The sequence below is a fragment of the Neobacillus sp. genome (genome assembly GCF_031988165.1).
In the GTDB taxonomy this organism is placed as follows: Bacteria; Bacillota; Bacilli; order Bacillales; family Cytobacillaceae; genus Neobacillus; species Neobacillus rhizosphaerae.
Genome location: NZ_DALZYO010000011.1, coordinates 8,875 through 66,545, shown reverse-complemented (window position 1 = coordinate 66,545; position 57,671 = coordinate 8,875). Strand labels below are relative to the sequence as shown.

Annotated in this window: 55 protein-coding genes, 1 tRNA gene and 2 other annotated features; of the genes, 51 read left to right on the top strand and 5 right to left on the bottom strand. The window is 39.6% G+C overall.

Annotated elements, in window-relative coordinates:
- Window positions 1-5 precede the first annotated feature (5 nt).
- The 14 genes from RTR43_RS08360 (at window position 6) to yihA (ending at window position 14,681) form a co-directional block, all read left to right on the top strand.
- Entirely contained in the window at window positions 6-455 is a 450-nt protein-coding gene (locus RTR43_RS08360; RefSeq protein WP_312471050.1) for a MarR family winged helix-turn-helix transcriptional regulator, read from the top strand.
- A 114-nt stretch (window positions 456-569) separates the two neighbouring features.
- Entirely contained in the window at window positions 570-1,364 is a 795-nt protein-coding gene (racE, locus tag RTR43_RS08355) for a glutamate racemase (protein WP_248736556.1), read from the top strand.
- A gap of 276 nt (window positions 1,365-1,640) precedes the next feature.
- Entirely contained in the window at window positions 1,641-2,693 is a 1,053-nt protein-coding gene (locus RTR43_RS08350; protein WP_312471047.1) for a GerMN domain-containing protein, read from the top strand.
- 134 nt (window positions 2,694-2,827) lie between these two features.
- Window positions 2,828-3,583: a ribonuclease PH gene (gene rph, locus RTR43_RS08345; RefSeq protein ID WP_312471045.1), complete on the top strand. Its 756-nt coding sequence runs from the start codon at window positions 2,828-2,830 to the stop codon at window positions 3,581-3,583.
- Between the two features lie 12 nt (window positions 3,584-3,595).
- Window positions 3,596-4,207: an XTP/dITP diphosphatase gene (locus RTR43_RS08340; RefSeq protein WP_312471043.1), complete on the top strand. Its 612-nt coding sequence runs from the start codon at window positions 3,596-3,598 to the stop codon at window positions 4,205-4,207.
- Window positions 4,204-4,722 (top strand): metallophosphoesterase family protein, encoded by a 519-nt coding sequence (locus tag RTR43_RS08335; protein ID WP_312471041.1) that lies wholly within the window; start codon window positions 4,204-4,206, stop codon window positions 4,720-4,722. The genes RTR43_RS08340 and RTR43_RS08335 overlap by 4 nt, the downstream gene beginning before the upstream one ends.
- Window positions 4,723-4,827: 105 nt before the next feature.
- Window positions 4,828-4,904, top strand: a tRNA-Arg gene (locus tag RTR43_RS08330).
- A 139-nt stretch (window positions 4,905-5,043) separates the two neighbouring features.
- Window positions 5,044-5,229, top strand: coding sequence for a hypothetical protein (locus RTR43_RS08325; RefSeq protein WP_312471040.1), 186 nt, complete (start codon window positions 5,044-5,046; stop codon window positions 5,227-5,229).
- Window positions 5,195-6,220 (top strand): tetratricopeptide repeat protein, encoded by a 1,026-nt coding sequence (locus RTR43_RS08320; protein ID WP_312471039.1) that lies wholly within the window; start codon window positions 5,195-5,197, stop codon window positions 6,218-6,220. Before RTR43_RS08325 ends, RTR43_RS08320 begins: the two co-directional genes overlap by 35 nt.
- A gap of 170 nt (window positions 6,221-6,390) precedes the next feature.
- Window positions 6,391-7,668 (top strand): trigger factor, encoded by a 1,278-nt coding sequence (tig, locus tag RTR43_RS08315; protein ID WP_312471037.1) that lies wholly within the window; start codon window positions 6,391-6,393, stop codon window positions 7,666-7,668.
- Window positions 7,669-8,107: 439 nt separating this feature from the next.
- Entirely contained in the window at window positions 8,108-9,367 is a 1,260-nt protein-coding gene (gene clpX / locus RTR43_RS08310) for an ATP-dependent protease ATP-binding subunit ClpX (RefSeq protein WP_312471035.1), read from the top strand.
- A 498-nt stretch (window positions 9,368-9,865) separates the two neighbouring features.
- On the top strand, window positions 9,866-11,533 hold the full coding sequence (gene lonB, locus RTR43_RS08305) for an ATP-dependent protease LonB (RefSeq protein ID WP_312471033.1): 1,668 nt from the start codon (window positions 9,866-9,868) through the stop codon (window positions 11,531-11,533).
- A 242-nt stretch (window positions 11,534-11,775) separates the two neighbouring features.
- Complete coding sequence (lon, locus tag RTR43_RS08300; RefSeq protein ID WP_312471032.1) at window positions 11,776-14,103, top strand: endopeptidase La; 2,328 nt, start codon at window positions 11,776-11,778, stop codon at window positions 14,101-14,103.
- On the top strand, window positions 14,100-14,681 hold the full coding sequence (gene yihA / locus RTR43_RS08295) for a ribosome biogenesis GTP-binding protein YihA/YsxC (protein WP_312471031.1): 582 nt from the start codon (window positions 14,100-14,102) through the stop codon (window positions 14,679-14,681). The genes lon and yihA overlap by 4 nt, the downstream gene beginning before the upstream one ends.
- A 74-nt stretch (window positions 14,682-14,755) precedes the next feature.
- On the opposite strand, the gene RTR43_RS08290 is transcribed toward yihA, so the two are convergent.
- Window positions 14,756-15,244, bottom strand: coding sequence for a LiaI-LiaF-like domain-containing protein (locus RTR43_RS08290; RefSeq protein WP_312471029.1), 489 nt, complete (start codon window positions 15,242-15,244; stop codon window positions 14,756-14,758).
- 217 nt (window positions 15,245-15,461) lie between these two features.
- On the opposite strand from RTR43_RS08290, the gene hemA reads away from it, so the two are divergent.
- From hemA to ysxE, 9 genes are all read left to right on the top strand, one after another.
- Entirely contained in the window at window positions 15,462-16,805 is a 1,344-nt protein-coding gene (hemA, locus tag RTR43_RS08285; protein ID WP_312471027.1) for a glutamyl-tRNA reductase, read from the top strand.
- Between the two features lie 13 nt (window positions 16,806-16,818).
- Window positions 16,819-17,652 (top strand): cytochrome c biogenesis protein CcsA, encoded by an 834-nt coding sequence (gene ccsA, locus RTR43_RS08280; protein ID WP_312471025.1) that lies wholly within the window; start codon window positions 16,819-16,821, stop codon window positions 17,650-17,652.
- A gap of 202 nt (window positions 17,653-17,854) precedes the next feature.
- Entirely contained in the window at window positions 17,855-18,793 is a 939-nt protein-coding gene (hemC, locus tag RTR43_RS08275) for a hydroxymethylbilane synthase (RefSeq protein WP_312471024.1), read from the top strand.
- Complete coding sequence (locus RTR43_RS08270; RefSeq protein WP_312471023.1) at window positions 18,787-19,566, top strand: uroporphyrinogen-III synthase; 780 nt, start codon at window positions 18,787-18,789, stop codon at window positions 19,564-19,566. The genes hemC and RTR43_RS08270 overlap by 7 nt, the downstream gene beginning before the upstream one ends.
- Before the next feature lie 83 nt (window positions 19,567-19,649).
- Window positions 19,650-20,630, top strand: a complete 981-nt coding sequence (gene hemB / locus RTR43_RS08265; RefSeq protein ID WP_312471021.1) for a porphobilinogen synthase — start codon at window positions 19,650-19,652, stop codon at window positions 20,628-20,630.
- A 25-nt stretch (window positions 20,631-20,655) separates the two neighbouring features.
- The gene (gene hemL / locus RTR43_RS08260) at window positions 20,656-21,942 is read left to right on the top strand and encodes a glutamate-1-semialdehyde 2,1-aminomutase (RefSeq protein WP_312471019.1); all 1,287 of its coding nucleotides are present in this window, start codon (window positions 20,656-20,658) and stop codon (window positions 21,940-21,942) included.
- Window positions 21,943-22,095: 153 nt separating this feature from the next.
- Window positions 22,096-23,313: a serine hydrolase domain-containing protein gene (locus RTR43_RS08255; protein ID WP_312471018.1), complete on the top strand. Its 1,218-nt coding sequence runs from the start codon at window positions 22,096-22,098 to the stop codon at window positions 23,311-23,313.
- 259 nt (window positions 23,314-23,572) lie between these two features.
- On the top strand, window positions 23,573-24,652 hold the full coding sequence (spoVID, locus tag RTR43_RS08250) for a stage VI sporulation protein D (protein WP_483870153.1): 1,080 nt from the start codon (window positions 23,573-23,575) through the stop codon (window positions 24,650-24,652).
- A gap of 89 nt (window positions 24,653-24,741) precedes the next feature.
- On the top strand, window positions 24,742-25,785 hold the full coding sequence (ysxE, locus tag RTR43_RS08245) for a spore coat protein YsxE (protein WP_312471013.1): 1,044 nt from the start codon (window positions 24,742-24,744) through the stop codon (window positions 25,783-25,785).
- 16 nt (window positions 25,786-25,801) lie between these two features.
- On the opposite strand, the gene RTR43_RS08240 is transcribed toward ysxE, so the two are convergent.
- On the bottom strand, window positions 25,802-25,993 hold the full coding sequence (locus tag RTR43_RS08240; protein WP_312471011.1) for a hypothetical protein: 192 nt from the start codon (window positions 25,991-25,993) through the stop codon (window positions 25,802-25,804).
- Window positions 25,994-26,152: 159 nt separating this feature from the next.
- Window positions 26,153-26,390 (top strand) — a binding site (T-box leader).
- Between the two features lie 216 nt (window positions 26,391-26,606).
- Here RTR43_RS08240 and RTR43_RS08235 point away from each other — a divergent pair.
- The 3 genes from RTR43_RS08235 to RTR43_RS08225 all read left to right on the top strand — a co-directional run bounded on the left by RTR43_RS08235 (window position 26,607) and on the right by RTR43_RS08225 (window position 32,767).
- A complete protein-coding gene (locus RTR43_RS08235; protein WP_312471009.1) occupies window positions 26,607-29,249 on the top strand; it encodes a valine--tRNA ligase in 2,643 nt (880 codons plus the stop codon).
- A gap of 267 nt (window positions 29,250-29,516) precedes the next feature.
- Window positions 29,517-30,854, top strand: coding sequence for a bifunctional folylpolyglutamate synthase/dihydrofolate synthase (locus tag RTR43_RS08230; RefSeq protein WP_312471007.1), 1,338 nt, complete (start codon window positions 29,517-29,519; stop codon window positions 30,852-30,854).
- Between the two features lie 200 nt (window positions 30,855-31,054).
- A complete protein-coding gene (locus RTR43_RS08225) occupies window positions 31,055-32,767 on the top strand; it encodes a sensor domain-containing diguanylate cyclase (protein WP_312471005.1) in 1,713 nt (570 codons plus the stop codon).
- Window positions 32,768-33,013: 246 nt separating this feature from the next.
- Here RTR43_RS08225 and RTR43_RS08220 read toward each other — a convergent pair whose 3' ends face one another.
- Genes RTR43_RS08220 through RTR43_RS08210 form a run of 3 tightly spaced genes read right to left on the bottom strand, consistent with a single transcriptional unit; the run spans window position 33,014 to window position 35,157 of the window.
- Window positions 33,014-34,219, bottom strand: coding sequence for a hypothetical protein (locus RTR43_RS08220; protein ID WP_312471003.1), 1,206 nt, complete (start codon window positions 34,217-34,219; stop codon window positions 33,014-33,016).
- Entirely contained in the window at window positions 34,216-34,680 is a 465-nt protein-coding gene (locus RTR43_RS08215; RefSeq protein WP_312471001.1) for a pilus assembly FimT family protein, read from the bottom strand. The genes RTR43_RS08220 and RTR43_RS08215 overlap by 4 nt, the downstream gene beginning before the upstream one ends.
- A gap of 12 nt (window positions 34,681-34,692) precedes the next feature.
- Window positions 34,693-35,157: a type IV pilus modification PilV family protein gene (locus tag RTR43_RS08210; RefSeq protein WP_312470999.1), complete on the bottom strand. Its 465-nt coding sequence runs from the start codon at window positions 35,155-35,157 to the stop codon at window positions 34,693-34,695.
- Window positions 35,158-35,421: 264 nt separating this feature from the next.
- On the opposite strand from RTR43_RS08210, the gene RTR43_RS08205 reads away from it, so the two are divergent.
- From RTR43_RS08205 to RTR43_RS08085, 25 genes are all read left to right on the top strand, one after another.
- On the top strand, window positions 35,422-36,108 hold the full coding sequence (locus RTR43_RS08205) for a hypothetical protein (protein ID WP_312470997.1): 687 nt from the start codon (window positions 35,422-35,424) through the stop codon (window positions 36,106-36,108).
- Window positions 36,109-36,147: 39 nt separating this feature from the next.
- Window positions 36,148-37,470, top strand: a complete 1,323-nt coding sequence (locus RTR43_RS08200; RefSeq protein ID WP_312470995.1) for a G5 domain-containing protein — start codon at window positions 36,148-36,150, stop codon at window positions 37,468-37,470.
- 15 nt (window positions 37,471-37,485) lie between these two features.
- Window positions 37,486-39,147: a GspE/PulE family protein gene (locus tag RTR43_RS08195; protein ID WP_312470994.1), complete on the top strand. Its 1,662-nt coding sequence runs from the start codon at window positions 37,486-37,488 to the stop codon at window positions 39,145-39,147.
- Between the two features lie 15 nt (window positions 39,148-39,162).
- Window positions 39,163-40,212 (top strand): type IV pilus twitching motility protein PilT, encoded by a 1,050-nt coding sequence (locus tag RTR43_RS08190; RefSeq protein ID WP_312470992.1) that lies wholly within the window; start codon window positions 39,163-39,165, stop codon window positions 40,210-40,212.
- Window positions 40,205-41,410 carry a type II secretion system F family protein gene (locus RTR43_RS08185; protein WP_312470991.1) on the top strand — a complete coding sequence of 402 codons (1,206 nt, stop codon included), beginning with the start codon at window positions 40,205-40,207 and terminating at the stop codon, window positions 41,408-41,410. Before RTR43_RS08190 ends, RTR43_RS08185 begins: the two co-directional genes overlap by 8 nt.
- Window positions 41,411-41,531: 121 nt before the next feature.
- Window positions 41,532-41,984 carry a prepilin-type N-terminal cleavage/methylation domain-containing protein gene (locus RTR43_RS08180; protein WP_312470990.1) on the top strand — a complete coding sequence of 151 codons (453 nt, stop codon included), beginning with the start codon at window positions 41,532-41,534 and terminating at the stop codon, window positions 41,982-41,984.
- Window positions 41,985-41,986: 2 nt separating this feature from the next.
- Window positions 41,987-42,742 carry a prepilin peptidase gene (locus RTR43_RS08175; RefSeq protein ID WP_312470989.1) on the top strand — a complete coding sequence of 252 codons (756 nt, stop codon included), beginning with the start codon at window positions 41,987-41,989 and terminating at the stop codon, window positions 42,740-42,742.
- Window positions 42,743-42,760: 18 nt separating this feature from the next.
- Window positions 42,761-43,756, top strand: coding sequence for a type IV pilus biogenesis protein PilM (gene pilM, locus RTR43_RS08170; RefSeq protein WP_312470988.1), 996 nt, complete (start codon window positions 42,761-42,763; stop codon window positions 43,754-43,756).
- A complete protein-coding gene (locus RTR43_RS08165) occupies window positions 43,756-44,589 on the top strand; it encodes a PilN domain-containing protein (protein WP_312470987.1) in 834 nt (277 codons plus the stop codon). Before pilM ends, RTR43_RS08165 begins: the two co-directional genes overlap by 1 nt.
- The gene (locus RTR43_RS08160; RefSeq protein ID WP_312470986.1) at window positions 44,586-45,359 is read left to right on the top strand and encodes a pilus assembly protein PilO; all 774 of its coding nucleotides are present in this window, start codon (window positions 44,586-44,588) and stop codon (window positions 45,357-45,359) included. Before RTR43_RS08165 ends, RTR43_RS08160 begins: the two co-directional genes overlap by 4 nt.
- A 134-nt stretch (window positions 45,360-45,493) precedes the next feature.
- Window positions 45,494-46,564 (top strand): SPOR domain-containing protein, encoded by a 1,071-nt coding sequence (locus RTR43_RS08155; protein ID WP_312470984.1) that lies wholly within the window; start codon window positions 45,494-45,496, stop codon window positions 46,562-46,564.
- Window positions 46,565-46,965: 401 nt separating this feature from the next.
- The gene (locus tag RTR43_RS08150; RefSeq protein ID WP_312470982.1) at window positions 46,966-47,538 is read left to right on the top strand and encodes a Maf family protein; all 573 of its coding nucleotides are present in this window, start codon (window positions 46,966-46,968) and stop codon (window positions 47,536-47,538) included.
- Window positions 47,539-47,584: 46 nt separating this feature from the next.
- Window positions 47,585-48,274, top strand: coding sequence for a RadC family protein (radC, locus tag RTR43_RS08145; RefSeq protein ID WP_312470980.1), 690 nt, complete (start codon window positions 47,585-47,587; stop codon window positions 48,272-48,274).
- Between the two features lie 167 nt (window positions 48,275-48,441).
- Entirely contained in the window at window positions 48,442-49,464 is a 1,023-nt protein-coding gene (locus RTR43_RS08140) for a rod shape-determining protein (protein ID WP_312470978.1), read from the top strand.
- 114 nt (window positions 49,465-49,578) lie between these two features.
- A complete protein-coding gene (mreC, locus tag RTR43_RS08135) occupies window positions 49,579-50,460 on the top strand; it encodes a rod shape-determining protein MreC (RefSeq protein ID WP_312470976.1) in 882 nt (293 codons plus the stop codon).
- Window positions 50,457-50,975, top strand: a complete 519-nt coding sequence (gene mreD / locus RTR43_RS08130; RefSeq protein WP_312470974.1) for a rod shape-determining protein MreD — start codon at window positions 50,457-50,459, stop codon at window positions 50,973-50,975. The genes mreC and mreD overlap by 4 nt, the downstream gene beginning before the upstream one ends.
- 213 nt (window positions 50,976-51,188) lie before the next feature.
- Window positions 51,189-51,869: a septum site-determining protein MinC gene (gene minC / locus RTR43_RS08125; RefSeq protein ID WP_312470972.1), complete on the top strand. Its 681-nt coding sequence runs from the start codon at window positions 51,189-51,191 to the stop codon at window positions 51,867-51,869.
- Between the two features lies 1 nt (window position 51,870).
- On the top strand, window positions 51,871-52,674 hold the full coding sequence (minD, locus tag RTR43_RS08120) for a septum site-determining protein MinD (protein WP_312470970.1): 804 nt from the start codon (window positions 51,871-51,873) through the stop codon (window positions 52,672-52,674).
- A 233-nt stretch (window positions 52,675-52,907) separates the two neighbouring features.
- Window positions 52,908-53,693 (top strand): peptidoglycan DD-metalloendopeptidase family protein, encoded by a 786-nt coding sequence (locus RTR43_RS08115; protein WP_312470969.1) that lies wholly within the window; start codon window positions 52,908-52,910, stop codon window positions 53,691-53,693.
- Window positions 53,686-54,552 (top strand): M50 family metallopeptidase, encoded by an 867-nt coding sequence (locus RTR43_RS08110; RefSeq protein ID WP_312470968.1) that lies wholly within the window; start codon window positions 53,686-53,688, stop codon window positions 54,550-54,552. Before RTR43_RS08115 ends, RTR43_RS08110 begins: the two co-directional genes overlap by 8 nt.
- A gap of 45 nt (window positions 54,553-54,597) precedes the next feature.
- Window positions 54,598-56,064: an Rne/Rng family ribonuclease gene (locus RTR43_RS08105; RefSeq protein ID WP_312470967.1), complete on the top strand. Its 1,467-nt coding sequence runs from the start codon at window positions 54,598-54,600 to the stop codon at window positions 56,062-56,064.
- A gap of 34 nt (window positions 56,065-56,098) precedes the next feature.
- Window positions 56,099-56,181: a sequence feature (ribosomal protein L21 leader region), on the top strand.
- 13 nt (window positions 56,182-56,194) lie between these two features.
- Window positions 56,195-56,503, top strand: coding sequence for a 50S ribosomal protein L21 (gene rplU, locus RTR43_RS08100; protein ID WP_248736511.1), 309 nt, complete (start codon window positions 56,195-56,197; stop codon window positions 56,501-56,503).
- 15 nt (window positions 56,504-56,518) lie between these two features.
- Entirely contained in the window at window positions 56,519-56,863 is a 345-nt protein-coding gene (locus RTR43_RS08095) for a ribosomal-processing cysteine protease Prp (protein ID WP_312470966.1), read from the top strand.
- Window positions 56,864-57,157 carry a 50S ribosomal protein L27 gene (rpmA, locus tag RTR43_RS08090; RefSeq protein ID WP_026572313.1) on the top strand — a complete coding sequence of 98 codons (294 nt, stop codon included), beginning with the start codon at window positions 56,864-56,866 and terminating at the stop codon, window positions 57,155-57,157.
- A 376-nt stretch (window positions 57,158-57,533) separates the two neighbouring features.
- Window positions 57,534-57,671, top strand: a 138-nt coding sequence (locus tag RTR43_RS08085; RefSeq protein ID WP_312471145.1) for a Spo0B domain-containing protein, incomplete at its 3' end; no start/stop codon positions are given.

Sequence of the window (57,671 nt, the reverse complement as noted above, 5' to 3'; positions counted from 1 at the left end):
GAAGGATGAAACTCGAAAATTCACAGAGAGTGAATGGAGACATAGTAGCTAATATCGAAAAGGATTTACGTTACATTTCCGGAATTATCAAACAAAAAGGAAGAGAGATGTTGAGTAATTATACGATTACTCCGCCACAGTTTGTTGCCTTACAATGGCTGTTTGAAGATGGAGACATGACGATTGGTGAACTATCCAACAAAATGTATTTGGCCTGCAGCACAACTACTGATCTAGTTGACCGAATGGAGAAAAATCAGCTCGTTGTGCGGGTTAAGGATTCTAGCGATCGTCGTGTGGTGAGAATTCACTTGCTTGAAGAAGGCAAACGAATCATTGATGAGGTTATTCAGAAGCGACAACAATATTTAGAGGAAGTGTTAGTCAATTTCTCAACAGAAGAAATTGAACTTCTTCAAAGCAGCATGATGAAGCTCCATCAAGAAATGCGTTAACTGAAAACGCGCCGGTTGGCTAGATAGTTAGGACAGTTCATAAGGCGTAGTTGAATTAAGAAGTTCAGAATTTATTGATAGAAATTCTGATTAGCTAAAAATGAGGCGAGATGTTTGAAGCAACCAATTGGTGTAATAGATTCTGGGGTAGGTGGGTTAACCGTTGCCAAAGAGGTCATGAGGCAGCTGCCAAATGAGAAAATTATTTATTTGGGAGATACCGCACGATGTCCCTACGGACCACGGACTTCGAAGGAAGTAAAAAGATTCACCTGGGAACTAACTACTTTTTTACTAGAAAAAAATATTAAGATGCTGGTTATTGCCTGTAACACGGCGACGGCAGCTGCACTGGATGATATTCGCAAGGAGTTATCCATCCCTGTCATAGGTGTAATTAATCCAGGAGCTCGGGCGGCAATCAAACGAACAAAGAACTATCGAGTAGGTATTATTGGTACTGAAGGAACAGTTAAAAGCGGTGCTTATGAAAAAGCTTTGAAGTCGCTAAATAGCCGGCTTTATATAACAAGCCATGCCTGTCCAAAGTTTGTTCCTCTTGTAGAGAGTAGCGAGTATGACGGACCGATTGCCGAAAGAATTGTCGATGAAGCCTTAAAACCACTGCTGAATCAAAATTTGGATACGCTTATTTTGGGCTGTACCCATTATCCATTACTAGAACCCCTGATTAAGGATGTAATGGGTGATTCCGTTAATGTGATTAGTTCAGGGGATGAAACTGCACGGGAGATAAGTGCCATTCTACAATATAACGGCCTGCTTGAAACAAGTGAAATTGAGCCGGAGCATGAATTTTACACAACGGGTTCGCGGCGGATATTTGCCAAAATAGCCTCTCAGTGGCTCGGGATCCCAATCAACAATGTAAAAATGATTAAACTATAACGACCAGGAGCCCCCTTTAAAATCAGGGGCTCTTTTTGTGCCTATCAAAACGAGAGTGTCCACCATACGCGTACATTTGTCCACGAGTGGTGCCTGACACCCAAAGTGACAACCATAGATGTCCCCTAAAGTGAAACCCATAGAAGAGCCCTGTAAAATGCCCTTCATTAAAATGAAAAAATTTATATTATCTTTTATTTTTCTTTCTTAACACGGTCTATTTTTCTACAAGGCTCGTATACATGATAGTACAAACTGTCTTAGGGGGGAATTTATGTGTCTAAAAATAAAGCAAAAATCCTTGGGGTGACTGTGCTTTCTTCAACAGTACTGCTATCTGGCTGCGGCTTGTTTGGGACGGAAACAAAAAAGAAAATTGATCCGCCAAAAACGGTAACTGTTGGAGATAAAAATGCAAGTAAGGAATCAGCTGCAAAAGATAAAGGTAAAGTTGAAAACACGGTAAAAACAGAACTTTATCTCCTTGATAAAAATGGCTATGTGGTCCCACAAACACTAAATCTGCCGAAAACAAATTCAGTTGCCACACAAGCACTTAAATATTTAGTAGCTAATGGCCCAGTCACAAACATGCTTCCTAATGATTTTAGAGCAGTCTTACCTGAGGACACAGAGCTAAGTGTTGATATAAATAAAGAGGGGGTTGCAACTGTTAATTTCTCAAAGGAATTTAAAAATTATGAGCCTAAGGATGAGATGAAAATTCTCCAATCGGTTACTTGGACCCTGACACAATTTAATAATGTTAATTCGGTAAAGCTTAAAATGAATGGCCATGAACTGACTGAAATGCCAGTCAATGGAACCCCTATTAGTGAAAATCAATCAAGGGCTTCCGGTATTAATTTTGATACAACAGATGTTGTTGATCTTACGAATACAAAACCTGTAACCGTATACTACATTGGCGGCACTGAGGGCTCCTATTACTATGTCCCTGTTACTCGCAGGGTTAGTAACAATGAAAAGAATAATATTATTGCGGCTGTCAATGAATTGGTGAAGGGTCCTAGTGGAAAATCCAACCTGGTTTCTGAGTTTATGTCTGATGTAAAGCTGCTTGAGGCACCTAAATATGAGGATGGAAAGGTTACCTTGAACTTTAATAAAAATATTTTTGGAAGCTTTGAGGATAAAGAAATTTCGCAGTCCTTATTGGATGCACTTGTACTGTCATTAACTGAGCAAAAAGGTGTTGAAAAAGTCGCTGTTCAAGTTAACGGTAAAGCAGATATTAAGAATGATAAGGGTAAAAAACTATCGGAACCGGTAACTCGTCCTGAAAAAGTCAATACAGGTAGTTTTTAAAAAATAATTTTTGTTATACTATATAGAGACAATGAATGAGGTTGGCTTGAAGGCCACCTCTTCTTTATTTGGTAGTAGGATTCAGAATCTTAATGCCAATTGAAAAATAAACAGTAATTGAAGGAGGAAGTTTTGTGCGTGTTGATGGAAGAGAGCCCTTACAGCTAAGGCCCATACATATTGAAACGAATTATTTAATGCATCCAGAAGGTTCTGTCCTTATTTCTGTAGGTAATACAAAGGTGATTTGTACTGCCAGCATAGAAGAAAGAGTTCCTCCTTTTATGAGAGGGGAAGGCAAGGGCTGGATTACTGCCGAGTACTCGATGTTGCCAAGAGCAACAGAAACAAGAAATATTCGCGAATCCTCGAAAGGAAAAGTTACCGGCCGTACAATGGAAATCCAGCGTTTAATTGGCCGTGCACTTAGGGCAATTGTCGACCTTGGTGCGATTGGCGAAAGAACAGTTTGGATTGATTGTGATGTTATCCAAGCTGATGGCGGAACACGGACTGCCTCCATTACTGGTGCGTTTGTCGCAATGGCGCTAGCGTTAAATTCATTAGCCGAGAAAAAGTCATTTTCGAAGTTCCCAATAATCGATTATTTAGCGGCAACTAGTGTTGGGATTTTGCAAAATAACCAAACTGTTTTAGACTTAAACTATGCTGAAGATTCGAAGGCTCAAGTTGATATGAATGTAGTCATGACGGGTAATGGCGAGTTTGTTGAACTGCAGGGAACAGGTGAGGAATCTACTTTTTCCTATGATCAGCTTCAAGGTCTGTTACATGCGGCCCAGGAAGGGCTTATGGAATTATTTGAACAGCAAAAAGCAGCACTTGGTGCGGAAATAACCAAAAAAATCGAAAGTAGACGAAAGAAATAAGAGGCGATTAGTATGAAAGAAGTTATTATTGCTACAAAGAATCCAGGAAAAGCTAGAGAATTTGAGGAAATCTTTGCGAGTAGGGGAATTGAGGTTCGAACCTTGCTTGATTTTCCAGAAATTCCAGATGTAGAAGAATCAGGTTCCACCTTTGAGGAAAATGCCGTTCTGAAAGCAGAGGCTATCTCCCAAGCACTTAACAAAATGGTCATTGGTGATGATTCCGGCCTATTAGTTGATGCCCTTGAAGGTAGGCCAGGCATTTATTCAGCACGCTATGCAGGCGAGCCGAAAAATGATCAAAATAATACGGATAAAGTCCTTTCCGAATTGAAAGACGTTCCTGAGGTGGAGAGAACAGCGCGGTTCTACTGTGCACTGGCAGTAGCTGTCCCGGGGCAAGAAACGATGACGGTGTCAGGCACCTGTGAGGGTCGTATTCTTGAAGAGCGAAGAGGTTCAAATGGGTTTGGCTATGATCCAGTCTTTTATGTGCCGGAACAAGGTGTCGCCATGGCTGAACTATCTTCGGATGAGAAACACAAAATTAGCCATCGTGCGAATGCGCTTAAGAAGCTTGACGTGGTTCTTGATTCAATTTTAAAGAGATCTTGGCAGTCATGAGCAAGGTATTAATCGTCAGTGATAGTCATGGATTGACGAAGGAACTCGAGGTTATAAGGGAAAGGCATATAAACGAAGTGGACATGATGATTCATTGCGGTGATTCCCAGCTTACTCCGGATGATAAAGCCATTTCAGGTTATTTGACTGTAATGGGAAATTGTGATTTCAGCGGCGGGTATCCTTTAGAGACGATTTCTGAGGTTTCTGGACGGAAGTTCTTCATTACCCATGGACATCGTTATTCTGTGAAAACTTCGTTGATCAATCTAAAATATAAGGCGCAGGAAGTGAATGCGGATATCGTCTGCTTCGGTCATTCTCACATCTTGAGTGCGGAAGTAATTGATGGTACCTTATTTTTAAATCCCGGCAGCATCCGCCTGCCACGAGAGCCCATGGAAAAAACATATGTGATTCTTGATTTGCTTGAGGAAAAAATAAAACTGTCTGTGTTTGAAATGAACGGGCGGGAAATGGCAGAGTTGGCCCGTGAATTTACTTTGCCAAAGTGATGGGGGAAATATCCCCCCCTTTCTTCTTGAAAAAAATGAACAAAAACCTGTTGACTTTTAGATGTTAGGATAATATAATAAATCTTGTCTTTGATAACTGAATATGTCCCAGTAGCTCAGCCGGATAGAGCATACGCCTTCTAAGCGTACGGTCGGGAGTTCGAATCTCTCCTGGGACGCCATACTACATACTAAACCATTAACCTCACTTTTAAAGTGAGGTTTTTTTGTTTTTTTGATCTCGCCTTTCAGGGTGAGTTTTTTTTGACCGATAGGAAAGTATAACTTTCTATCAGGCATAAGTGCACTAAGGAAAGCTTCGTGAGCATAACCATTGCAGTTGAAAAGCTGTGCTTTTCTACGAACTACGCCTCTGTCTTCGCCCTTAGGGGCTCGCCAATCGGCGAGTTTTCTTTATCCTTTATTTATGCTAAACTATTTTTCAACGACAAGCCGAAGGACGGTTTTTTTTATGAAGAAACGGGAGCAAGCGAAGAGAAAAGATAATGTCATCTTTTTTCCCGGAATTGAAAAGAGATTAACAGCAAAAGGCTTAGAAAGCCTCGATAATAAAAAATTCAACGAAGCCATAAATCTGTTGGAAGAAGCAAAAGAACTAGACCCAGATAATGACGATATATTAATCGGGCTTGTATTTGCTTATTTTGAAGTAGCTTCTTTTAAAAAAGCAAAAATACTTGCAAATGAAATGCTTTTAAAAGGAATTGGCGACTATTTTCAAATGGTGGATTTATATTTAACGGTGCTGATTCAGCTGCATGAGTATCAAGAAATCGTCTCGACCATTGAAGTTTTATTAGATGAGAAAGAAATTCCTCCAGAAAAACATGATCATTTCATTACCATTCTACAATTCAGCCGGAGGATGGCCGAGAATCGCCAACAAGACATAACTGAAACAGTGCCGGAAGAAAGCACTGTTAAACAGTTAAATCTTTTTGAAATCGATAATCTAAATGATCAAATGCTGCTTGTTGCTAGTTTGGCTGAAAAAAATATCCGCCCCTATGTCGAAGAAATTGCCGAATATTTGAAAGCAGATGGAGGGCATCCATTTCTCAAAACGATGCTACTAACACTTTTACAAGAGCAAGAAATTGAGCGGGAATTAGTAGTCAGGAAATTTTCGATGGAAGAAAAGGTGATTCCAACGCAGTTGCCAGAGGTTAAATTGCAGCCAAGAATGATAAAGGTAAAAGAATTATTAGCAGACGGTTTGGAAAGTGACAATCCAGTCCTGTTTGAAAATACAGTCGGAATGATAGAACGGATTTTTTTTATCAGCTATCCTTTCGAGCTTGAGCCGGAAAGTTCTGCTGCCTGGGCTGGTGCCTTCCACTTACTTGCACAAGAATACATGGGATTAGATCCGAAAATCGGTAAAATCGCAAGTGAATATGCTGTTCACCCGAAAGAAATTGGTCAGGCGATTGTAAAAATCGAGGAAATAGAGAAAATTTCTTATCCTAATATATAGGCTTCGCTGTTGAAAGAAAACAAACCTATGATATAATGTAGGGGTTGCATTGTGTAAAAAACTATATTTTACATTTAAAAAATGGAAATAGTGCTTGGTGGACAAGTCATTTTCCGACTCTAAATTCGTTACGAATGAAATGAGAATAGATTTGTTGGAGGGAAAAAGGTATGACAGCAAAATGGGAAAAGTTAGAAGGAAACCGCGGTGTCCTTACAGTTGAAGTAAGTGCTGACCAAGTTAGCAAAGGTTTAGAAGCGGCATTCCAAAAAGTTGTAAAGCAAGTAAGCGTTCCAGGCTTCCGTAAAGGAAAAATGCCTCGGGGAATGTTTGAAAAGCGCTTCGGTGTAGAATCACTTTATCAAGATGCATTAGATATTCTTCTTCCAGAAGCATACGGAAGTGCAATTGATGAAACAGGTATCGAGCCAATTGACCGCCCAGATATCGACATTGAGCAAATGGAAAAAGGTAAAGACCTTATCTTCAAAGCAACTGTTCAGGTTAAGCCAGAAGTGAAATTAGGCGAATACAAAGGCTTAGAAGTGGAAGACCTCGATACAACTGTTACGGACGAAGACGTTGCAAACGAATTAAAGACACTTCAAGAGCGTCAAGCTGAGCTTGTAGTTAAAGAAGAAGGCACTGCCGTAAACGGTGATACTGTTGTTTTAGACTTTGAAGGCTTTGTTGATGGTGAAGCGTTCGAAGGTGGAAAAGCTGAAAACCACACCCTTGAACTTGGTTCAGGATCATTCATCCCAGGCTTTGAAGAGCAATTAGTAGGTGTAGCTGCTGGCGAATCTAAAGATGTGGAAGTAACATTCCCTGAAGAATACCATGCTGCTGAGCTTGCTGGTAAACCAGCAGTTTTCAAAGTAACGGTTCATGAAATTAAAGGAAAAGAACTTCCTGAATTAGATGACGAGTTTGCAAAAGATGTTGACGATGAAGTCGAAACATTAGACGCTCTTAAAGAGAAAATCAAAACTCGTTTAGAAGACAGCAAAAAGCATGAAGCTGAGCACCACCTACGTGATACAGTAGTAGAAACAGCTGCTGCAAACGCTGAAGTGGAAGTTCCAGAAGTGATGGTTGATACTGAAGTTAACCGTATGCTTCAAGAATTCGAACAACGCCTGCAAATGCAAGGTATGAACCTTGAACTTTACTTCCAATTCTCTGGTCAAGATGAAAATGCACTTCGCGGACAAATGAAGGAAGAAGCTCAAAATCGCGTAAAAATGAACTTAACATTAGAAGCGATTGCAAAAGCTGAAAACCTTGAAGTAACGGACGAAGAAGTTAACGTTGAGCTTGAAAAAATGGCTGGTATGTACAACATGACTGTTGACAGCATTAAACAAGCGCTTGGCGGTTTAGAAGGCATTAAAGCAGATCTTCTTCTTAAAAAAGCAGTAGACTTTCTTGTTGAAAACAAGAAATAATTTTTAAATAATGCAAGGCACGATTTTTGATCGTGCCTTGTTTTATACATTTTTTCTATTACATATTATAATAAGTAAAGGGAAACCTTTTTAATGTCTAGCTCTAACGTCTGGGCAAGGCGCTTAAGGTTTTTCTTAACAATGGACAGGAAAACAAGCTACCAACAGCGAATAAATAATTTCCATACAGGTTTTAGATTTATTTTTAAAAATTATGGTTAAGATTAATGAGTACATAAGTTTTTTTAAAATGACTTACACAAACCAAAAATGAGTAATGTAAAACATAATGTGTAAAGCTTTTTATTTCCAGTCCATTGGCTTAATGTGTTACAATGCAAAATACATACTATTGAATTGTTAGAAAAAGACTTGGATTTTGTTTGTGTGAATCGTAGCTTTAATTAGGAGTTTTAACACGTTTTAAGGGGTGAAAGGTTTGTTTAAATTTAATGATGAAAAAGGACAATTAAAATGTTCCTTCTGTGGCAAAACACAGGATCAAGTTCGTAAATTAGTTGCCGGGCCGGGTGTTTATATATGTGATGAATGTATCGAGCTTTGCACAGAAATCGTTGAGGAAGAGCTTGGAACGGAAGAAGAAGTAGAATTTAAAGACGTTCCAAAGCCAAAGGAAATCTGTGAAATTCTTAATGAATATGTCATCGGCCAAGACCAGGCAAAAAAATCACTGTCTGTAGCGGTTTATAATCACTACAAGCGCATCAATTCCAACAGTAAAATTGATGATGTTGAGCTTTCAAAAAGTAATATTTGTATGATTGGACCAACTGGTAGTGGTAAGACTTTATTGGCGCAAACATTGGCTCGTATCTTGAATGTACCATTCGCGATTGCTGATGCTACCTCCCTTACTGAAGCAGGCTATGTTGGGGAAGATGTTGAAAACATTTTATTAAAATTAATTCAAGCTGCTGACTATGATGTGGAAAAAGCAGAAAAAGGGATTATTTATATTGATGAAATTGATAAAATTGCCCGTAAATCAGAAAATCCTTCGATTACAAGAGATGTTTCTGGTGAAGGTGTGCAGCAGGCATTATTAAAAATTCTTGAAGGTACGGTGGCTAGTGTTCCTCCTCAAGGCGGACGGAAACATCCCCATCAAGAGTTTATTCAAATCGATACAACCAATATTTTATTTATCTGTGGTGGAGCATTTGACGGTATTGAGCCGATTATCAAGCGCCGCTTAGGCCAAAAAGTAATTGGCTTTGGCTCTGATTTAAAACAGCCAGAAATTGGACAAAAAGAGCTTCTTTCAAAAGTATTGCCTGAGGACTTACTTCGTTTTGGATTAATTCCAGAATTTATCGGCCGTCTTCCGGTTATCGCTAGCCTTGAACAGTTAGATGAAGTGGCATTGATTGAGATTTTAACAAAGCCGAAAAATGCGCTTGTTAAACAATATCAAAAAATGCTTGAAATCGACGATGTTGAGCTGGAATTTGAAGATGGTGCACTTGTGGAGATTGCTAAAAAGGCGATTGAAAGGAAAACGGGCGCCCGTGGTTTACGTTCGATTATTGAGGGAATCATGTTGGATGTCATGTTTGATCTTCCTTCTCGCGCGGACATCACCAAGTGTATCATTACAAAAGATACAGTTATCGAAAATAGTGTTCCGAAGCTTGTTTTAGAAGATGGAACAGTTATTGCTGAAGAAAAATCCGCTTAAAATGTATGAAACCTAGCTTATAGCTAGGTTTTTTGTTTTTTTATAATATAAGAATTTATAACATTGGACTTCGAGAAATGTCCAGCTCCAGGCGCCATCGGCTAGTGTACTTCGCTCTTCTCCCTACGATAAGTCAACATCGGTTCGCTCCGCTCACCGTGTTTCCTTTATCTCAGTCGAAGCGCTCCATAAGGAATGCTTCGGCAGCATTGGCATCGCACGAAGGAAAAGCGTTAGCTTTTCCGAGGAGGCCATACGCCGATAGGCGGGCGCCTTGCGCTTTTCTTAGTAAATATTTAATTAGCCAATACTACTTAAAAAATAGAAGAATATTTTAAAAAATGGCCAAAACCGATTGTAAAATAGCCCAAATGATAATTAAGGATCCGAACCTTCCTTCCTTGAGAATTAGTTTTTATAGTTATGTGGTTTATTCCGCCAACCTGCAGGAAATACTTATTAATATATATTGATTCTTTAGTTGCAGGAGGGAAATGTATGAGTTGGACGGGGATTGCCTTATTTATACAGCTGTTTTTCGGAATTATCATTGGGCTGTATTTTTGGAATTTGCTGAGGAATCAGCGTACACAAAAAGTGTCCATTGATCGGGAATCCCGGAAGGAAATGGAGCAGCTTCGTAAAATGAGAGCCATTTCATTAACAGAACCATTAGCCGAAAAAGTTCGCCCTACAAGCTTTCTGGATATTGTTGGTCAAGAAGATGGAATAAAATCATTAAAAGCAGCTTTGTGCGGACCAAATCCACAACATGTGATCATTTATGGACCACCTGGGATTGGTAAAACAGCAGCTGCACGACTTGTTTTGGAGGAAGCAAAAAAGAATCAGAAATCACCATTTAAACCGGCAGCTGTTTTTATCGAATTAGATGCCACAACCGCAAGATTTGATGAAAGAGGGATTGCCGACCCATTAATTGGATCTGTCCATGACCCGATTTATCAGGGGGCAGGGGCGATGGGCCAGGCGGGTATCCCGCAGCCAAAACAGGGAGCAGTCACAAATGCTCATGGCGGTGTCCTTTTTATCGATGAAATTGGTGAATTGCATCCGATTCAAATGAACAAGCTGTTAAAAGTATTAGAGGATCGAAAGGTATTCCTCGAAAGTGCCTATTATCATGAGGAAAATAACCAAATCCCGACGCATATTCATGATATATTTAAAAATGGCCTTCCCGCTGATTTCCGCTTAATTGGGGCAACGACGAGAACACCGAGTGAAATTCCTCCAGCCATTCGTTCCCGCTGTATGGAGGTTTTCTTTCGGGATTTAACCCAGGATGAAATTGTGAAAGTGGCAAAAAAAGCGGCTGAAAAAGTAAAACTGCAAATAAATGATACAGGCGTTAATACCTTATCTACATATGCACGAAATGGCCGTGAAACGGTCAATATGATTCAAATCGCTGCTGGCCTTGCGATTACCGAAGACCGCGCATATATCAAAGATGAAGATATCGAGTGGGTGATCCATTCTAGTCAGATGACCCCTCGGATGGAACGAAAAATCAATGATATATCTCATATAGGTCTTGTAAATGGCCTAGCCGTTTATGGACCGAATTCCGGAGCCCTTCTTGAAATTGAAGTGACAGTAATTCCGGCAAAGGAAAAAGGTTCGATTAATATTACTGGAATTGTGGAGGAAGAAAGCATTGGCGGTCAAGGTAAATCGATTCGGCGAAAAAGTATGGCGCGCGGTTCGATTGAAAATGTGATTACCGTTTTACGATCGATGGGCGTACCAGCGAACGACTATGACATCCATGTTAATTTTCCAGGTGGGGTTCCAATTGATGGTCCTTCAGCGGGAATCGCCATGGCGACAGGGATTTACTCCGCTATATACAAAATTCCGGTTGATAACACGGTTGCGATGACGGGCGAAATTAGTATTCATGGAAATGTGAAACCAATCGGCGGCGTCTATCCAAAAGTAAAGGCTGCTCGGAAGGCAGGAGTGCAAACAGTCATTATTCCAGAAGAAAATATGCAAACCATTTTAAATGAAATCGATGGAATTCATATTGTTCCAGTAACCCATCTTCATGAGGTATTTGAAATTGCGCTTGTCAATGCCTTTGGCAAAACGGAAGCTATTCCAGCTTCGATAGTGCTTTCCAAAAAAGAAACGATTTAATAGTGAACTTCGGTTTTTGGTTCAGCTGCCAAACCGAAGTCTTTTTTTTGCGTAATTTTTAAAAAGAAATATTTGCAAAGATTTGCTGGGAGAAAATTTAGTTCAAATGGAGAAAATAAAGTTATATTGATAAAGGGATATTCTAAAAATAGACACTGAAAAATAAATAAGATAGAATTGTACAAAGACTATTCTGCATTCGCAGTAGAAAAAATTGGATTTGCATGTGGAGGTGCAGTATTTTGGCGAAAAAGAACGAATTGATCGTACCCCTCCTGCCGCTTCGGGGATTGCTTGTCTATCCGACGATGGTGCTTCATTTAGATGTTGGTCGGGAACGATCCGTACAGGCACTCGAAAAAGCAATGGTAGAAGACCATTTAATATTCTTAACCACTCAAAAGGACGTCTCCGTTGATGAGCCTTCTGAAGAGGACTTATACAAGCTTGGAACGTTAACAAAGGTAAAGCAAATGCTGAAACTGCCAAACGGAACGATTCGCGTATTGGTAGAAGGATTAAATAGAGCGGAAATTGTTTCTTTTTTTGATGAAGAAGATTATTATTCCGTAAACATTGTCACCTTTGATGACCCAGATACTAAAGATGTCGAAGACCAGGCCTTGATGAGAACGATGCTCGATTATTTCGAACAATACATAAAATTATCAAAAAAAATCTCAGCAGAAACGTATGCCGCTGTTTCTGATATAGAGGAACCTGGTAGAATGGCGGATATTATTGCTTCCCATTTACCCATCAAGCTGAAGGAAAAACAAGATATACTTGAAACAATTGATATTAAACAAAGGGTAAACCGTGTTATTGACACGATCCATAACGAAAAAGAAGTTCTAAATCTAGAAAAAAAGATTGGCCAGCGTGTTAAGCGCTCCATGGAAAGAACACAAAAAGAGTATTACCTTCGCGAGCAAATGAAGGCAATTCAGAAGGAATTAGGCGATAAAGAAGGTAAAACAGGCGAAATCGCCGAACTAACAAAAAAAGTAGAGCAGGCCGGAATGCCTGAACATGCACTTAAAGCAGCACTGAAGGAGCTGGACCGCTATGAAAAGGTTCCAACTAGTTCCGCTGAAAGTGCCGTCATTCGTAACTATATTGATTGGTTGATTTCCATCCCTTGGTCAAAAAAGACGGAGGATGATATTGATATTAATCGTGCAGAAAAAATCCTAAATCAGGATCATTACGGACTCGAAAAAGTAAAGGAACGGGTACTCGAATATTTAGCTGTTCAGAAGTTGACCAATTCCTTAAAAGGTCCGATTCTTTGTCTTGCCGGACCTCCAGGTGTTGGAAAAACAAGTCTTGCTCGTTCAATTGCCACTTCGCTTAATCGTAATTTTGTCCGGGTATCCCTTGGTGGTGTTCGTGATGAATCGGAAATTCGCGGGCATCGAAGAACCTATGTTGGGGCCATGCCAGGCCGAATCATTCAAGGGATGAAAAAAGCTGGGACGATTAACCCGGTATTTTTATTAGATGAAATCGATAAAATGTCGAGTGATTTCCGCGGCGATCCATCCAGCGCAATGCTTGAAGTATTGGACCCGGAACAAAACCATAATTTTAGTGATCATTATATAGAAGAAACCTATGATTTATCAAAAGTCATGTTCATTGCAACCGCCAATAATCTATCAACGATCCCGGCACCGCTGCTTGATAGAATGGAAATCATCACAATCGCCGGTTATACAGAACTAGAAAAAGTTCATATTTGCCGCGATCATTTACTGCCAAAGCAGATTAAAGAAAATGGTCTTTCAAAAGGAATTCTTCAAGTGCGTGATGAGGCGATTTTAAAAGTCGTCCGCTATTACACACGTGAAGCCGGTGTACGAAGCCTGGAACGTCAGATGGCAACTATTTGCCGGAAAACAGCGAAAATCATTGTATCTGGCGAGAAAAAACGCGTTATCGTTACTGAAAAGAGCGTTGAGGAATTTTTAGGAAAAACAAGATTCCACTATGGAATGGCGGAGACTGAAGATCAGGTTGGGGTTGCAACAGGTTTAGCCTATACAACTGTGGGCGGCGACACCCTGCAAATCGAGGTATCCCTATCACCTGGTAAAGGTAAGCTCGTCCTTACCGGTAAGCTTGGGGACGTAATGAAAGAGTCAGCACAGGCCGCGTTTAGCTATATTCGTTCCAAAACAAAGGAACTGGGCATCGAAGAAGACTTCCATGAAAAATATGACATCCATATCCATGTTCCCGAGGGTGCTGTTCCAAAGGATGGACCATCAGCAGGTATCACCATGGCAACAGCGCTTGTATCGGCCTTGACGGGCAGACCAATCCGTCGCGAGGTAGGAATGACAGGAGAGATTACATTACGTGGTAGAGTGCTTCCAATTGGCGGTTTAAAAGAGAAAACACTTAGTGCTCATCGTGCAGGTCTGACTAAAGTTATTCTTCCAAAGGATAATGAAAAGGATATTGATGACATTCCAGAAAGTGTCCGCAATGAATTGGAATTTGTACCGGTATCCCATTTGGATGAAGTTTTAAAGCATGCGCTTTTAGAAGGTGGAGTAGAATGAAGGTAGTAAGTTCAGATATTGTCATTAGTGCCGTTAAACCAGAACAGTACCCGGAAACGACCCTGCCGGAATTTGCGCTGGCAGGCCGTTCAAATGTCGGTAAGTCATCTTTTATCAATAAGATGCTTAACCGTAAGGGTTTGGCAAGGATTTCATCAAAGCCAGGAAAAACGCAAACATTAAACTTCTTTCTCATTAATGAGATTCTTCACTTTGTTGATGTCCCGGGGTATGGGTATGCCAAGGTTTCAAAGTCGGAGCGGGCTGCATGGGGGAAAATGATTGAAACCTATTTTACAACTAGGGAGCAATTACGGGCAGCAGTCTTGATTGTGGACTTGCGTCACCCTCCAACCTCAGACGATGTGATGATGTATGACTTTTTAAAGCATTACGACATTCCCTGCATTATCATCGCAACAAAGGCAGATAAAATCCCTAGAGGGAAATGGCAAAAGCATTTAAAGGTAACGCGTGAAACGTTAGATCTCGATAAAAATGACCATATTGTTTTATTCTCTTCGGAAACAGGCGAAGGAAAAGATCATGCTTGGGCTATTTTAGAGAGCTATATGTAAAAAAAGCCCGGCGCTGAAGCGCCAGGCTTTTTTCCGTATTAAGAGGTTGTAAAAAACTGATGGAAGTTTCACTATTATTTTTTCTTTTTTAGTAGAAAATAAATACCAACAACTATGAGAAGAGCGGGCCAGAATTTCCAGACAAAACTCATTCCATTTTGCAGCAAGCCAAAATATCCAGCAATTTTATCATAAAAGAGCAGTAAAACGGCTAGAATGAGAAAGAGGAACGATTGAAACATGCCTGTACTGGTCTTTTGAAAGCGAAGAAAAAATCCAATTGAAATAATCAAGATTAACATGCCAATATGGTTAGTCGGCCAGAACGACACGTGGCCAGCAAGATAGAGATGAAGACCAAATCCAGCCATGATGACCCCAGGAAGAATGGCCTCGTAATCCTTCGCCATATATCCTTGCCCTAAAAAGGCTGCGCCAACAATGATAATTAAGGTCGGCCAGGTCGAAATTTGTTGAAAAAAAGAAACTCCTGTTTGCTGTAATAAAAAGTATGCTCCGAAACCGATAAGAATGATACCAGGGAAAATACGTTGATTTTTCAATACAATACACCGCTTCCAGTAAGGTTCACTTGAATCTAGTCTGCTTTTTTGATACTGTACATAGGGAAGATTATAAAAAAAAACTGTCCTATTCAATTTCTAATATTAACACAATAGTTTCGTTTTCTGTTCACATTTTTCGAGGAAAAGTCGAAATTACTCATGATATAATTTTACTAGTTGAAACCGTATTAATTATTGGGGGTGTCCTTAACAAATGCATATATTAGTGATCGGTCTTAACTATAAAACTGCCCCTGTAGAAATCCGTGAGCGTTTGACATTTAATGAAACCGATCTTGCGGATGCCATTAAAAAGTTAAACACCAAAAAAAGCATCCTAGAAAATATCATCTTATCCACTTGTAATCGAACGGAAATTTATGCGGTTGTCGATCAATTACATACAGGCCGCTATTATATGAAAGAATTTCTGTCCGAATGGTTCGGAATGGAGCAGCTGGAGTTTTCTCCATATTTATTTGTTTATGAAGACGATGGTGCGGTAGAACATTTATTTAATGTAACTTGTGGACTTAACTCCATGGTTTTAGGGGAAACGCAAATACTTGGACAGGTTCGGACGAGCTTTATGTCCGCTCAAGCTGAGGAAACGACTGGTTCCGTGTTTAACCACTTGTTTAAACAGGCGATTACCCTGGCAAAACGCGCGCACTCAGAAACAGAGATTGGTGCAAATGCTGTTTCTGTTAGCTATGCAGCGGTGGAATTGGCAAAGAAAATTTTCGGTTCCCTTGCTAACAAACATGTGTTAATTTTTGGCGCAGGAAAAATGGGTGAGTTAGCAGCACAAAACCTGCATGGTAACGGTGTGAAAAAGGTAACTGTCATTAACCGGACGTATGATAAAGCGAAGGTGCTTGCAAACCGTTTTAATGGTGAGGCCAGAACACTACAGGAGTTAGAGAAATCACTTGTGGAAGCAGATATTCTCATTAGCTCGACTGGTGCCAAGGACTTTGTCATTTCAAAAGAAACGATGGCTAGTGTAGAAAAAAAGCGGAAGGGTAAGCCATTATTTATGGTTGATATTGCCGTACCGCGTGATTTAGATCCGAGAATTGCTGAACTTGAAAACATCTTTTTATATGATATCGACGATTTAGAAGGTATTGTGCAAGCTAACCTAAAAGAGCGCAAGAAAGCGGCTGAAAAAATCATGTTAATGATTGAAAAAGAAATCGTTGACTTCAAACAGTGGCTTGGGATGCTTGGCGTGGTTCCTGTTATTTCCGCGCTTAGGGAAAAAGCTTTAGCCATCCAAGCGGAAACAATGGATAGCTTGGAGAGAAAGCTACCGAATTTATCTAATCGCGATATAAAAGTGCTTAATAAACATACAAAGAGCATCATCAACCAGCTTTTAAAAGATCCGATTTTACAGGCGAAAGAATTGGCTGCAAGACCTGACGCCGATCAGGCGATGGATTTATTTATGAAAATTTTTAATATTGAAGAGCTTGCACGGGAACAACATTCGAAAGCAGCCGAATCCAATAATATGCCGGTTCATGAACCGTTGGCTTCCTTTCAGTCATAAGGGGTAAACTTTTATGTACAACATCTTTATGACAAGGCTTCATGAATTCACAGTTGTTCTATATGCCTTCAGTGTACTGCTCTATTTTTTTGATTTTATTCACCATAACCGGAAGGCAAACCGCATTGCCTTCTGGTTACTTGCGTTTGTATGGATTTTGCAGACGGTTTTCCTTTTTTTCTATATGATAAAAACAGGTAGGTTCCCTGTACTGACTATCTTTGAGGGGCTCTATTTTTATGCTTGGGTATTAGTCACATTGTCACTTGTTATAAATCGGTTACTAAGAGTGGATTTTATCGTATTTTTCACGAATATACTTGGCTTTATTGTTATGGCGATTCATACATTTGCCCCGATGCAATACCATTCCCATATCATGGCCAAACAACTTGTTTCAGAACTGTTGTTGATTCATATTACGATGGCGATTCTCTCTTACGGGGCATTTTCCTTGTCATTTGTTTTTTCAACGCTGTACCTGCTTCAGTACGATTTATTAAAAAGAAAAAAATGGGGAACAAGACTTATCCGGCTCGCAGATTTAGATAAACTGGAAAAATCATCCTACATATTAGCGGTTATCGGCGTTCCAATGCTGCTACTGAGCCTCATATTGGGCTTGCAGTGGGCATTTATAAAGGTTCCAGGAATGCCTTGGTACGATATGAAAATTATTGGCTCATTTCTGTTACTTACAGCATACAGCCTTTTATTATATCTACGGATTGTGAAGAATGTATCTGGAAGAAAATTAGCCATCTGGAATTCAGCTTCTTTTTTAATCGTAATCATTAACTTTTTCTTATTTGGTCAATTATCATCTTTTCATTTATGGTATGCATAGGAAAAGCGTAAGCGCCCGGTCAGCGACGTATGGACGGGGCCCACTCCGACTGAGATAAAGGAAACACGGAGAGCGAAGCGATTCGATGTTGACTTATCGTAGGGAGGAGTGGGATGTCCACTAGTCGCTGGGCGCTGAAGCTGGACAATTCTCAAAGTCGAATGATATAGATTTTTGTATTATAAAAAAGTAGGAGGCAGTCATGAGAAAAATTATCGTAGGCTCTAGACGAAGTAAGTTAGCGTTAACACAAACAAATTGGGTGATTGAACAGCTTAAGAAGCTTGATCCATCTTTCGAGTTTGAAGTAAAAGAAATCGTTACTAAAGGGGATAAAATCCTCGACGTTACTCTTTCAAAGGTTGGCGGTAAAGGTTTATTTGTAAAGGAAATTGAGCAGGCCATGCTTGATAAAGAGATTGATATGGCTGTTCATAGTATGAAGGATATGCCGGCTGTATTGCCTGAAGGTCTCACTATCGGCTGTATTCCTTTTCGTGAAGACCACCGTGATGCCCTTATTTCCAGAGGTCATGTAAAGTTAAAGGATTTAAAGCCAGGTGCAATTATTGGCACAAGCAGCCTGCGCCGCAGTTCACAGCTGTTGGTTGAACGCCCAGATTTAGAGATTAAATGGATCCGTGGCAATGTCGATACTAGATTAGCAAAATTAGAAACTGAAGAATACGATGCCATCATTTTAGCTGCCGCCGGCCTTTCCCGCCTTGGCTGGGCAACGGACGTAGTGACAGAATTTATTGATGCAGATATTTGTGTTCCTGCAGTGGGTCAAGGGGCATTATCGATTGAATGCCGCGAAGACGATAAGGAACTTCTTGAACTGTTTGAAAAATTCACCTGCAAGAAGACGGAAAGAGCTGTCCGTGCTGAACGCGCTTTCCTGCAAAAAATGGAGGGCGGATGCCAGGTGCCGATTGCTGGATTCGCTTATATAGCTGAAAATGATGAGATTGTTTTAAATGTATTAGTGGCTTCACCTGAAGGTCATGAGGTCTTTAAAGAAGAACTAAGAGGACAAAATCCAGAAGAACTTGGTATTCATGCTGCTGATTTATTAATTAAAAAGGGAGCTAAGGACCTGATTGAAAAGGTAAAACGGGAGCTCGAGGGTCAATGCTAAAATCCTCACCCCTGCTTGATAAAAAAGTTCTTGTTCCAAGAGGTAAAGATCAAGCGAAAACATTCTCTCAACTAGTCGAAAGGTACGGAGGGATTCCGGTTGAAATCCCTCTGATTGCCTTTCGTCCGATTGAAAGAAATGAACGCCTTCATGATTCGCTGAAGGTCCTTAATACATATGACTGGATTATTTTTACAAGCAATGTCACAGTTGAAACCTTCTTTTCTTTTTTTGAAAGAGTTGGTCTGGATTTTCCTAAAATTGCTGTGATTGGCAAAAAGACTGATGAGGTCTTGCGAGAAAAAGGTCTTCGTGCAGAGTTTGTACCATCGGCATATGTAGCCGAAGCGTTTGTCGAGGAGTTTTTACCCTATATCAATAAAGGATCGCGGGTATTGCTCCCGAAAGGAAATCTAGCCCGGGAATATATCGCCACCGCGTTGACGGAAGTGGGGGCTGAGGTTGATGAGGTCGTCATTTACGAAACGTACATGCCGGAAGAGAGCCGTGTGAAGCTTGCGGGCATGTTGGCAGATAACCAGCTTGATATTCTAACGTTTACAAGCCCTTCAACGGTTGATCATTTCATGGATGTTGTGAAGGAATGTGGTCTGGAAGAGCAGTTGAAAGGCTGTGTCATTGGCTGTATCGGGCCGGTGACTGAGAAAAAATTAATTGCTTACGGATTAACAGTCCATGCTTCTCCAGTGGAGTACACCGTGAAGGAAATGATTAAATGCACGATTGCTTATCTTGATAACAATCATGTTTAATTTGATTTCCGCCAGTAAAGCGGAGCTATCCGCCAGTATAAACCAAGCTAACTAATAAAGTTTAAATTTTTGGAGGTAAAAATATGGAACTACAATTCTCACGTCATCGCCGCTTACGTTCAAGTGCTAATATGCGTGCACTTGTGAGAGAAAATCATTTAAAAGCAGAAGACTTCATTTATCCGCTATTTATCTATGAAGGGGAAAACATTCGCAATGAAGTATCGTCCATGCCTGGTGTATTCCAAGTATCGATGGACCATCTTCAAGCTGAAATGGATGATATTGTTGCACACGGCATTAAATCCGTCCTACTGTTCGGCATCCCGAAAACGAAAGATGCATGTGGAGAGCAGGCCTATCATGACCATGGTATCGTCCAAGTAGCCACCCGTTATATTAAAGAAAACTACCCGGACATCATTGTTGTGGCTGATACTTGCTTATGCGAATATACAGACCACGGACACTGTGGAGTTGTAGAAGGCGAAAAAATTTTAAATGACCAATCATTAGAATTGCTCGTAAAAACAGCTGTGGCCCAGGCTAAAGCTGGAGCGGACATTATTGCTCCCTCTAACATGATGGACGGCTTTGTGGCTGCCATTCGTTCTGGTTTGGATGAAGCTGGTTTTACCGAAGTTCCAATCATGTCTTATGCCGTTAAATACGCTTCTGCATTCTATGGACCTTTCCGTGAGGCAGCGGAGGGGGCGCCGCAATTTGGTGATCGTAAGACGTATCAAATGGACCCGGCTAACCGGATGGAAGCATTTAGGGAAGCGGAATCAGATGTTGCAGAAGGTGCAGACTTTTTAATCATCAAACCAGGGATGCCATACCTTGATATTGTTCGTGATGTAAAAAACAATTTTAACTTGCCTGTTGTCGTTTACAATGTAAGTGGTGAATATGCAATGGTGAAAGCGGCAGCTGCTAATGGCTGGATTGACGAGAAAAACACCGTCCTTGAAATGTTAATCGGTATGAAACGAGCAGGTGCAGATCTCATCATTACTTATGCCGCAAAAGATGCGATTCGCTGGTTAAAGGAAGACCAATAAACATTTTTTGAAAAGAGGGAATAGAATGCGTTCGTATACAAAATCGATTGAAGCATTTAAAGAAGCCCAAAATCTAATGCCAGGCGGTGTTAACAGCCCGGTTCGTGCCTTTAAATCTGTTGCTATGAGCCCAATTTTTATGGAAAGAGGCAAGGGGTCAAAAATCTATGATATCGATGGCAATGAATATATTGATTACGTCCTTTCATGGGGACCGCTAATTCTTGGTCACTCCAACGACCGTGTGGTGGAGGCGCTGAAAAAAACAGCAGAGCAAGGAACAAGCTTTGGGGCGCCAACATTATTAGAAAACAAAGTAGCACAGCTTGTGATTGAACGCGTACCGTCAATTGAAGTAATAAGAATGGTCAATTCAGGAACTGAAGCAACCATGAGTGCACTTCGTTTAGCCCGCGGCTATACTGGCCGTAATAAGATTTTGAAATTCGAAGGCTGCTACCATGGTCATGGTGATTCGTTATTAATTAAGGCCGGCTCAGGTGTTGCTACACTTGGTTTGCCTGACAGCCCTGGAGTGCCAGAAGGGGTTGCATCTAATACAATTACAGTACCTTACAATGACCTTGAGAGTGTAAAATATGCTTTTGAACAATTCGGCCAAGATATTGCTTGTATCATCGTAGAGCCAGTTGCTGGTAACATGGGTCTTGTCCCACCGCTACCAGGATTCTTAGAAGGTCTTCGCGAGGTTACTTCGGCAAATGGTTCATTGCTGATTTTTGATGAAGTCATGACCGGCTTCCGCGTAGGTTACAATTGTGCGCAAGGCTATTTCAATGTAACACCTGATATTACATGTCTTGGAAAAGTAATTGGGGGCGGTCTTCCTGTTGGTGCATACGGTGGTAAAGCGGAAATCATGCAGCAAATCGCTCCAAGTGGCCCCATCTATCAAGCAGGAACATTGTCTGGAAACCCACTTGCAATGACTGCAGGTTTAGAAACACTAAGTCAATTAACTCCAGAGCATTACGAGGAGTTTATTCGTAAAGGAGACATGCTTCAAAAAGGTTTTGAAGCAGCTGCTGAAAAATACGATATTCCCATTACCTTTAACCGTGCTGGTTCAATGATTGGCTTCTTCTTTACCAATGAAAATGTCATTAACTATGAAAAAGCTAAAACATCGAACTTGGAATTCTTTGCAGCCTATTATCGGGAGATGGCTAACCAAGGGGTATTCCTACCGCCTTCACAGTTTGAAGGGCTATTCCTATCAACGGAGCATTCTGATGAGGATATTGAAAAAACCATTCAAGCAGCAGAGGTTGCTTTTTCAAAATTAAAATAAATAAAAAAGCGCACTCATGTACTACCATTGAGTGTGTTTTTTTTGTTTATTTTTAGAGTACATATTGTCAAAAAGTATTTCTTGTTAAAAATTACATTTTGCTATAAAATACCGGGGATATGAAATTTTTCTTGAATGAGAAGAGAAAGTTGAGTGAACGGCTATATGAAAGGGAAACACCTCGTTGTATTCTTATTAGCTGCTATTCTTATTTTTTATATGGGTGGATGTGAAAATCCTTTCTCCCAAAATATAGAAAGTGCAAACAAACATAGTAATAAAAAAAGAGAAAAAAAAACGACTGAAAAAAATGAACTTAATGCAAAGGAAGAATTGCAGAAAAATGAACATGAGAGGGTGGCACTTGCTCAAAAGAATGAGGAAATGTTACAGCAGAAAATTAGAGACTATTTAAATACTAATAGCTTAAGCGGTACGATAGCTGTTGTAAGAGGTAAACATATACTTTTTAACGAGGGTGTAGGCTATACAAATATAGAGAAAAAGGTATTAAATACTCCTTCAACCACCTATCCAATAGGATCAATTACTAAGATTTTCGTTTCAACAAGTATAATGATGCTTCAAGAACGGAAGAAATTAACTATTCAAGATCCAGTGTCAAAGTATATTTCTAATTTTCCAAATGGAGATAAAATAAAATTGTATCATTTATTAACACATACTTCGGGTATCCGGTCACCACATTGGCAGAAAAATGATAAAACGCCGTTAGATTTAATTCAGGAAATTGCAAAAGGATCTGTAAAATTCCAGCCTGGTGAAAAATGGGACTATCTCGACGCAAACTATATGGTTCTTGGCTATATTGTGGAAAAAGTTACTGGAACATCACTTCATGAATTTATTCAGGAGAACATTTTTGATAAGGTTCCCCTAAAGGAAACAGGATTTTTTACACATGAAAATCCTGAACCATATACATCTAAAAGCTATGTGAAGAAAGATGATAAAATAGAAAAAACAAATTCCTTGAACCCCTACCTCCTATTTGGGTGTGGGGATATTTATACAACCGCTTATGATTTAGCCCAATTTGATCAAGCCTTGCTAAGTGGTAAACTTGTTTCAAAAAATAGTCTTGAACAAATGACTACTCCATCAGCCGCACAACCCAAGTATGCACTTGGTATCTATAATGATTATGATAGAAATTATTATTTCAGTATCGGGGTTTTAGGTGGATGGTATTCGATGCATGGATATTATAAAGATAACAATCATACACAAATTGTAATCCTAATGAATTCAAGAACAAAAACTACCGAAATAGGAAGTATTATGAAAAATATTTATCGAATTATCATGGATTCACCGTTATCTTCACAAACCGACCTTGCACATTCATAATGGTATCGATTTCATTGTGGCACCTGAAACCCGCAGAATAAAGCCCAACTTCCTAGGGTTTCAGGCCCTAATCCGCAATCCCCTCGCCAAATCCACAACTCCCATCTCAATTCGCCATCTTACTTCGACCCCAGAATAAAGGTAGCAATCTAATTCTTTTCACGCCTCAAGCGCTTTTTTATCATAAATGAAAAAATCCCCTCATAAAGTGTAAGTGACATAGTGATTTTGCGTGAAGGAAACGAAAGGAGGAGTCGCTTTGTCCCAGGAGAATCAATCGTGTCTGCGATTTTCCTTGGAGGAGTCCTTGTGGTTTAGAAAAGGACAGGAAGTCGAAGAGCTTGTTTCGATTTCCCTAGACCCGGACATTACCATCCAGGAAAACGATCAGTACGTAACCATACGTGGTTCGCTAGAGCTCACCGGCGAATATAAAAGTTACGAAGCTGCCGATGAAGGCAAGGATGAAGGCTTTACCTCGCAAAAATTTGTAGAAAGAGTGGCGGCACTTGATGAAGGAAACTGTGAATTTTCACATCGTTTCCCCGTCGATATCACCATCCCGAATAATCGGATTCAAAGCATTTACGATATTGATGTCCTCGTTGAATCCTTTGATTATTCCCTACCAGAGCGCAGCTGCTTGAAGCTCTCTGCAGAACTAACCATCAGTGGTCTTTATGGAATCGAACAACAACAGGAGCTAGAACAAACACCAGAGTATGAGGTACTTCACCGTACCGAAGAAGAAGCTGCAGAGGAAGAAGTAGAAGTTGAGCAAGAAGTCGTTCCCAGCAGCCATGAAGATAACTTCCTGTTTGAAGTTGAGGCAAGAAAACAGCAAGAGGAAGAAAGTGTGGAAGTATTACCGAAATTCCCAACCTTCAACTATCAACCGCAAGTGGAGTATGAAGAAGAAGACTACGAGCCTGCATGGGACCTCCAAGAGGCTAGAAGTGAGAGCAGTCAACCAATTGAAATGGAGCATAAAGTAGTACTTGAAGAAGAATCGGTCCCAAATCCACATTTTGAAGAAGAGGTAACGATTTTAGAAGAGAGTTCATCCTCTTCTGATGATGTGATAAAAAAGGTAAAGAAAAAGCTATCTGGGAAAAAGAAGAGCATGACGTTGACAGAGTTTTTTGCCCGCAAGGATGAAAGTTCTGCTCATGCGAAATTGAAGGTTTGTATCGTGCAAAAAGGTGATACTCTCGATGGAGTTGCCGAGCGTTATGATGTAACAGTTCCAAATCTCCTCCGCGTGAATAATCTTGAACTCAATCAAGACATTTATGAAGGGCAAGTATTATACATCCCTGCAACATTTGCAAAAAAATAATAGTTCAAAAAGAAGCTGAGCGGGTTTCTTTAACCAGCTCAGCTTCGTTTAGATACAGTTTTTCTTTTTTGAAAGAGAGATGAGTTTTCATGAATGACTCCAATCGATTAGAAGCCATCGCCCCAATTTTAAAGAATTATCTTGTCGAGCCCTACTTTGTTGAAGATATCGGTATTGTCCAAAAAGTATATTCAAATAAAGGAACCTTTGCCTTAAAAAAAATTGATCCAACAATAGGGACCGATTTCGTCCGTCATGTTCATCTTCTCTACCAAAAAGGGTTTAACCGGATTGTTCCGATTTACCCTACAATGGACGGCAGGTATGCAGTTTTATACGATAACAACCTTTACTATCTAATGCCATGGATGCCAAATGATCAAAAGGAAGATCGCGAGCACAAAAACCAACAGCTGTTCCGGGAATTAGCGAGGCTTCACACTCTTTCTGCCAAAGAAATTACGGTAAACAATGAAGAACGAACAGAGCATTATGAAAAGACAATTCAACAACTGGAAAAACAGCAGGAATTCCTTGATGGCTTCGCTGATGAATGTGAAAGAAAGACGTATATGTCCCCGTTCGAATTGTTATTTTGCCTGTATTACAATGAAATTAGCCAGGCGCTAAAGTTTTCGAAAACAAAATTTGAAGAATGGTATGAGAGCACGAAGGAAGCTGAGAAGGCGCGAATGGTGATCATTCACGGGAAATTATCATCCGAGCATTTTCTGTATGATGACAGGGGATACGGTTTTTTTATCAATTTTGAAAATGCCCGTTATGGTTCACCGATTCATGATCTCCTGCCCTATATTTCACGAGCCCTCGATACGAATCCGAAGCGAAATGACACGACTATTGAATGGATGTATCATTACTTTAAATACTTTCCGTTTAAAGAAGATGAGAAATTGTTGTTCTACAGTTATTTAGCTCTACCAATCCCCATCATCAAGACGACAGAAAAATATTATCGAAAGCAGAGCCCCAAAAATGAATTAAAATTTGTGAGACAGCTGCAGCACCGCTATTGGCATCTGAAAAATTCCGAGTATACCGTGATGAGAATGACGGAAATTGAAGCCCAGCAACGGCAGAAAAAAGAAGGAGCCCAGCAGCAGCTTGATTAACTGCAACAAGGGCTCCTTATATAATTTCAAAATAGATGGAAACGGCGATGGCGATAAAAAAGGATAATAATAATACATCAAAAACGGTTGGAAAAAAGATTGTTCGTAGGAATTGAAAAATAATAAATGGTACAATAAATTGTCCGCAAAATCTCCGAATCGTTCTAAACCAGGGTCGGTGTTTGTATTTTTGAAAATTCCCCCTCACCCGAAAAACCTCCTCATTCAACTTCGACATCTACCTATATATATTCTAAATATTTGTAAATTCCCCTTAAAACTTACATATAGTATAAAATAAAAGAAATTTGGTCATCATGATTGACGTCTAACCCTTTTTTTCGGTAGTATAACAATATAATTTAAAAAATAAGCAAAGACAGGGAAGAGTATGATGCTAAGCTTACTTAAAGAGAGGGAAATTATTAGCTGGAAAATTTCCTAAGAGGCACATCAGAAGGTCGCCCAAGAGCTTCTTCTGCGAACGGATCCAGTGATCCTAGTAATGGAAGACGGATGAAATCCGTTATCCTAGTTAAGAGCCAATCATTTTTGTTGATTGGAAAAAAGGTGGTACCGCGAAGCAAACTCCATTCGTCCTTTTATGACGATTGGGGTTTTTTGTTTTTCTGTGGAAAAGGGGCGGTGCGCCGCAAAAACGAAGCGCTTTATCTAATCGTAGAGTAAAAATATACATTATTCACTATGAATTAGATGTGGCTAAGCTTTGCTCACACCGCCTTTATTATGTTGGTGTACAGCTCATATTCAAATCTCTTTCCAAGATTAGGTTTTGAGCACAATAAAAGGAGGAATTTTAGATGGAAACAAAGGAAATAACGATGCCAACTAAATACGACCCGCAATCGATTGAAAAAGGTCGTTATGATTGGTGGTTACAAGGGAAGTTTTTTGAAGCAAAAGATGATGAGAGCAAGCAGCCGTATACAATCGTGATTCCACCGCCAAATGTTACTGGAAAACTTCATATAGGTCATGCTTGGGACACAACCCTGCAAGATATTATCACCCGGATGAAGCGAATGCAGGGCTTTGATGTTCTTTGGCTGCCAGGAATGGACCACGCCGGAATCGCTACCCAATCAAAGGTGGAAGGAAAACTGCGAAGTGAAGGTAAAAGCCGCTACGACCTTGGTAGGGAAAAATTCGTCGAGGAAACATGGAAGTGGAAGGAAGAATATGCCGCTCATATTCGCCAGCAATGGGCAAAACTAGGCTTAGGCTTAGATTATAGCCGTGAGCGTTTCACTCTTGATGAAGGCTTATCTGATGCGGTTCGTGAAGTATTTGTTACCCTTTATAAAAAAGGCCTCATTTACCGCGGGGAATACATTATTAACTGGGATCCGTCCACGAAAACTGCCTTATCTGATATCGAAGTTATTTATAAAGATATTCAAGGTGCGTTTTATCATATGAAATATCCATTGGCAGACGGCTCTGGACAGATTGAAATTGCGACAACTCGTCCAGAAACGATGCTTGGGGATACAGCTGTTGCGGTTCATCCGGAAGACGACCGTTACAAGCACTTAATTGGTAAAACTGTTATTCTGCCAATCGTTGGCCGTGAAATTCCGATTGTTGGCGATGATTATGTTGATATGGAATTCGGCTCTGGTGCGGTAAAAATTACCCCGGCCCATGACCCGAACGATTTTGAAGTCGGCAATCGTCACAATCTTCAACGCGTTCTTGTTATGAATGAAGACGGCTCAATGAATGAAAAGGCTGGCAAGTATCAAGGCCTTGACCGCTTCGAGTGTCGCAAGCAAATTGTTAAGGACCTACAAGAACTAGGCATTCTTTTCAAAATTGAAGACCATATGCATTCCGTGGGCCACTCTGAACGGAGCGGCGCGGTTGTGGAACCATACCTTTCAACACAATGGTTTGTTAAAATGCAGCCGCTCGCTGATGAAGCCATTGCCTTGCAGGATAAAGAAAATAAAGTAAATTTTGTTCCTGATCGGTTTGAAAAAACATACTTGCGCTGGATGGAAAATATCCGTGACTGGTGTATTTCAAGACAGCTTTGGTGGGGACATCGAATTCCTGCCTGGTACCACAAAGAAACAGGCGAGGTATACGTTGATCACGAGCCACCTGCTGACCTAGAAAATTGGGAACAGGACAAAGATGTTTTAGATACATGGTTTAGTTCCGCTCTTTGGCCGTTCTCCACAATGGGCTGGCCTGACACGGAAGCAGCTGATTATAAGCGTTACTTCCCTATAAGTACACTTGTTACGGGCTATGACATCATTTTCTTCTGGGTATCGAGAATGATTTTCCAAAGCCTTGAGTTTACAGGTGAGCGTCCATTTAAAGATGTTCTCATCCACGGCCTCGTTCGTGATGAGCAAGGACGGAAAATGAGTAAATCGCTTGGCAATGGTGTCGACCCAATGGATGTCATTGATAAATATGGTGCCGATGCCTTAAGGTACTTCCTATCGACAGGTAGTTCACCTGGCCAGGATTTACGCTATAGTACGGAAAAGGTTGAAGCTACCTGGAATTTTGCCAATAAAATTTGGAATGCCTCCCGGTTTGCGTTAATGAATATGGACGGCCTGACTTACGAGGATATTGATTTTAGCGGAGAAAAGTCAGTTGCCGATAAGTGGATTTTAACGCGTTTAAATGAAACGATTGAACAAGTGACGAAGCTTTCAGAGCGCTATGAATTTGGGGAAGTTGGCCGTGCGCTTTACAATTTTATCTGGGATGATTTCTGTGATTGGTATATTGAAATGGCGAAGCTGCCGCTTTATGGAGAAGACGAAGCAGCTAAGAAAACGACTCGTTCGATTCTAGCCTACGTGTTAGACCAAACGATGCGCTTACTTCATCCGTTCATGCCATTTATCACCGAGGAAATTTGGCAGAACCTCCCTCATAGTGGCGAATCGATTACCGAAGCAAAATGGCCGGAGGTTAGACATGAGCTTTCCGATGACGAAGCCGAACAAGAAATGAAGCTTCTCATGGAAATGATTCGGTCTGTACGAAACATTCGTGCCGAAGTAAACACGCCGATGAGCAAGAAAGTCAAAATGCTCGTTAAAGCAAAGGATGAAAAGGTTCTAAAGGCGATTGAGAACAACCGTAGCTATATTGAACGCTTCTGTAACCCGGAGGAACTGCAAATGGGTACAGACATTCAATCTCCTGAAAAAGCAATGACGGCTGTTATTTCAGGCTTGGAAATCATTCTTCCACTTGAAGACTTGATTAACATTGACGAAGAAATTGCTCGTCTTGAAAAAGAATGGGACCGATTAAATAAAGAAGTAGACAGAGTTAAGAAGAAATTAGGCAATGAAGGCTTTATGAAAAAAGCACCAGAAAGTGTTGTTGCTGAAGAACGTGGCAAGGAAAAGGATTATCTCGAAAAAAGAAGCATTGTCGAAGCACGGATTAACGAATTAAAAGGTTAAACAGTTAGGTGAGGCGAATCCGGCAAAGGATTCGTCTCGCCTATTAATTCGCGTTGAGAAAATAATCAAAATCCTGTCTGAAAGATGCAATTTTGCTGTAAATGCCAATTTATCTGCGGTTTTTAGTCATAAATCAGCGAATCCGCACAGTTTATCAGCGAATTTTTGATATTATCAGCGAATCTCTTTTATCAGCGAATCAAATAATAAATCTTTTTTTAGAAGAAAATATTAAAAAATCAAGTCAAAACAGATGGGGTGTAACGGATGTTTACTGCATATAAAGAAGCCCTTGACTGGATTCATGCAAGGTTAAGACTGGGAATTAAACCAGGTTTAAAACGGATGGAATGGATGATGGATAGGCTTGACCATCCGGAAGCAAAAATAAAAACGGTCCATATCGGCGGAACAAATGGAAAAGGTTCAACGGTTACTTTTCTCCGTTCGATACTCGAGTCCGCAGGATATACGGTCGGCACCTTTACCTCTCCTTATATTGAGCAATTTAACGAACGGATTAGTGTGAACGGGAAACCGATTACTGATGATGAACTTCTAAAGCTAGCCAATGTCATTCGTCCATTAGCGGATGAGTTAGAGGAAACAGAGCTTGGCGGCCCTACTGAATTCGAAGTTATTACTGCTATGGCCTTCTATTATTTTGCAAATAATAGCAAGGTGGACTTGGTAATTTTTGAGGTGGGGTTAGGTGGACGATTTGATTCCACTAATATTATTCATCCATTAACTTCTATCATTACAAACATTGGCCTTGATCACACGAATATCCTTGGGAATTCATATGAGGAAATTGCTTTTGAAAAAGCTGGAATCATTAAAGAAAACACGCCCGTTTTTACAGCTGTCAAACATCCTGGTGCCAGTAATGTGATTGAAGAACAGGCAGCGAAAAGAAAAGCGCCCTTTTATCGCTTAAACGAGGCGTTTTCGATTAGCTCACACGAGTCACTTGATACTGGTGAGATTTTTACTTTACATACTGTATCACAAACTATGGAAAAGCTTGAAATCAGTATGATTGGCCAGCATCAAACTGAGAATGCAGCACTTGCTGTCAGTGCAGCGCAATTTTTAAATCAAGAGAGCTTGTTCAACATTACGGACGAAGCAATCCAAGCAGGGTTAAAAAAGGCATATTGGCCGGGAAGATTTGAGATTCTCTCTGAAAATCCGCTCGTTATTATTGACGGGGCCCATAATGATGAAGGAATAACAGCCTTAGTCCATGAATTAGCTTCCCGATATTCTGACCGTTCTATCCAGATTGTGTTTGCTGCTTTAAAGGATAAAAAGCTCGACAAAATGATTGCTAACCTCGATAAAATCGCTGATCAAATTTCGTTTGTCAGCTTTGATTTTCCACGTGCTGCCGCAGCAGAAGATTTATTGAAAATCAGTCAATCATCGAACAAATTGGCTGTCGACAGCTGGGAATCCTATCTTTTAGAGGAGATTCAAAACCTGGATGCAAAAGAGATGTTAGTGATTACGGGTTCTCTCTATTTTATTTCGGAAGTCAAACCGCATTTATCCCGTATTATCAAGCAGGACGATCCCCACATCAGTGTAAAGAGAAACTAATAAAGTAAAGGTAATGGGAATCCAACTACCTGTTAACAACTAACCATCAGTGGCTGTGAAAGGCGCTCCACAGATGGTTAGTTGAACTTTATGTAAAAATTTGAAAAATAAGTCGATTTCTTTATGACAAGCCTTTTATTATTTGATAAAATAATTATATCTTGAATTAATAATAATTTATCGGAGAGGGGGAGGGTCAGATGGCTGTAAAACCGCAAGTCCAAAGAACTATTTTTCTGATTTTCTTTTTGATGGTTCCAGCAGGTTTATGGTTTACCTATCACTATAGTCCTCCACACTTCTCCGGCAATTGGATGAATATTTTTGCCTTTTTGCTGTTAACATTGGTTGTTGCGTCGATGCCAATTGTCATCAATGAGATGTTTATCTTTTTAATTCAATGGGTTGCATTAGCGACCTTTTTAAAATTTGGCTTATTTGTCGAAATTGTCTTTGCCCAGGCTGCGGTTATTAGTTTACTGATAAAACTAAGGGTCCTGAAAAATGGTCAATTATTTCGTCTGCCGCTAAATTTGATTATGTTTTTCATTGTTTCTTTCGTCAGCGGAATGGTCTATTACTTACTTGGCGGTCAGACTGGACCAAACTTAGCCCACGATAGGCATGCACTCTTGCTGGCTGTCCTATATGCTGTTTTAAGTTATGTGTTAAATCAAGTCATTATTTCTTTTAATTTATATTTTATTTATAAAAGTAAAGTGTCATATTTTGGTAAAGACTTCTTTGTCGAAACAATTACCACATTAATCACATTGCCAATTGGCCTAATTTTATACATTCTATATAATCAGGTAGGATTATTGGCCCTCTTGTTTGTAGGAATCCCGTTTGTTAGTTTATCAATCGTGTTTAATCTTTACTATTCTAGTCAAAAAATAAATGAATATTTGCAAAAGGCCGCAGAAATTGGTCATCAATTGGCCGAACGCCTCAATGTTAATGACGTGATTGACTTGTTTATTCAGAAGCTTAGTGAAATGCTGTCCGTTGATTATGCGTATATCTTTGAGGTTACAGGTGAAGAACTTAAATTAATTCGCCGGATTGAAAGCGGTACCGTAATGGCCAATGACATGAATCTGTCGAAAAATGAAGGAATCATAGGCATGGTTTGGGCGAAACGGAAGGCTTACCTATTCTCGGCTAAGATGGAATGGCGAGGAATTACAGACCGTTATATTCCTAGCGATGCCGAAAGTATTCTTTGTGTCCCTATTGTAAGCAGTAAAAAAGTAATTGGGGTATTATTATTAGCCTCAAAGAAGAAGCGGGCCTATGAAAAATTCCAGCATATGATTATCGATATCCTTTGCTCTTATTTTGCCGTTGCGATTGAAAATGCCAAGCATTATGAACGAACAAAAAGGCAAAGTGAACGCTGCGCGTTAACGAAATTATACAATTATCGCTATTTTGAGAATCTGCTTTCCGAGGAATTTGAAAAATTGACTAGTTTTCAACGCCAGATGCTTTCTTTGATCATCCTTGATATCGACCACTTTAAAGAAGTAAATGACACTTATGGTCATCAAAGCGGAAATGAAATCCTTTGTGAGCTTGCAACCAGAATTAGTAAACTGGTTGGAAATCACGGAACGGTTGCTCGGTATGGTGGCGAGGAATTCGTGGTTCTATTACCAGATGCAACAAAACAGGAAGCTTATCAAATGGCCGAGCACATAAGACAGGCGATCGCGAACTGGCCATTTATTCTTAGTCAGTCTATAGATCAAAAGCAGCAGCAGGTTAAAATTACTGCTTCAATTGGAGTAGCAACAGCACCTGAGGACGCAGAAGATTCACTGGCCTTGATTCGTCATGCAGACCGGGCACTTTATGTTGGAGCGAAACGGGCTGGACGGAATCGGGTGGCAGAGTATTCGTCTTGTTAAAAAAGGTGTGCTCGTAGTTGGATGAAACAACTCCGAGCACACCTCTTTTTAAAAGATAAGAGTATAAAATTTTCGACTTTGAGAATTGTCCAGCTCCAGCGCCCAGCGGCTAGTGTACTTCGCCCTTTTCCCTACGATAAGTCAACATCGGATCGCTATCGCTCTCCGTGTTTCCTTTATCTCAGTCAAAGGGCTCCAGTCCATACGCCGCGCAAAGGAAGCTTGCGCTTTTCTTATGTGATTTAATTAATAATCAACATTGCTAATAACAGTATTAATATTATCTCCCCAGTTAATTTGGAAATCGGGTGGGACATAGGTTCCACACTCTGACTTAAAGGTGGCATCAGTGACTCTATAAGGAGATGTTGTACTACCGTTTACTTTCCCATATACGATTAATTTACCTGGGGGATTACTACTGGAAACACTTATGCTCCCAGCCGTTAAATCTCCACGCACACACATTTTAGATGAGGAAGAAATATCCAATAAATTCACTTTTGCATTTTCTCCGACATAGATAAAAGAATCATTAGAAATATTCAAATGTTGAGCTACGGACAATGTTTTCCGAACTAAAACTTTTGAAGTTGTATCAACTTTTAAATTTTGTCCAAAGGTCGCATTATCATTCGTTTCTATCGTCAAATTTGTTTGGTTATTCATATTTTTACCAATGGTAATAGGACCATCAGCATGAATTTTGACAACAGTCGTATTGTTTTCATTTCCTTGTCCATTTAGTGTTAAGGAACCTGTTGTGTAAATTGTTTGGTTATTGCTTAATAAGTTATTTCCCTCAAAATCTCCCGGTCCGTCAATATAAACTGGCTTACAACTTAACGTCTTACAAGGCACTTGTGGTTTTAATATATTATTGTAAGTGGGTAGTACGTAGTTGTTTTCTGGTCCACTTGTTGGCAGATTCATTATTGAATCTAAGTCAATATACATTTTCGTTAAAAGTGTAGTATCTTTTCCATCTTCGGTGCCAATGATATGAAAACTGATATTTACTTTATTTGAATTCACATCAGGATCAGCAACTGCAACAAAGTCCCTTAGTACAAATGAAGCATTTGGATGACCGTCTATTTGAATTCGTGCAGGGGTGCTGCCAACTGGTATTTCTTTTTGAAGCTCTCCCGCCATTAAACGTGCTGCTTCTTTTTTAAAGTTAGTTTGGGGTGAGTTGTTTTTCATTATCACACTTACTTTATCGTTGACCAATTGTTGTTTAGATTCAAAGAGTCGTTGTATCTCAACCTGATAATAGGAAATCCCCATTTCCGCTGATGAGACGGCTCGAGCTTTCTTCTCTACTACTTGATTTTGTTTAGTGCTGGAAAGAGCTTGTCCCATGAAGGCTAGGGATATAATCATAAAAACAGTTACAATGAGCAACACAGTTACAAGTGCATATCCTTGTTCATTCTTTACCCATTTCATTGATAATCAACACCCTTCACTCGATAGAGGAACGTATTTATTATTATTTTATTATTGGGATCGTTCTTGTCACTGGTCGTTAACTTTAACCGAACATCATTTCCTACTTTGTTAGGAAAAACTGGATTGGAAATAGCATTTTTTATTTCAAACTTAAAACACATATTAGGATGGTTGAATATTTCTGTTCTTGTTGAATTATCCTTATTTGTAATCGTAACGGTAATCTCGCAATTTGAGTTCGTATTTATAATGTTATACGCTTTCGCTGATTGGTGAATCTTTAATAAATTGGTTATTAATAGGTTCGTTTGTTGTTGCATCTGGTTTTTGGAAATGGCTTTTTGAGAAAATTTATAGCCTTGGAAAAAAACACTCCAAATAATTACACTTACAATTGAAAGAATTGTCAATGTGGCTAATACCTCGACTAAAGTTAAACCACGCTCATCTTGATTCACTATCATCCTCTCCTATCTTGTAACATATCCATATGTTTCAGCTATAATATTTCCTCTCTTATTTATCAGCTGAACGACAATTTGATGAACGTGTGACACCTTTGAACTTTTAATAGGGGATTTTTTTATTTTTATCCGTACATCATAATGATCCTTTGTTGTTCCAAAATAGTAATAGTCAGGATATTTATCATAAGCAAAATGGGTATAGTTGACTTTTTCGTTTACAAACTCAGGGGTAAAACCCGTTATATGATCTGGTTTTTCAATAAATGTTTTAACCTCATTAGATTCTTGCCAGTTAACAAGGATTTCTTTAGCCATATTAATCGCTTGTGCCTTATCTTCATTTTGCTTATTCACAAAACCCATTTGCGGAAACATACTCATTATGGATAATAAAATCATTGATAAAATAACGATTGATAAAAGAACCTCGATTAAGGTTAAACCCTTTTCATTTTTCAATAATTCCATGAAATCAATTCCCTTCAGGAGAGAAAATATTCTTTTTCTAGTTTAATAGTTTCAGTTTAATCGATAAAATAGACAATAATTAGCAAAAGTCAGTAAAAATTACCTATAAAAGTTTTTCAACTTCTTTAAAACTAGTTAAAAGTATTATACAATATTTAGTAGGGGAAATTTGTATAATATTAGAAAAAAACGCCAAAATATTGAATTATTTGAAAGAAAATGTAGTTTAATAGTAAAAAAAGACTAAAAAAGGGTAGTGAATGAATGCAAACGATTATATGGGCCATAAGTTCTATGGTTGTACTAATGATAATAATATCCCTTTTACCATTGGGATACACCTTAAAGGGAAAGTTTTTGGTCGTTTTAGTTAGTTTTATTTTGTCACTTGGTGGACTGGTAGCGGTTTCAACCTTTCCATTATGGCAGACTGCATTAGTACTTATTTCACTGATCTTTTTTGTAGCATATTTTATGAATAATCGTTTAGGAAGTTTATTAGTTAATGAAAATCCTGTTTTTGAGGAATGGTTAGATGAAGAAATGGTTAGCCCTAAAACTGTTAACGGAATAGAAAGTCTAATAGAGAATAATTTGGTTGAAATTGACGAAGAATTTGCGGTAGCTGATACCACTTCTATTAATTTAGAAAATGATACAGTGACTGAGTTGAGTCAATCTTCCATAATGTCTGATATGGAAGATTTGCTACTGGTTGAATTTGAAGAAAAAAATGATGCTGGTGAAGAAGGAATTCTCGAAGGAATCCGCGATTTTTCACACAAAGTTATTGAAGAGACTTTACCAGACAAAATCGATGGTGACGATGAAAATCCTTTGGATGACTCTTTATTTGATTTTCTCCGTGCGGCTAAAGAAGTAGCTGTAGACTCGGATGATACGATTAAAGAAATGGAAGCAGAGAAGAAGATAAGCTTGCACATGGAATGAACATATGCTTAAGAATGGGTTGGATGGGAGGTAGGAAATGTGAGTAAAAATCAGCAGCTGTTAAAGTTGTTTGTTGTACTGTTATTCAGTACGGCATTTATATTTAGCTTCTCCCATTTTGGTGCTAAAGCATTAGAAAAGATAACAAATGAAGATGGGAAATTTTCTAAAGGAACGACAATTGGGTCATTAGATGTCTCAGGAAAAACAGAGGAGGAAGCAATAAATCTATTAGAGGAAAAATACGATGACTGGCTTAAAGGTACTTCTATGGAACTAAAATATGGTGAAAAATTGGCTCCATTTGATTTAAACCAATTCCATTTGGATGCTAAACAAACGGTCAATTCATTAAAAGATGGACAAAAAAACATAACTTTCATTACGATTGATAAATTACAGGTAGAAGAACAAGTAAAGATTCATTTCCCACAGATAAACAGTAGTGATCTTGATCTAGTGAAGCTAATGAATCATTTAAATGAAACGGCTGCGCTTTTCGAAACCAGTGAGCATACATTTAACCTTTATAATGATTACCTGCTTGCAGACCATATTAAAAAGGATGCCAATTTAAATGTTGCAGTCATTGTACTCAAAGAAGTTCCCGAGGATTTGCAAACCGTCATAGAGAAAAACCCTGTCATTGAAATCCCTGAAGGAGCGACTTTTTCATTGTTGGAGTTTGCTAAGAAACATAGGATGGAGGAATCATCTTCATTAAATGTATTAGCAACTGGAATTTATCAAGCAATCTTATCTTCAAATTTTTCGATTGTGGAGAGAAATATCAGTACCTCTCTTCCAAATTATGCGAATGTAGGTTATGAAGCGAAAGTTAATCAAAGTAATAATTCAGATTTAGTAATCGGCAATCCAAATAAGGTTAACTATATTCTGGAATTAAAATTAGAGAACAGCCATTTGAAGGTTACCTTAAAGGGTGAAAAGTTTTTATATGATTATAAAATAAGCATAAAAGATGAGCAAAAGTTAATTCCTAAGACAATCGTTCAATATAGCCCAATGCTCTTGCCGGGTAAAACCAAGTTACTGACCAAAGGGGGAGAAGGGCAAATTGCCAAGGTATACAGGGAAATATATCAAGAGGGCCAATTCGTTAAGAGTGAATTGATTTCCGAGGATTATTATCCACCAGTATATCAGGTTGAAGCTCATGCACTTACAGGCAGTAATCAAGGAGTGACCCAGAATTCAGGTACTACCGGGCCTGTAAACAGTAACCAAACTACTGATATTTCCAACACAAACAATAATCAAACGCAGCCAACTCCGGAAACAGATCAACGAGGTGCAAAAGACAGTGACATATGGGGAAAACCAAATGAACAACCAAAATAAAAGCAGGGATAAACTATGAGGAAGTCACGAAAAAAACTTGGTACTATGTTAATGGAAGAAGGATTAATTACACCTCAGCAGCTTCAATCTACACTAGATGAAAAAGGATCAAGTCAAAAGCTTGGTGAGGCCTTGCTTCAAAGGGGATACATAACAGACCAACAGCTAGCAGAAGTTCTTGAATACCAACTTGGTATACCACATATTAGTCTTTTCCATTATCCATTTGACACGAATCTTTTTTCGCTTATCTCAAAGGAGACAGCAAGAAGGAACTTAATCATTCCTCTAAAAAGAGAGGGGAATAAACTCTTTGTTGCAATGGTTAATCCTATGGATTTCATCGTAATTGACGATCTACGCTTATCCACTGGATTCCAGATTGAACCAATGATTGCTACAAAAGACGATATACTTAGGACGATTAATAAATTCTACAATGTTGATGAAGGTTTAGAGGAGCTTTTCGATGAGCTGCCGTTAAATGAGCGGGGGCGGGAAGAGGATGTCACCGATCAGAATTCTCCCATTGTTCGCCTTGTTAATCTGATTATGTCGAATGCCGTTATCCAAAAGGCGAGTGATATCCATATTGATCCCCAGGAGACTAAGATGGTCGTTCGCTATCGAGTAGATGGTGTCTTGCGGGTTGAACGGGTTTTACCACGACATATGCAAAGCGTATTAACCGCTAGAATAAAAATCATCGCTAATCTAGATATTACCGAACACCGGGTACCACAAGATGGACGGATTAAATTAAATCTTGATTATCACCCGGTTGATCTCCGTGTTTCTACACTGCCAACTGTATACGGTGAGAAAATTGTCATGCGACTTCTAGATATGGGAGCTGCCTTAAATGATTTAAACAAAATTGGCTTCAATACACTCAATTTCAAGCGGTTTAGCGAATTAATTGAACAGCCGACAGGTATTGTCCTTATCACAGGACCTACAGGTTCGGGTAAATCCTCGACCCTTTACGCAGCACTTAATAAACTAAACAGTGAACAGGTTAATATCATCACAATCGAAGATCCCGTCGAATATCAGTTGGAAGGAATAAACCAAATTCAAGTAAACTCAAATGTCGGCATGACCTTTGCAGCCGGTCTTCGTTCCATCCTCCGCCAAGATCCAAACATTATCATGGTTGGAGAAATTCGTGATAAAGAAACAGCTGAGATTGCGATTCGAGCCTCTTTGACAGGGCATTTAGTGTTGAGTACCCTACACACTAATGATTCATTAGGTACTGTTACAAGACTAATTGATATGGGGGTTGAGCCTTTTTTGCTTGCTTCTTCACTAAGTGGGATTGTTGCGCAGAGATTAGTTCGTAAAGTATGTCGTGATTGTCTTGAGGTACAAGAACCGTCCAAACGGGAAATGGAGATTTTTGCAAGACGTGGTATGAAGATTGATAAAATATCACGAGGTAAAGGCTGCTCCTCTTGTAATATGACGGGCTATAAAGGAAGGATTGCCCTTCATGAAGTGCTGGTTATTAATGATGATATGCGAAGAGTAATTATGAATGATGATTCTTTTCAAAAGCTAAAAGATCATGCCATTAATAATAAAACGATCTTTTTGATTGATGATGGTTTATTAAAAGTAAAACAAGGATTAACAACAACAGAAGAAGTTTTACGTGTAGCGATTCTGGAGTAGGAGTGCGTGCGAAATATGAAAGAAAAAATAGACAATATTCTGCGGGCGGCGCTTGAATTTAAGGCATCAGATATCCATTTAACAGTAGGGGTGCCTCCGGTATTCCGAATAAACGGTGAAATTAAACGGTATGGAAAAGATATGTTGCTGCCAGCAGATACCGAAGAAATAGCGAAACAGATTGTTCCCGAAAATTTGTGGGATTCATTTAAGGATAAAGGGGATCTCGATTTCTCTTTTGGACTTCCTGGTGTATCACGCTTTCGTGTTAATGCCTACCATCAACGGAAAAGTGTCTCTTTGGCCCTTAGGGTAGTAGCCTCAAAAACCCCTACATTAGAAGATTTAGATTTACCAGAAATCATCGCCAAACTTGTTGAAAAACCCCAGGGACTCATACTTGTCACCGGACCGACAGGCAGCGGGAAATCAACGACACTTGCTTCGATGATTGATTATATGAACAGAACGATGCGCAAGCATATTATTACCCTTGAAGACCCTATAGAATATCTCCATAAACACGGAAATTCAATTATCGACCAACGTGAGGTCGGTTTTGATACAAAATCGTATGCGAATGGCTTAAAGGGTGCACTTCGCCAAGACCCAGACGTCATTCTTGTCGGTGAGATGCGTGACTTAGAAACGATTGGTATTGCCATCACAGCTGCGGAAACAGGTCATCTTGTGTTAGGAACGCTTCATACATCAAGTGCCCCGGCAACCATCAACCGGATTATCGACGTATTTCCAGCAACACAGCAGCCCCAAATTCGTGTACAGCTAGCTTCTGTTTTGGTTGGAGTTATCTCACAGCGTTTGTTTCCGACGGCTGATAAAAAAGGCAGGAAAGCAGCGACGGAAGTTTTGGTTAATAATCCTGCGATTGCCAATCTAATTAGAAATGAAAAAATTCACCAAATCCCAAGTACCATGCAAACATCCCGAGCCCAGGGGATGCACACGTTAGAAATGAGTATTAGAGATTTACTTGATCGGGGTGTTATTCAAAAAGAATCGGCAGCGCAATATTTACAAGAGAAGATAATGCAGAATGGCTAGATTTAAATATTCTGGACGTGATCGTCGCGGAAAACGAGAGGGCACCGTTAATGCTGATTCCAGACGTGAAGCAATGGTCAAGCTAAAGGACGAAGGTATCAGGGTCATTGAAATGAATGAAGTTCCTGAAACACTTTTAACGATGGATCTCTCGCTAGGGAATCCTGTTAAGCTGCAGCATTTTGTTATTTACTTAAGACAATTTGCCACCCTCCTAAAAGCAGGTGTAACAGTTGTCGAGGCAACAGCAATTCTTGCTATTCAAACTGATAGTAAAGGATTAAAGAAGGCGTTACTGGATACTGAACAGGAGCTTCGTGAAGGGAACCCATTTTCAGAGGCTGTCTCAAAGCATAAGAAAATTTTTTCCCCGATGTTTATCAACATGGTAAAAGCAGGAGAAGTCAGCGGGAACATGGATGAAACACTGGAAAGCCTGGCAAATGATTTTGAAAAACAACACTACACAAAACAAAAGATTGTTTCTGCACTAACATATCCACTTGTCATTGGAATTCTAGCTGTATGCGCTGTTATCTTTTTACTTGTATCAGTTGTACCAACGTTCGTTAAGATGTTTGCAGATATGGGTGCAGAACTGCCGGCAATAACAAAATTTGTCTTGGCATCAAGTGAATTTATGCAATCGTTTTGGTGGTTAATAGTTCTTGTTATTATCTTAATTGTTTTATTGTTTATGTATATTAAAAAAAATAAACAAACAAAATACTATTTGGATTATGCACTTTTAAAAATGCCGATATTTGGTAAAGTGATGCAAAAAGTGGCACTAGCTCGGATGACGAGAACACTTAGCACGTTATTTTCAAGTTCTGTTCCGATTCTTCAGGCAATGTCGATTGTTGAAAAAGTCGTCGAAAACGAAGTGATATCAAAGGTAATTCGCGAATCTCGTGATTCTCTTGAAAAAGGAAGGTCTATGACGGAGCCAATGGCAAATCACTGGGCCTTCCCACCACTTGTTACACAGATGATTTCGATTGGTGAGGGGACAGGAGCGTTAGATGAGATGTTATCGAAAATTGCGGAATTCTACGAGAAAGAAGTAGAACAAGTAACAGATAGGCTTAAATCCTTAATTGAACCGATTATGATAGTCCTATTGGCAGGGGTGGTAGGTGTCATAGTCCTGTCAATTATGATGCCAATGTTCTCAATGTTCGACAAAATGAGCTAAAATTGTATAAATATAAAAATTGAGACAAAATTTGCTAAAATTCTCTTTCTATTAGATGACAATTATTGTATACTCATAGAGAAATAGTACTAGGTTTAAAGAACCAGGAGGAGATGTTGAAATGGTAGAAAGTTTACGTTTAAAGCTTAAAGAACAAAAAGGTTTTACGTTGATTGAATTGCTTGCAGTTATTGTTATCTTAGGGATCATTGCGGCGATTGCGATTCCTGCGATTGGGAATGTAATTGGTAAAACAGACAATAAAGCAAAGGTACAGGATGCTTTACTAATCATTGATGCAGCAAAGCTCTACGTTGCTGATAATCAAGTTACTAGCAGTGCTGCACCTGGGACAGAAACAGTTTTAACTTTAAAGGGTACTAATAGTTTAGATTCTTATCTTGATCGTGTTAAAGACGAGGGATTTGAAGTTACTGTTACTGCCGTACTCAAAGATGATAATACAGTAAAATACTCTTATAAAATAGGCAAACATGATGCTGTAACAGTACTTGGTCAAGATAAGGCAACTAAAACTGTTTCGGAAAAAGATTTATCAGCATATAAAAAATAAAAATGGTATATCTTTTAATATTCATATATGGGTTACTTCTTGGTTCTTTCTTTAACGTAGTCGGCCTTCGAGTCCCATTAAAAAAATCAATCGTCGCCCCACGGTCAGCATGTCCGACATGCGGGCATCAGTTGACACCATTTGAACTCATCCCTGTGTTTTCATACATAATTCAAGGGGGAAAATGCCGCGGCTGTCAGTCGCGGATTTCTCCTATTTATCCAATTATGGAATTGCTTACTGGAATACTTTTTGCAACTGCACCTTTAGTTATTGGATGGTCAGGAGAATTAGTAGTTGCCTTATCACTAATATCGATGCTTATCATTATCGTTGTTTCCGATATTAACTATATGATCATCCCTGATAAAATTCTAATCTGGTTTGCAGGGATTTTTTTATTGGAACGAATTCTTTGGCCATTAACCCCCTGGTGGGACAGTCTTTCAGGGGCAGTAACAGGTTTCATCCTCCTCCTTATTATCGCGCTTGTGAGCAAAGGCGGAATGGGTTTTGGAGATGTAAAACTGTATGCATTGCTTGGCTTTGTTTTAGGGTTTAAACTTGTTTTATTATCCTTCTTTTTTTCGACATTTTTCGGTGCTGTTATTGGTGGACTTGCCCTTATTTTTAAAATTGTAAAAAGGCGTCAGCCCATCCCATTTGGCCCATTTATTGCTGCGGGTACATTGACCGCCTATTATTGGGGAACGGAAGTCATCGACTATTATCTACGTTTTCTTAATCATGGATTATAACTAAGGGGTTTTTTTTATATGGCTTTTTCCCTATTTACACCTAAAAACCGCATCATCAACCTGGTATTAAATGATCATTCCATTCGTTTTGTGGAATTGAAGCAATCGGATCCTCCCTCTGCTCAAAAGTGGAGAGAACGTTTTCTCCCTCCAGGTATTATTAAAGATGGAAAGATTGTGGATATAGTATCCTTAACGAGTAATTTGGAGGAGTGTATCGATGAATGGAAGATTCAGCGACGCTCCATCCGTTTCCTTGTCCCAGATCCACTAGTAATCATTAGAAAAGTTTCGATTCCAGCTGAAATCCAGGATGATGAAATAAAAGGGTATTTATATTTAGAGCTTGGTTCAAGTATCCATTTACCTTTTGAAGAACCGGTGTTTGACTTTTATCCACTTTCGGATAATGGGAAAACAAAGGACCTTCTTCTATTTGCCGCGCCAGAACAACAAGTAATGGAGTATGCTGATTTATTTTCGAGTTTAAAGCTAAACCCAGTTGCAGCGGATATTTCACCGCTTGCCTTATACCGTTTATACCACCAACTTGGGCATACTGGTCAAAATGAAATCCTTTTTACAGTCCAGTTTGATTTGACAAATGTCAATTTGTGTATCTTTGAAGGGAGTGCACCAGTTGTAATGCGCCCACTTGCTTTACCATTTGATAGCGACAAGTGGGAGATCAAACGGGACAGCTTAGGCTGTATGGACTGTAAATATACTGGCGATGCTGATGAGTTAGTCGTACAATTTGAAGATGTTTTTAGAGAAATTAATAAACTTTTAGATTTTTACCGATATACGTTAAACAATGAAAAACATGATGCGACAAAATTCCTCTTAAGTGGCGATCATCCAATGCTTCAAGCTATTGTTGATGAAATGAAAGAAAGATTTGAAGTGCCAGTTGTGCAACTTTCATTTGGTGCTGAATCGAACGGAAAAACAGGAAGCGTACCGGCTAATCTATTACTTTCTTTAGGTCTTGCTTTAAAAGAGGTGCACTGATGCTAGTCGATATTAACCTGCTTCCTCAGAAAGAACCGAAAAAATATGGTTTTATTATTACTATATCTAGTTTACTTGCATTATTTGTACTAATTGGTAGTTTTTATTATTGGCAAACCCATTCCACAAAAGGCGAGTTGACATCATTAGATAGACAAATTGCGATGACGAAGAAAATTGCTGAAAAAGAAGAGCAAAATAGCAAAGCAGTTGAATCTTCTAGCTCTACCAGCAAGTTAAAGAGTGCGATTGAATGGGCAGATGATTATTCAATCCAAACAATTCCCGTAATGCGTCATTTAACATCTTTATTGCCGGCACGTGGGTTTATTCAATCTTTTGGCTATGCAGAGTCAGGTATTGTTTCCCTCACCGTTCAATTTGATAGTACCAGAGAGGCTGCTTACTTTTTAGATAGCCTTAACCAATCAAAATGGATTAAGGAAGCGACTCTAAGTTCGTTATCAGCCATACAATCTGAAACGGAAACTAATGCTGCTGATAATACAGCAGCTTCAAATAGCCAAACAAATACTGCAAGTACTACAAATCAAACGACAACAGACTCACCCGCAACGGTTAATAGTCAAAGCAACCAGGCAACTGGTACAACATCAAACCTGAATGGTACGAATAACAACACTAGTACCACAGCAAATGCTAATACGGTAAACAATAACCAGGCAGCAGCTTCGACAAGTACTGTGAGTAAACCAACAAATAACTATCTCCCTCGTTACACAGGGCAATTTGAAATTAAGTTTAAAAAAGAAGCTATTAAGAATAGCCTAAAAAAGAGTAAGAAGGATGGGAAAGGAGTGACTGGTTCATGAAGCTTCGTTTCTCAAAAAGAGACAAACTTATTATTGGAGTCGGTGCTCTTTTGTTAGTATTACTCATCGTCTATGCTCAATTCTTTTCCCTCACACCATTGAAATCAGACTTGTGGCTGAGGCAACAATCCTTAAAAGCAGAACAAAAACTGTTAGCTATTGTCAGTCGGAAAAAAGTAACTTCTACAAATAGCATTTCCGAAGACACAAAAGAATTACAGAAAAAAGTTCCGGTACGGCCACTTCAAGACCAGTTCATACTAGATTTAGAAAAAGCAGAAACTGTTTCTAATAGTAAATTAATATCGATAAGCTTTGCAATGGATTCCGAAGGTAGTACCCCTGAAAATCAAGCTAATACGGAAAATAAAAATGGTCAACAAAACAGTACCACTACGATTCAAAATGATGAAAAACAAGCTACTTCGGATAAAAAGACTGCACCTGGTGCCCCAGCTGGAATGAAAAAGCTTACAGCCCAATTAAGTGTCGAGTCTTCAAGCTATGAGAATTTTGAAAAGTTTATTGAAACGCTTGAATCTTTAAAGCGAATTGTTGTTGTTGAGGCAATTAATTATACCGGAGGGAAAGAAATTACCAGTCTTGATCAAAAGAACGAACCTTTAAGCTATACACTTACTATTTCTGCCTTTTATATGCCAGAGTTAGCTGATCTGCAAACGGAGCTGCCAAAAATTGATGCACCTGCACCAGCTGGTAAAGCAAATCCGTTATCACAGTTTCCGTCCACGACAAAAACAGAGCCTTAATTTTCAACATCTCGAACAAACAAATAATTTGGCGAAAGTCTACGATAACAAGACGACAAAAGTCTTGTTATTTTTTTTTGCCACTATGATAGGATGAAACCAATTACGCTTCGATTGAGAGAGGAGTACGATTAGTGGACAAGCCTAATAAAGGCCATACAATTAAGATTAAATTAAATGGAGAAAACAAAATATCTCAGGAAGAACCGCCAAAGAAGGAGTTAGAAGCTAGAATTAAACCAGTTTCCAAAGTAATAAAAATGAATAGGAATGTACCGGAAGCGGATGGATTCTTGGAGACAGCCGTTGCCCAGGAATCTATCGATGAAAGTTTTGAGTGGATTATTCCGGAATCCTCCGAAAATGACATAGAAGAATTCAAAGTTGTTAGCCATGAAAAGATGAAAAAAAATGAACCAAAAAAAATGACATCTCTTTCAACTAATTTTATAAAAAAGAATCATCAACCAGTTGGTTCCATTTTAATTTCGGCAACATTCGCTATCCTTATTGGTCTAACGATTGGTGTTATTATGCTGAAGTTGGTGATAACAGAGTCAGGTGAAAAGGCAGCAACTGAACCAAAGGTGGTTGAAGAAAAAGGCAAAGAGACTACTGCTGCAGCCAGTAAGACAGCCACAGCAACGATCAAACAATTTACTACCTTTGTGATCCAAGGCGGCTACTATACAACAAAAGATGGTGCTAAGGAAGTTTCTAATCAGCTAGCTGCTAAAGGGATTCCTTCCCAATTAATTGAAATGAATGGCAAGTATTATATCTTTCTTGGTGTAGCAGATTCGATTGAAATGGCAAAATCACTAGCTAGCCAAAATAAAGAAAGTGGGGTTGAGGGTGCATTTGCCAAGCCCCTATTACTAGAGGAAAAGAAAATTTCTGATATCACCAAACAAGAAAAGAGCTTTCTTGAAGCGGTACAAGACATTTATCAGACACTTTCTGTTGCTACCACGGATGCTCTTCTCACCAAGGGAATCTCTGAAGAATCCAGCAAAGCGTTAGTTTCCTTTGAGGAACAATTGAAGAAAAGTACAATTAAAACTGAGAAAGTTAAGGCGCTGCAGACAGAATTAACTAGTGTGGATGAAAAAGTAAAGGTTTTCCAAAAATTGAAAGACACAAAGAGTCTTTCTGAAGCCCAACAACATTTATTAAACTTCCTGTCCTTTTATTATTCGTTGTAAACAATATCGACACCCTTCGATATTTTCCGGGAAATGAATCGCAGCATTTAGCCTGTTCAAATAGGGCAGGCTTTTTTCCTGTGGAAAAGGGGCGGAGCGCCGCAAAAATGAATCACTTTAACCAGTTAAAGTGAAATACCCATTTCACTAGACGAAAGATGTGAAGTCTAGCTCTGCTCTCACCGCCTTTATTAGGTGACTACGGCTTGTTTTCTAATTTATTATCCATGATAGGGTTTGGAGTTGAGGCTCATGATAGTTTTATTTACAAAATAAGATAAATTCCGCATAGATTTACAAATTTCATCAAACTTTAATTATATAAAAATTGTTTGCTTCTACAATTTCTGATAGGATTAACTTGTATCTCCCAATACGAAAGTAAAAGGTAAGGTGATTGAATGCAGAACCTCATATTAGCCTCTTCTTCTCCACGGCGCAAAGAACTTCTAGAAAATCTCCACTTAACATTCGCGATTTCAAGCAGTGATGTTGATGAAAGCTTTGATCCAACCCTCTCCCCAGAGGAAGTAGTGATGGAGTTAGCCGACCGTAAAGCACAGGCAGTTTTTAAAGAAAACAGTCAAGCATTTGTGATTGGCTCAGACACGATTGTGGTTGCGAATAACCGAATCTTAGGAAAGCCAGCTGATGAGGCAGAAGCCATAAGTATGTTAACAACTCTTTCAGGTAAGCAACATGATGTGTTTACTGGTGTTTCGATTGTGTCTCCAACTAATTCAACTAAGTTTTATGAAAAAACTGAAGTTTGGTTTTGGGAGTTAACGGACGAGGAGATACGTGCATATGTGAAAAGTGGTGAACCGCTTGATAAAGCAGGTGCATATGGGATTCAACAGCTTGGAAGCATGCTTGTCAAAAAAATAAATGGAGACTATTTTGCGGTTGTCGGTCTGCCTGTTGCAAGGACTGTACGGGAATTGAAACGGCTAGGCTACCAGTTGCCGTATTAACATTTTTAAAAGTTCATTATCTCCCGGTAAACAGGGAGGAAAAAAAGTGTCCACAAATACATTGATGATCCGTGATTTTCCACAAGACGAAAGGCCCCGGGAGCGGTTTATTCAACATGGACCGCAAAGCTTATCGAATCATGAATTGATTGCCATTCTGCTTCGAACCGGAACAAAAGAAGAATCGGTCCTGCAATTATCGAATCGTCTGCTGACCCATTTTGAAGGATTAAGGCAGTTAAAATCCGCATCATTGGAAGAAATAACTGAAATAAAAGGAATTGGTTCGGCAAAGGCAATACAAATTCTCGCTGCCGTCGAAATTGGCAGGAGGATTGCTAATCTTAACTTTAATGATCGCTATGTCATCCGTTCCCCTGAAGACGGAGCTAAGTATCTCATGAACGATATGCGCTTTTTGTCACAAGAGCATTTTGTCTGCCTTTATTTAAACACAAAGAACCAGATCATTCATAAACAAACTGTTTTCATCGGCAGCCTAAATGCCTCGATTGTCCACCCAAGGGAGGTGTTCCGCGAAGCATTAAAGCGCTCTGCTGCCTCCGTGATCGCGGCACATAATCATCCCAGTGGCGATCCCGCACCGAGTCGCGAAGACATCGAGGTCACCAAACGGCTGGTCGAATGTGGGAAAATAATTGGTATTGACTTGCTGGACCACCTTATTATCGGTGAAAATAAGTTTGTCAGTTTGAAGGAAAAAGGGTATTTATAACACTATGATTTTATTTGACGGTACGATATAATATTGGTTATGATTTTTAGGATCATTTAGGTTTTTAGCTATATAAATAAAATAAAAATAGACATGATATAAAAGGTGATTACCTGCCTAATGGAGTTTTTGCATTTCGTATCAGAATGAAAGGGAGATACAACACTATGTTTGGAATTAGAGCAAGAGATCTTGGAATTGACTTAGGGACAGCTAATACCCTTGTCTATGTAAAAGGAAAAGGAATTGTTTTACGAGAGCCATCTGTTGTGGCGATGCAGACAGATACGAAAAGTATCGTCGCGGTTGGAAATGACGCGAAAAATATGATAGGACGGACACCGGGAAATGTCGTGGCAATGCGGCCGATGAAGGATGGCGTTATCGCTGACTTTGAAATAACAGCTTCGATGATGAAGCACCATATTCGTCAGGCACAGAAAAGTAATAACCCTTTCTCCGGGAAGCCATATGTTATGGTTTGTGTACCTTCAGGCATAACTGCGGTAGAGGAAAGAGCGGTTATTGATGCCACCAGACAAGCAGGGGCAAAGGATGCCTATACGATTGAAGAGCCATTTGCTGCAGCCATTGGTGCTAACCTTCCTGTATGGGAGCCAACCGGCAGTATGGTCGTTGATGTTGGCGGCGGTACGACCGAAGTGGCCATCATCTCCTTAGGAGGAATTGTAACAAGCCAATCGATTCGCGTTGCCGGCGATGAAATGGACGATTCGGTCATATCTTATATACGTAAAAATTATAATTTGATGATCGGGGAGCGAACAGCAGAAACCATCAAAATGGAAATCGGGTCTGCAGGTACTCCAGATGGCATCGACAATATGGAGATTCGCGGCCGTGATTTATTAACAGGTCTGCCAAAAACGATTGAAATAACGGCAAAAGAGATTGCTGTGGCCTTAAATGACACGGTTTATGCGATTGTTGAAGCCGTTAAGAATACATTGGAAAAAACACCGCCCGAACTTGCAGCCGATATTATGGACCGCGGGATTGTGTTAACTGGCGGGGGGGCATTACTCAGGAATTTGGACATGGTTATTAGCGAAGAAACAAAAATGCCAGTCCTGATTGCCGAAAACCCGCTCGATTGCGTGGCAATTGGAACCGGAAAAGCGTTAGACCATATTCACTTATTTAAAAACAAATCAAAAGATTCACGTTAAATCAGAAAAGCGGAAGCGCGAAGTACACTAGTCGCTGGTCGCTGGAGCTGGACAGTTACCCAAGTTCAAAGACTTAAACTTTTTTATTTATTAGAAAAATAGAGGTGTATAATCATGCCACAGTTCTTTTTGAATAAACGTCTGATTATTTTGCTTGTCAGCATTATTGTTCTCGTGGCATTGATTGGGTTTTCTTTAAGGGAGAGAAGTAAACTATCCTGGCCGGAGCAATTTGTCAAAGATACAACCGGCTGGGTTCAATCCCTGGTTTCAAAGCCGACCAATTATGTGGCAGGCTTTTTTGAAAATCTCCAGGACTTACAAAATACATATGAAGAGAATAAGGAATTAAAATCGCGGCTTGAAAATCTTGTCAGCCTTGAATCACAAGTTCAAGAGTTGAAAAAAGACAATAAAGATCTGCGAGATATTCTCGGCGAAGAAAAGACCCTGAGAGATTACGAACCACTACCAGCAACTGTGATTGGTAGAAATCCTGATCGTTGGCATGAAATGATTATTATCGACAAAGGTAAATTAAACGGCATCAAAAAAAATATGGCTGTTGTTACAGCAAATGGCCTAATTGGAAAAGTAAAGAGTGTGACACAATTCAGTTCAACCGTGCAGCTTTTGAGTTCAACGGACCCGAAAAACCGGATTTCCGCTATCGTCCAGGGCAAGGACGATGTATACGGCCTTGTTGAAGGTTACGATAATGAGAAAAAATTACTGATGATAAAGGCTATTCCTTCAGGTTCGAATATAGAAAAAGGGCAAATGGTCATCACTTCCGGGTTAAGCGATGTCTTTCCTAAAGGGTTACCGATCGGAAAGGTTGTCGAAGTTAAACCGGATCAGTATGGATTGAATCTGACAGCACTAGTGAAACCTGGGGCGGATTTTTACGATATCAAGAGTGTAATTGTCACAAAAAAAATCATGCGACAGCCAGATGGAAAAGATTTAACAGGTGGGAAGGAGGAGGGATCGTGAAAAAATTCCTTCTTCCTCTTTTGTTTTTGTTTTTGTTTTTATTAGAAAGTCTTTTTGTTCAATACCTTCCTGCAGGTCTTTTTGGTCGTAATCGAATCGTGGCTCCACATTTTCTGTTTGCCGCGCTGCTTTTTCTAACCATTTTTGTTGGAAAGAAGCAAGGAATCATCTATGCAGCCATTTTTGGACTATTATTTGATATTGTCTATATCGAAGTAATCGGTATTTACTTGTTCTTATTTCCACTTATTACCTACCTTGTGTCCAAAATAATGCAGACCATGCAGGCAAATATATTTATTGCCTTCCTCGTGTCCCTTTTCGGGATTGCATTATTAGAAATCGGCGTTTATGAAATGTATCGATTAATTCATGTAACGACCCTCGATTTTATGAGCTTTATGAATTTGCGTTTTTATCCAACCCTTATCTTTAATGCTGCTTTTATCATCATTGTGGGCTATCCGCTTAAACGACAATTTGAAAAACATGCCGAGGCATTGAGAGATGAATGATCTATTCCATTCAATCTTTGCCTTCTGAACTACCCACTTGGAGCCTGATTTTCTTTTAAAAAAAGAGGAGAATGGACGCATCATGTCGAATTTTTAAAAAGACGTCTGTACTTTCGATTCGGAATAAGTATTAGGGCTTATAAATTACCTTTTTTAGAAGGGAAAATTGGCTTGTTCCGAAATTGTTTTTTAATTATGAGGTGAAATTTCTCCATGAAAAATCGGCAAAATGTTACAATAAAAGGTACGAAGGAAGGTCTTGTCCTTCATCTTGATGATAGCTGTTCTTATGAGGAACTAAAAAAAGAACTAGATCAAAAGCTTTCCGCCAATTCCAGAACACAGGAAGACCATCACTTAATCACTGTTAAAGTGGAGATTGGCAACAGGTATTTAACTGAAGGCCAGCGTGAAGAACTGAAGAGCTTAATTCGACAAAAGAAGAATTTAGTAGTTGACGATATTGAATCAAATGTCATCACATTGGAAGAAGCAGAACGGTTAAAGGCCGAAACCGAGGTGATGACCGTTTCTAGAATTATCCGTTCAGGACAAGTACTTGAAGTACCTGGTGATTTATTGCTAATTGGCGATGTCAATCCGGGTGGGAAAGTAATTGCGGGTGGTAATATTTTCATTATGGGTGTTTTAAAAGGGATTGCCCATGCAGGCTGCTTCGGAAATGAGCTGGCAGTCATTGCCGCTTCTGGTATGAAACCATCACAGCTTCGAATCAGCGATTGCCACAATCGGGCACCAGACACAATAAAAAGTAATGAAAAGCGCGAAATGGAATGTGCTTACATAGATGAGAACAGTCAAATCAATATCGATAGATTACAAGTTTTATTCAAATTAAGGCCTAATTTAAATAGATTCGAAGGGGGACATTAAAGTGGGAGAAGCAATAGTAGTAACATCCGGTAAGGGCGGCGTTGGTAAGACCACAACTTCTGCTAATATTGGTACGTCTCTGGCCCTTCAAGGAAAAAAAGTCTGCTTAGTGGACACGGACATCGGCCTTCGAAATTTAGATGTCGTAATGGGGCTTGAAAACAGAATCATTTATGATCTCGTTGATGTTGTGGAAAAAAGATGCAAAATACATCAAGCATTGGTCAAGGACAAACGGTTTGATGGGTTATTATATTTACTTCCGGCAGCGCAAACAGTTGATAAATCGGCCGTTAAGCCAGAGCAAATGAAGGAACTAATCACGGAGTTAAAGCAAGACTATGATTATATTATTATTGATTGTCCTGCTGGTATTGAACAGGGATTCCAAAATGCGGTTGCCGGGGCAGATAAAGCCATTGTTGTCACGACTCCTGAGGTTTCGGCAGTTCGCGACGCCGACCGAATTATTGGTTTGCTTGAAAAACAAAGGAATATGGAAGCGCCTAAATTAGTGGTCAACCGAATCCGAAATCATATGATGAAGAGCGGTGACATGCTCGATATTGACGAAATTACTCTCCATTTATCCATCGAGTTGATTGGCATTGTTGCCGATGATGAAGAGGTAATTAAAGCTTCTAACCACGGTGAACCGATTGCTTTAAATCCAAACAGCAAAGCATCCATCGCATACCGCAATATTGCCAGACGGATTCTCGGTGAATCCATCCCTCTACAGCCGCTTGAGGATGCAAACAAGGGTGTATTAACAAAAATTAAAAAGTTCTTTGGTGTTCGTTAATTCAGCAGCCTGCCCATTTAAACCGTGGACAGGCCCTTTTTTTGTCTGTTTTTTGAAAATAAAAGTCTAATTAAACAAAAAGTAAAAAAAAAGACAAACCCAAGCAACCCTCCAAAACACACCTGAAATTCATCGGATTTCCAAACTTTTTTTAACTAGAAGCCAAATGATAAGTCATACTCTCCCATTTTCCTTCATAGACTTGTACAAAAAGTGGGAAAAGGGTTGATGGTATGGCGCGGTCTACACCTGAGGAGATACGGCGACGAATAGCGAAGAGAAAGAAAGACCAGGGTACTCAGGCAAAAAGTCCAGAACACGAATTTACTTGGCATGGTGATGACGAAAAATACGGCTTTAATCCGATTACCGCTTCAGGAAGAACTAACGGTGAAGAGGGACATCCATTGTTTAAAAAAGAGGTATTCTTTTTTAAAATATTGGCATCGGGGCTCTTATTTCTGCTCGTAGCTATTTTGTTTCGCAATCATTCTGCCACTCTTGATTCGGCGCGGGGCTTCGTCAAGAATACGATGGATAAGAATTTTAAGTTTGCTGTCGTTACGGAATGGTATGAGAATAAGTTTGGTAAGCCGCTCGCTCTTCTGCCTTTTTCAGAAGATAACAAGACAGGCAAAAAAGAGCAAGGGCCGAAAGAATTTTCCGTACCGGCGATGGGAAAAATCCTTGAAAATTTCGAGAAAAATGGCCAAGGCATCATGATTGAAACCAATAAAGGGGCTGCTGTCCAGGCGATTAATGGCGGAAATGTCGTGTTTGCAGGGGTAAAAGAAGGCTTTGGGAAAACCGTCATGGTCCAGCATTCTGATGGAACGGAAACATGGTACGGGAATTTAGAGGAAATTAAAGTCAAATTATTTGATTATATCGAAAAAAGAACAGTAGTTGGTACGGTTTCAACATCAACTGGTGAGGATAAAACAAAGGGCAAGTATTATTTTGCGATCAAAAAAGACAATGATTTCATCGACCCAATCCAGGTGATCCGCTTTGAATAGAGCTATCCAGTTACTACAACTCATTTATATCCATCCATTGCTGTGGATCATCATAGCTCTATCGATTGCTACTGCACATTTCCTTGAAGTCTGCATGTTGATTGGAATCATTTTTATTCATGAAATGGGGCATGCTGTTGCGGCTTCTTTTTTTTCATGGAGAATTAAAAAAATCACCCTGCTGCCCTTTGGAGGGGTGGCCGAAATGGATGAGCACGGTAATCGCCCCTTAAAAGAGGAAACGATTGTCGTCCTTGCTGGACCGCTGCAGCATGTGTGGATGGTGGCTTTAGCCTATATTTTATTTACTCTTCACCTCATTCCGAAAGATTTATTTCTCTTATTTATTAGTTATAACGCGATGATTTTTGTATTCAATCTGTTTCCGGTTTGGCCGCTTGATGGAGGAAAGCTAGTTTTCTTACTGCTCTCATTAAAAAATTCCTTTCCTCGTGCGCACCACCAAACCTTACTCATTTCTTTTTTTAGTCTAGGTTTTTTTTCAGTGGTAATTTTACTGGCTGCTCCATTGCACCTTAATGTATGGTTCGTAATTGCCTTCTTATTCTTCTCGCTTTACCACGAATGGAAGCAGCGTCGCTTTATTTTTATGAGATTCTTATTGGAACGATATTATGGAAAAAAATCGAGCCTGCAGACATTAAAGCCAATCCAGGCTAATGAACAGGATTTACTCATCCACGTGTTAGAAAAATTTCAACGCGGCTGTAAGCATCCGATTATCGTTAAAGCAGACGGCAAGGAAAAAGGACAGTTGGATGAAAATGAAGTGCTGCATGCCTATTTTACCGAAAAGCGTTTAACCGATAAAATCAGCGACCTTCTTTTTTCGTATTAAAAGGTTATACTATTGGTAACTTAGAAAAAAGTGAGGACGCTTGGTTTGGAAACATTAATTGTCAATTACACGGCACGGGAGAAGCGATTTGCTTATTTAAGAGATAACCGTGTGGAACAGATCGTTTTTGACCGACCAGAACATCGATCGCTGGTCGGAAATATTTATTTTGGGACAGTTACAAAAGTTTTACCGGGGATGAATGCTGTTTTCATCGATATTGGCGAGGAGAAAAATGCCTATTTGCACCGCGATGTCCTACCATCTTATGTGCTTTCCTCCGAAAAACAAAAAAACATCACCTCATTTGTTCATCAAGGCGAAAAAATGCTCGTACAGGTGGACAAGGATGCAACCGGCACAAAGGGACCAAAGGTGACGGGTATTATTGAAATTCAGGGAAACAATCTCATTTATATGCCCAATGGACGTTATGTGGCTGTATCGAAGAAAATTGCCGATGAAGCGCAAAAGGCGATGCTCCGCCGCCTAGGCAATCGTCTCAAAATGGAAGAAGAGGGGATCATTTTTCGTACTTCTAGTATTTCTAATACTGAGGAAGAAATTCAGGAAGAGCTGCAATCATTAAGACAACATTACCAAGAACTAAAACAGAAAGCCGGTTTCTTAAAAAAGCCCGGATTAATTTTTCAAAAAGATACATTTTTAGAAATGATTCTCGATGGTGTTCTAAAAATGAAGTCTGGTGAAGTAATCGTCGATGATCTAGCTGTAAAAAAAATGCTAGAGCAGGCCAATTCCAAAGTTATGATCAGCTATTATAACGGAAAAGTGAATATTTTTTCAGCAAACCAGGTGGAGCATGAAATTGAAAAAGCCCTCAAGCGGATTGTCTGGCTCGACCAAGGGGCCTATCTTATTTTTGATGAAACAGAAGCATTGACAATCATCGATGTAAATACAGGGAAGTTTTCTGGAAAGGCCGATTATCAGGATACGGTATTAAAAACAAATCAGCTTGCCGCCAAGGAAATCGTCAAGCAGCTTCGTCTTCGAGATATTGGCGGTATTGTTTTGATTGATTTTATCGATATGGCACGCGTTCAGGACAAGCAAACGATTCTTGACACGGTCGAAACCGAATTAGCGAGAGATGGAAAAAGAACGAAAATCATAGGTTTTACACCATTGGGTATCTTGCAACTGACCAGAAAAAGGACAAAGGTCACACTGTCAGAGGCTCTCCAAGTGAAATGTCCTGTTTGTGAAGGTACTGGCCGTATTCTAAGTCCTGAAACGATGGCATTCCGGCTTGAACGAGAGTTGTTAGAGCACCGTCATGGTGAATTCGAGGCTATCCTTGTAGAGACAACTAAAGAGGTGAAAGAGGCACTTCTAGGTGAAAATGATGCCTATAGAGAAGTATTAGAAGACCTGCTGCATGTAAAAATTTATTTTTCCATCCACGCATCTGCTAAACCGTATTATGTCCTGAAACAATTTGGAGATGACCAGGATATCTCCCTAAAAGCTATTGACACTCTTGCTTAAATTATGTTAGTATTCTAATGTTATGTTTGTAGCACCCGTGCTACAACCGCACAGAACAGGTAGTAAGTCTTTTGCTTTTGGCATAAGCGCCTGTGTATGGCGAGTCTGAGTTTATAAGGAGGTGCAGTTCATGTACGCAATTATCGAAACTGGCGGTAAACAACTTAAAGTCGAAGAAGGCCAAGCTATCTACATTGAAAAATTAAATGTTGAAGCTGGTGAAACAGTTACTTTTGACAAGGTTCTTTTCGTTGGCGGTGAAAATGTAAAAGTAGGCAGCCCTGTTGTTGCAGGCGCTACAGTTACAGCTACTGTTGAAAAACAAGGCCGTCAAAAGAAAATCACTGTTTTTAAGTACAAAGCGAAGAAAAACTATCATAAGAAGCAAGGTCATCGTCAACCTTACACTAAAGTAGTCATCGAAAAAATCAACGCATAAGGTGTTGGAGAATAGATGATTGAAATTACGATTACTCGTACTGAGTCCGGAATGATTCAGTCTTTTGAAATGAGCGGTCATGCTTTATTCGCTGATCGGGGGAAGGATATCGTTTGTGCAGGCGTATCTGCCGTATCTGTTGGTGCGATCAACGCGGTGCACGAACTGACGGGTGTCACTCCCGACATTGAACACAGGATAGATGGATTTCTCCGCTGCGTTGTCCCGGAAGAACTTCCTGATGACGTTCATGAGAAAGTTCAGCTTATCCTTGAAGCCATGGTTATATCATTACGATCGATTGAAGAAGTGTACGGAAAGCACATAAAAATTACCTTCAAAAAGCAGGAGGTGGAATAAATGTTATTAAAATTAGATCTTCAGTTGTTTGCATCTAAAAAAGGAGTAGGTTCTACAAAGAACGGACGTGACTCTATCGCAAAGCGCCTTGGTGCTAAGCGTGCAGACGGTCAATTCGTTACTGGTGGTTCAATCCTTTACCGTCAACGCGGTACAAAGATTTACCCAGGTGAGAACGTTGGCCGTGGCGGAGACGATACTCTTTTTGCAAAAATCGACGGCGTTGTTAAATTCGAACGTTTAGGTCGTGACCGTAAAAAAGTGAGCGTTTATCCAGTAGCTCAAGAAGCTTAAGGATTACATCATTTGGAAACTCTAACCTGTTTGGTTAGAGTTTTCTTTTTTCTAACGAAAGTAAACCTTCCGTAATAATCTTCAGGGAAAACTACTTCGTAAAAGCTTCTTTTTGCCTCTAATGACAGTTCATTCGTATACAGTTCAACTAACAATCAGTGGAGATTTTCTTCCATCCCCAACTGATTGTTAGTTGAACTAAATTGGGCTTTTATCGGCAGTTTTTTCTCCACCTAGTATTTCTTCAATTTAAGCAATTTATGATGATGGGGGAATTACTGCCTGTTAATGCGGAAAAAATAAGCTTACTCATGTTTCTTTTTTTGATATACTAACAGCAAACAGTGTTCCGACACTTTAATGTGGGAGTGTACGTATGGGGAAAGAATGGGATATCGTGGAAGTGCTGCGCCACTCACGACATGACTGGTTAAACAGACTGCAGTTAATAAAGGGGAACCTGGATTTAAATCGAATCGACCGGGCAAAGGCAGTCATTGATGAAATTGTGAAC

Coding starts and splice junctions, on each gene's coding strand:
- hemB (WP_312471021.1), top strand. CDS start 19,650: ATGGAACTACAATTCTCACGTCATCGCCGCTTACGTTCAAGTGCTAAT.
- minC (WP_312470972.1), top strand. CDS start 51,189: ATGAAAAATCGGCAAAATGTTACAATAAAAGGTACGAAGGAAGGTCTT.
- RTR43_RS08150 (WP_312470982.1), top strand. CDS start 46,966: ATGCAGAACCTCATATTAGCCTCTTCTTCTCCACGGCGCAAAGAACTT.
- RTR43_RS08270 (WP_312471023.1), top strand. CDS start 18,787: ATGCTAAAATCCTCACCCCTGCTTGATAAAAAAGTTCTTGTTCCAAGA.
- RTR43_RS08320 (WP_312471039.1), top strand. CDS start 5,195: ATGAAGAAACGGGAGCAAGCGAAGAGAAAAGATAATGTCATCTTTTTT.
- RTR43_RS08225 (WP_312471005.1), top strand. CDS start 31,055: ATGGCTGTAAAACCGCAAGTCCAAAGAACTATTTTTCTGATTTTCTTT.
- RTR43_RS08140 (WP_312470978.1), top strand. CDS start 48,442: ATGTTTGGAATTAGAGCAAGAGATCTTGGAATTGACTTAGGGACAGCT.
- RTR43_RS08095 (WP_312470966.1), top strand. CDS start 56,519: ATGATTGAAATTACGATTACTCGTACTGAGTCCGGAATGATTCAGTCT.
- RTR43_RS08220 (WP_312471003.1), bottom strand. CDS start 34,219: ATGAAATGGGTAAAGAATGAACAAGGATATGCACTTGTAACTGTGTTG.
- RTR43_RS08205 (WP_312470997.1), top strand. CDS start 35,422: ATGCAAACGATTATATGGGCCATAAGTTCTATGGTTGTACTAATGATA.
- lonB (WP_312471033.1), top strand. CDS start 9,866: ATGAGTTGGACGGGGATTGCCTTATTTATACAGCTGTTTTTCGGAATT.
- RTR43_RS08340 (WP_312471043.1), top strand. CDS start 3,596: ATGAAAGAAGTTATTATTGCTACAAAGAATCCAGGAAAAGCTAGAGAA.
- pilM (WP_312470988.1), top strand. CDS start 42,761: ATGGCTTTTTCCCTATTTACACCTAAAAACCGCATCATCAACCTGGTA.
- RTR43_RS08175 (WP_312470989.1), top strand. CDS start 41,987: ATGGTATATCTTTTAATATTCATATATGGGTTACTTCTTGGTTCTTTC.
- tig (WP_312471037.1), top strand. CDS start 6,391: ATGACAGCAAAATGGGAAAAGTTAGAAGGAAACCGCGGTGTCCTTACA.
- ysxE (WP_312471013.1), top strand. CDS start 24,742: ATGAATGACTCCAATCGATTAGAAGCCATCGCCCCAATTTTAAAGAAT.
- RTR43_RS08195 (WP_312470994.1), top strand. CDS start 37,486: ATGAGGAAGTCACGAAAAAAACTTGGTACTATGTTAATGGAAGAAGGA.
- RTR43_RS08185 (WP_312470991.1), top strand. CDS start 40,205: ATGGCTAGATTTAAATATTCTGGACGTGATCGTCGCGGAAAACGAGAG.
- rpmA (WP_026572313.1), top strand. CDS start 56,864: ATGTTATTAAAATTAGATCTTCAGTTGTTTGCATCTAAAAAAGGAGTA.
- hemC (WP_312471024.1), top strand. CDS start 17,855: ATGAGAAAAATTATCGTAGGCTCTAGACGAAGTAAGTTAGCGTTAACA.
- hemA (WP_312471027.1), top strand. CDS start 15,462: ATGCATATATTAGTGATCGGTCTTAACTATAAAACTGCCCCTGTAGAA.
- RTR43_RS08160 (WP_312470986.1), top strand. CDS start 44,586: ATGAAGCTTCGTTTCTCAAAAAGAGACAAACTTATTATTGGAGTCGGT.
- RTR43_RS08115 (WP_312470969.1), top strand. CDS start 52,908: ATGGCGCGGTCTACACCTGAGGAGATACGGCGACGAATAGCGAAGAGA.
- RTR43_RS08230 (WP_312471007.1), top strand. CDS start 29,517: ATGTTTACTGCATATAAAGAAGCCCTTGACTGGATTCATGCAAGGTTA.
- hemL (WP_312471019.1), top strand. CDS start 20,656: ATGCGTTCGTATACAAAATCGATTGAAGCATTTAAAGAAGCCCAAAAT.
- yihA (WP_312471031.1), top strand. CDS start 14,100: ATGAAGGTAGTAAGTTCAGATATTGTCATTAGTGCCGTTAAACCAGAA.
- RTR43_RS08165 (WP_312470987.1), top strand. CDS start 43,756: ATGCTAGTCGATATTAACCTGCTTCCTCAGAAAGAACCGAAAAAATAT.
- RTR43_RS08360 (WP_312471050.1), top strand. CDS start 6: ATGAAACTCGAAAATTCACAGAGAGTGAATGGAGACATAGTAGCTAAT.
- ccsA (WP_312471025.1), top strand. CDS start 16,819: ATGTACAACATCTTTATGACAAGGCTTCATGAATTCACAGTTGTTCTA.
- rplU (WP_248736511.1), top strand. CDS start 56,195: ATGTACGCAATTATCGAAACTGGCGGTAAACAACTTAAAGTCGAAGAA.
- RTR43_RS08335 (WP_312471041.1), top strand. CDS start 4,204: ATGAGCAAGGTATTAATCGTCAGTGATAGTCATGGATTGACGAAGGAA.
- RTR43_RS08210 (WP_312470999.1), bottom strand. CDS start 35,157: ATGGAATTATTGAAAAATGAAAAGGGTTTAACCTTAATCGAGGTTCTT.
- mreC (WP_312470976.1), top strand. CDS start 49,579: ATGCCACAGTTCTTTTTGAATAAACGTCTGATTATTTTGCTTGTCAGC.
- RTR43_RS08180 (WP_312470990.1), top strand. CDS start 41,532: ATGGTAGAAAGTTTACGTTTAAAGCTTAAAGAACAAAAAGGTTTTACG.
- RTR43_RS08190 (WP_312470992.1), top strand. CDS start 39,163: ATGAAAGAAAAAATAGACAATATTCTGCGGGCGGCGCTTGAATTTAAG.
- RTR43_RS08235 (WP_312471009.1), top strand. CDS start 26,607: ATGGAAACAAAGGAAATAACGATGCCAACTAAATACGACCCGCAATCG.